This window comes from Bradyrhizobium sp. 41S5 (assembly GCF_011516665.3).
Classification (GTDB): Bacteria; Pseudomonadota; Alphaproteobacteria; order Rhizobiales; family Xanthobacteraceae; genus Bradyrhizobium; species Bradyrhizobium quebecense.
On sequence record NZ_CP083721.1, the window covers coordinates 3,236,464 to 3,291,570 of the forward strand.

At 64.2% G+C, this 55,107-nt stretch carries 57 protein-coding genes, 1 pseudogene and 1 riboswitch (2 of these 59 cut by a window edge); of the genes and pseudogenes, 24 read left to right on the forward strand and 34 right to left on the reverse strand.

Features of this window, described 5'->3' with window-relative positions:
- Positions 1-1,027 carry the final stretch of a cell cycle histidine kinase CckA gene (cckA, locus tag HAP47_RS15180; RefSeq protein WP_173640491.1) on the forward strand. It extends 1,550 nt beyond the left edge of the window, so 1,027 of the gene's 2,577 nt are visible here — the last part of the coding sequence; its start codon lies beyond the left edge, outside the window; its stop codon occupies positions 1,025-1,027.
- Positions 1,028-1,273: 246 nt separating this feature from the next.
- Complete coding sequence (locus HAP47_RS15185; protein ID WP_173637539.1) at positions 1,274-2,233, forward strand: Tim44 domain-containing protein; 960 nt, start codon at positions 1,274-1,276, stop codon at positions 2,231-2,233.
- Between the two features lie 67 nt (positions 2,234-2,300).
- Here HAP47_RS15185 and HAP47_RS15190 read toward each other — a convergent pair whose 3' ends face one another.
- Positions 2,301-2,546 (reverse strand): hypothetical protein, encoded by a 246-nt coding sequence (locus tag HAP47_RS15190; RefSeq protein WP_231169062.1) that lies wholly within the window; start codon positions 2,544-2,546, stop codon positions 2,301-2,303.
- Between HAP47_RS15190 and HAP47_RS15195 the strand changes: the two are divergent.
- A pseudogene (locus HAP47_RS15195) lies at positions 2,436-3,060 on the forward strand (lectin). The gene HAP47_RS15190 and the pseudogene HAP47_RS15195 sit on opposite strands and share 111 nt — an antisense overlap.
- A 177-nt stretch (positions 3,061-3,237) precedes the next feature.
- Here HAP47_RS15195 and HAP47_RS15200 read toward each other — a convergent pair.
- The gene (locus tag HAP47_RS15200; RefSeq protein ID WP_173637538.1) at positions 3,238-3,642 is read right to left on the reverse strand and encodes a DUF3606 domain-containing protein; all 405 of its coding nucleotides are present in this window, start codon (positions 3,640-3,642) and stop codon (positions 3,238-3,240) included.
- 153 nt (positions 3,643-3,795) lie between these two features.
- On the opposite strand from HAP47_RS15200, the gene HAP47_RS15205 reads away from it, so the two are divergent.
- Positions 3,796-4,503: a glutathione S-transferase gene (locus HAP47_RS15205; RefSeq protein WP_173637537.1), complete on the forward strand. Its 708-nt coding sequence runs from the start codon at positions 3,796-3,798 to the stop codon at positions 4,501-4,503.
- A 105-nt stretch (positions 4,504-4,608) separates the two neighbouring features.
- Here HAP47_RS15205 and HAP47_RS15210 read toward each other — a convergent pair whose 3' ends face one another.
- From HAP47_RS15210 to HAP47_RS15225, 4 genes are all read right to left on the reverse strand, one after another.
- Positions 4,609-4,968 carry a GFA family protein gene (locus HAP47_RS15210; protein WP_173637536.1) on the reverse strand — a complete coding sequence of 120 codons (360 nt, stop codon included), beginning with the start codon at positions 4,966-4,968 and terminating at the stop codon, positions 4,609-4,611.
- A gap of 8 nt (positions 4,969-4,976) precedes the next feature.
- Positions 4,977-5,651, reverse strand: a complete 675-nt coding sequence (locus HAP47_RS15215) for a methyltransferase family protein (RefSeq protein WP_173637535.1) — start codon at positions 5,649-5,651, stop codon at positions 4,977-4,979.
- Between the two features lie 145 nt (positions 5,652-5,796).
- Entirely contained in the window at positions 5,797-6,240 is a 444-nt protein-coding gene (locus HAP47_RS15220; RefSeq protein ID WP_173640490.1) for a hypothetical protein, read from the reverse strand.
- 123 nt (positions 6,241-6,363) lie between these two features.
- A complete protein-coding gene (locus tag HAP47_RS15225) occupies positions 6,364-6,681 on the reverse strand; it encodes a hypothetical protein (RefSeq protein WP_173637534.1) in 318 nt (105 codons plus the stop codon).
- Between the two features lie 233 nt (positions 6,682-6,914).
- On the opposite strand from HAP47_RS15225, the gene HAP47_RS15230 reads away from it, so the two are divergent.
- Both HAP47_RS15230 and HAP47_RS15235 read left to right on the forward strand, forming a co-directional pair.
- Positions 6,915-8,570 carry a fumarate hydratase gene (locus HAP47_RS15230; RefSeq protein WP_173637533.1) on the forward strand — a complete coding sequence of 552 codons (1,656 nt, stop codon included), beginning with the start codon at positions 6,915-6,917 and terminating at the stop codon, positions 8,568-8,570.
- Positions 8,571-8,579: 9 nt separating this feature from the next.
- Positions 8,580-9,254, forward strand: coding sequence for a DUF429 domain-containing protein (locus HAP47_RS15235; RefSeq protein ID WP_173637532.1), 675 nt, complete (start codon positions 8,580-8,582; stop codon positions 9,252-9,254).
- A 10-nt stretch (positions 9,255-9,264) separates the two neighbouring features.
- Here HAP47_RS15235 and HAP47_RS15240 read toward each other — a convergent pair whose 3' ends face one another.
- The 4 genes from HAP47_RS15240 to HAP47_RS15255 all read right to left on the reverse strand — a co-directional run bounded on the left by HAP47_RS15240 (position 9,265) and on the right by HAP47_RS15255 (position 12,577).
- Positions 9,265-9,561: a hypothetical protein gene (locus HAP47_RS15240; RefSeq protein ID WP_173637531.1), complete on the reverse strand. Its 297-nt coding sequence runs from the start codon at positions 9,559-9,561 to the stop codon at positions 9,265-9,267.
- 134 nt (positions 9,562-9,695) lie between these two features.
- Positions 9,696-10,250, reverse strand: coding sequence for an inner membrane-spanning protein YciB (locus HAP47_RS15245; RefSeq protein ID WP_173640489.1), 555 nt, complete (start codon positions 10,248-10,250; stop codon positions 9,696-9,698).
- A gap of 54 nt (positions 10,251-10,304) precedes the next feature.
- Positions 10,305-10,880: a hypothetical protein gene (locus tag HAP47_RS15250; protein ID WP_173637530.1), complete on the reverse strand. Its 576-nt coding sequence runs from the start codon at positions 10,878-10,880 to the stop codon at positions 10,305-10,307.
- 293 nt (positions 10,881-11,173) lie between these two features.
- Positions 11,174-12,577, reverse strand: coding sequence for a carotenoid oxygenase family protein (locus HAP47_RS15255; protein ID WP_173637529.1), 1,404 nt, complete (start codon positions 12,575-12,577; stop codon positions 11,174-11,176).
- Positions 12,578-12,690: 113 nt separating this feature from the next.
- On the opposite strand from HAP47_RS15255, the gene HAP47_RS15260 reads away from it, so the two are divergent.
- A complete protein-coding gene (locus HAP47_RS15260; RefSeq protein ID WP_173637528.1) occupies positions 12,691-13,407 on the forward strand; it encodes a TetR/AcrR family transcriptional regulator in 717 nt (238 codons plus the stop codon).
- Between the two features lie 181 nt (positions 13,408-13,588).
- Here HAP47_RS15260 and HAP47_RS15265 read toward each other — a convergent pair whose 3' ends face one another.
- Entirely contained in the window at positions 13,589-14,161 is a 573-nt protein-coding gene (locus tag HAP47_RS15265; protein WP_173640488.1) for a hypothetical protein, read from the reverse strand.
- Between the two features lie 195 nt (positions 14,162-14,356).
- On the opposite strand from HAP47_RS15265, the gene HAP47_RS15270 reads away from it, so the two are divergent.
- Positions 14,357-15,052, forward strand: coding sequence for an SET domain-containing protein (locus HAP47_RS15270; RefSeq protein WP_173637527.1), 696 nt, complete (start codon positions 14,357-14,359; stop codon positions 15,050-15,052).
- Positions 15,053-15,081: 29 nt separating this feature from the next.
- On the opposite strand, the gene HAP47_RS15275 is transcribed toward HAP47_RS15270, so the two are convergent.
- Complete coding sequence (locus tag HAP47_RS15275; RefSeq protein ID WP_173637526.1) at positions 15,082-15,516, reverse strand: RrF2 family transcriptional regulator; 435 nt, start codon at positions 15,514-15,516, stop codon at positions 15,082-15,084.
- Between the two features lie 84 nt (positions 15,517-15,600).
- Here HAP47_RS15275 and HAP47_RS15280 point away from each other — a divergent pair, with 84 nt between their 5' ends.
- Positions 15,601-16,062, forward strand: a complete 462-nt coding sequence (locus tag HAP47_RS15280; RefSeq protein ID WP_173637525.1) for a group III truncated hemoglobin — start codon at positions 15,601-15,603, stop codon at positions 16,060-16,062.
- Positions 16,063-16,178: 116 nt separating this feature from the next.
- Here HAP47_RS15280 and HAP47_RS15285 read toward each other — a convergent pair whose 3' ends face one another.
- Together HAP47_RS15285 and HAP47_RS15290 are read right to left on the reverse strand one after the other, a co-directional pair.
- Positions 16,179-16,577, reverse strand: a complete 399-nt coding sequence (locus tag HAP47_RS15285) for a hypothetical protein (RefSeq protein ID WP_173637524.1) — start codon at positions 16,575-16,577, stop codon at positions 16,179-16,181.
- A gap of 30 nt (positions 16,578-16,607) precedes the next feature.
- On the reverse strand, positions 16,608-16,832 hold the full coding sequence (locus tag HAP47_RS15290) for a hypothetical protein (RefSeq protein WP_173637523.1): 225 nt from the start codon (positions 16,830-16,832) through the stop codon (positions 16,608-16,610).
- Between the two features lie 95 nt (positions 16,833-16,927).
- Here HAP47_RS15290 and HAP47_RS15295 point away from each other — a divergent pair, with 95 nt between their 5' ends.
- From HAP47_RS15295 to HAP47_RS15305, 3 genes are all read left to right on the forward strand, one after another.
- A complete protein-coding gene (locus HAP47_RS15295; RefSeq protein WP_173637522.1) occupies positions 16,928-17,752 on the forward strand; it encodes a helix-turn-helix domain-containing protein in 825 nt (274 codons plus the stop codon).
- A 62-nt stretch (positions 17,753-17,814) separates the two neighbouring features.
- Complete coding sequence (locus tag HAP47_RS15300) at positions 17,815-18,480, forward strand: DsbA family oxidoreductase (RefSeq protein WP_173637521.1); 666 nt, start codon at positions 17,815-17,817, stop codon at positions 18,478-18,480.
- Positions 18,481-18,565: 85 nt separating this feature from the next.
- Complete coding sequence (locus HAP47_RS15305; protein WP_231168890.1) at positions 18,566-19,204, forward strand: NIPSNAP family protein; 639 nt, start codon at positions 18,566-18,568, stop codon at positions 19,202-19,204.
- A gap of 258 nt (positions 19,205-19,462) precedes the next feature.
- Here the strand turns inward: HAP47_RS15305 and HAP47_RS15310 are convergent, their stop codons facing one another.
- Together HAP47_RS15310 and HAP47_RS15315 are read right to left on the reverse strand one after the other, a co-directional pair.
- Positions 19,463-20,647, reverse strand: coding sequence for a GNAT family N-acetyltransferase (locus HAP47_RS15310; protein ID WP_173637519.1), 1,185 nt, complete (start codon positions 20,645-20,647; stop codon positions 19,463-19,465).
- 187 nt (positions 20,648-20,834) lie between these two features.
- Positions 20,835-21,263 carry a hypothetical protein gene (locus HAP47_RS15315; RefSeq protein ID WP_231168891.1) on the reverse strand — a complete coding sequence of 143 codons (429 nt, stop codon included), beginning with the start codon at positions 21,261-21,263 and terminating at the stop codon, positions 20,835-20,837.
- Positions 21,264-21,444: 181 nt separating this feature from the next.
- On the opposite strand from HAP47_RS15315, the gene HAP47_RS15320 reads away from it, so the two are divergent.
- From HAP47_RS15320 to HAP47_RS15335, 4 genes are all read left to right on the forward strand, one after another.
- The gene (locus HAP47_RS15320; RefSeq protein WP_173637517.1) at positions 21,445-21,672 is read left to right on the forward strand and encodes a hypothetical protein; all 228 of its coding nucleotides are present in this window, start codon (positions 21,445-21,447) and stop codon (positions 21,670-21,672) included.
- Positions 21,673-21,800: 128 nt separating this feature from the next.
- Entirely contained in the window at positions 21,801-23,222 is a 1,422-nt protein-coding gene (locus HAP47_RS15325; protein ID WP_173637516.1) for a caspase family protein, read from the forward strand.
- A 72-nt stretch (positions 23,223-23,294) separates the two neighbouring features.
- Positions 23,295-25,319 carry a pyrroloquinoline quinone-dependent dehydrogenase gene (locus tag HAP47_RS15330; RefSeq protein ID WP_173637515.1) on the forward strand — a complete coding sequence of 675 codons (2,025 nt, stop codon included), beginning with the start codon at positions 23,295-23,297 and terminating at the stop codon, positions 25,317-25,319.
- Between the two features lie 197 nt (positions 25,320-25,516).
- Positions 25,517-25,810 carry an HdeA/HdeB family chaperone gene (locus HAP47_RS15335; protein WP_092125797.1) on the forward strand — a complete coding sequence of 98 codons (294 nt, stop codon included), beginning with the start codon at positions 25,517-25,519 and terminating at the stop codon, positions 25,808-25,810.
- Positions 25,811-25,868: 58 nt separating this feature from the next.
- Here HAP47_RS15335 and HAP47_RS15340 read toward each other — a convergent pair whose 3' ends face one another.
- The 3 genes from HAP47_RS15340 to HAP47_RS15350 are packed head-to-tail and all read right to left on the reverse strand — an operon-like array spanning position 25,869 to position 28,154.
- On the reverse strand, positions 25,869-26,330 hold the full coding sequence (locus tag HAP47_RS15340; protein WP_173637514.1) for a PaaI family thioesterase: 462 nt from the start codon (positions 26,328-26,330) through the stop codon (positions 25,869-25,871).
- 46 nt (positions 26,331-26,376) lie between these two features.
- Positions 26,377-27,852, reverse strand: coding sequence for an amidase (locus HAP47_RS15345; RefSeq protein WP_173637513.1), 1,476 nt, complete (start codon positions 27,850-27,852; stop codon positions 26,377-26,379).
- A complete protein-coding gene (locus HAP47_RS15350; protein ID WP_173637512.1) occupies positions 27,849-28,154 on the reverse strand; it encodes a hypothetical protein in 306 nt (101 codons plus the stop codon). Before HAP47_RS15350 ends, HAP47_RS15345 begins: the two co-directional genes overlap by 4 nt.
- Before the next feature lie 90 nt (positions 28,155-28,244).
- Here HAP47_RS15350 and HAP47_RS15355 point away from each other — a divergent pair, with 90 nt between their 5' ends.
- Entirely contained in the window at positions 28,245-28,550 is a 306-nt protein-coding gene (locus HAP47_RS15355) for a hypothetical protein (RefSeq protein WP_173637511.1), read from the forward strand.
- 97 nt (positions 28,551-28,647) lie between these two features.
- Positions 28,648-28,878 (forward strand): hypothetical protein, encoded by a 231-nt coding sequence (locus HAP47_RS15360; protein WP_173637510.1) that lies wholly within the window; start codon positions 28,648-28,650, stop codon positions 28,876-28,878.
- A 22-nt stretch (positions 28,879-28,900) separates the two neighbouring features.
- On the opposite strand, the gene HAP47_RS15365 is transcribed toward HAP47_RS15360, so the two are convergent.
- The 6 genes from HAP47_RS15365 to tnpA form a co-directional block, all read right to left on the reverse strand.
- Positions 28,901-29,107, reverse strand: coding sequence for a hypothetical protein (locus HAP47_RS15365; protein WP_173640487.1), 207 nt, complete (start codon positions 29,105-29,107; stop codon positions 28,901-28,903).
- Positions 29,108-29,650: 543 nt separating this feature from the next.
- A protein-coding gene (locus tag HAP47_RS15370) for an IS630 family transposase (RefSeq protein WP_173637148.1) occupies positions 29,651-30,599 on the reverse strand; the annotation gives its coding sequence in 2 pieces (ribosomal slippage) (positions 29,651-30,262 and positions 30,264-30,599; 948 coding nt in all).
- Positions 30,600-31,121: 522 nt separating this feature from the next.
- Positions 31,122-31,885, reverse strand: a protein-coding gene (locus tag HAP47_RS15375; protein WP_173637509.1) for an IS5 family transposase whose coding sequence is annotated in 2 segments (ribosomal slippage) — positions 31,122-31,547 and positions 31,550-31,885 — 762 coding nt in all. Because the reading frame shifts where the segments join, the coding sequence is not laid out codon by codon here.
- 1,144 nt (positions 31,886-33,029) lie between these two features.
- The gene (gene tnpC, locus HAP47_RS15385) at positions 33,030-34,601 is read right to left on the reverse strand and encodes an IS66 family transposase (RefSeq protein WP_166213725.1); all 1,572 of its coding nucleotides are present in this window, start codon (positions 34,599-34,601) and stop codon (positions 33,030-33,032) included.
- A 52-nt stretch (positions 34,602-34,653) separates the two neighbouring features.
- The gene (tnpB, locus tag HAP47_RS15390; protein ID WP_166073804.1) at positions 34,654-35,007 is read right to left on the reverse strand and encodes an IS66 family insertion sequence element accessory protein TnpB; all 354 of its coding nucleotides are present in this window, start codon (positions 35,005-35,007) and stop codon (positions 34,654-34,656) included.
- Positions 35,000-35,458, reverse strand: a complete 459-nt coding sequence (tnpA, locus tag HAP47_RS15395) for an IS66-like element accessory protein TnpA (protein ID WP_166073826.1) — start codon at positions 35,456-35,458, stop codon at positions 35,000-35,002. The genes tnpB and tnpA overlap by 8 nt, the downstream gene beginning before the upstream one ends.
- 892 nt (positions 35,459-36,350) lie before the next feature.
- Between tnpA and HAP47_RS41570 the strand changes: the two genes are divergently transcribed.
- Entirely contained in the window at positions 36,351-36,449 is a 99-nt protein-coding gene (locus HAP47_RS41570) for a hypothetical protein (RefSeq protein ID WP_371821812.1), read from the forward strand.
- Between the two features lie 894 nt (positions 36,450-37,343).
- Complete coding sequence (recA, locus tag HAP47_RS15405) at positions 37,344-38,432, forward strand: recombinase RecA (RefSeq protein WP_106327292.1); 1,089 nt, start codon at positions 37,344-37,346, stop codon at positions 38,430-38,432.
- Positions 38,433-38,540: 108 nt separating this feature from the next.
- Here the strand turns inward: recA and HAP47_RS15410 are convergent, their stop codons facing one another.
- The 4 genes from HAP47_RS15410 to gcvT form a co-directional block, all read right to left on the reverse strand.
- Positions 38,541-38,978 (reverse strand): acyl-CoA thioesterase, encoded by a 438-nt coding sequence (locus HAP47_RS15410; protein WP_173637508.1) that lies wholly within the window; start codon positions 38,976-38,978, stop codon positions 38,541-38,543.
- 117 nt (positions 38,979-39,095) lie between these two features.
- Positions 39,096-41,969: an aminomethyl-transferring glycine dehydrogenase gene (gene gcvP / locus HAP47_RS15415; RefSeq protein WP_173637507.1), complete on the reverse strand. Its 2,874-nt coding sequence runs from the start codon at positions 41,967-41,969 to the stop codon at positions 39,096-39,098.
- 22 nt (positions 41,970-41,991) lie between these two features.
- Positions 41,992-42,357: a glycine cleavage system protein GcvH gene (gcvH, locus tag HAP47_RS15420; protein WP_173637506.1), complete on the reverse strand. Its 366-nt coding sequence runs from the start codon at positions 42,355-42,357 to the stop codon at positions 41,992-41,994.
- A 20-nt stretch (positions 42,358-42,377) separates the two neighbouring features.
- Complete coding sequence (gene gcvT / locus HAP47_RS15425; protein ID WP_173637505.1) at positions 42,378-43,523, reverse strand: glycine cleavage system aminomethyltransferase GcvT; 1,146 nt, start codon at positions 43,521-43,523, stop codon at positions 42,378-42,380.
- Between the two features lie 141 nt (positions 43,524-43,664).
- A riboswitch (glycine riboswitch) is annotated at positions 43,665-43,753 on the reverse strand.
- A gap of 201 nt (positions 43,754-43,954) precedes the next feature.
- Between gcvT and alaS the strand changes: the two genes are divergently transcribed.
- On the forward strand, positions 43,955-46,642 hold the full coding sequence (gene alaS / locus HAP47_RS15430) for an alanine--tRNA ligase (RefSeq protein WP_173637504.1): 2,688 nt from the start codon (positions 43,955-43,957) through the stop codon (positions 46,640-46,642).
- 11 nt (positions 46,643-46,653) lie between these two features.
- Entirely contained in the window at positions 46,654-47,904 is a 1,251-nt protein-coding gene (locus HAP47_RS15435) for a cyclic nucleotide-gated ion channel (protein WP_173640486.1), read from the forward strand.
- 2 nt (positions 47,905-47,906) lie between these two features.
- Here HAP47_RS15435 and HAP47_RS15440 read toward each other — a convergent pair whose 3' ends face one another.
- From HAP47_RS15440 to HAP47_RS15455, 4 genes are all read right to left on the reverse strand, one after another.
- The gene (locus HAP47_RS15440; protein ID WP_173637503.1) at positions 47,907-48,407 is read right to left on the reverse strand and encodes a DUF3455 domain-containing protein; all 501 of its coding nucleotides are present in this window, start codon (positions 48,405-48,407) and stop codon (positions 47,907-47,909) included.
- Positions 48,408-48,445: 38 nt separating this feature from the next.
- Positions 48,446-49,660, reverse strand: coding sequence for an NADP-dependent isocitrate dehydrogenase (locus HAP47_RS15445; protein WP_173637502.1), 1,215 nt, complete (start codon positions 49,658-49,660; stop codon positions 48,446-48,448).
- Between the two features lie 161 nt (positions 49,661-49,821).
- A complete protein-coding gene (locus HAP47_RS15450) occupies positions 49,822-50,844 on the reverse strand; it encodes a hypothetical protein (RefSeq protein ID WP_231168893.1) in 1,023 nt (340 codons plus the stop codon).
- Positions 50,795-51,550 (reverse strand): alpha/beta hydrolase family protein, encoded by a 756-nt coding sequence (locus tag HAP47_RS15455; protein ID WP_231168894.1) that lies wholly within the window; start codon positions 51,548-51,550, stop codon positions 50,795-50,797. Before HAP47_RS15455 ends, HAP47_RS15450 begins: the two co-directional genes overlap by 50 nt.
- A gap of 316 nt (positions 51,551-51,866) precedes the next feature.
- Here HAP47_RS15455 and HAP47_RS15460 point away from each other — a divergent pair, with 316 nt between their 5' ends.
- The gene (locus HAP47_RS15460; protein ID WP_173637501.1) at positions 51,867-53,066 is read left to right on the forward strand and encodes a TrmJ/YjtD family RNA methyltransferase; all 1,200 of its coding nucleotides are present in this window, start codon (positions 51,867-51,869) and stop codon (positions 53,064-53,066) included.
- A gap of 696 nt (positions 53,067-53,762) precedes the next feature.
- Positions 53,763-54,608 carry a c-type cytochrome gene (locus tag HAP47_RS15465; protein WP_210285214.1) on the forward strand — a complete coding sequence of 282 codons (846 nt, stop codon included), beginning with the start codon at positions 53,763-53,765 and terminating at the stop codon, positions 54,606-54,608.
- 49 nt (positions 54,609-54,657) lie between these two features.
- On the opposite strand, the gene HAP47_RS15470 is transcribed toward HAP47_RS15465, so the two are convergent.
- Positions 54,658-55,107, reverse strand: the 3' portion of a protein-coding gene (locus HAP47_RS15470) for an SDR family NAD(P)-dependent oxidoreductase (protein WP_173637500.1). It continues 321 nt past the right edge of the window; the window shows 450 of its 771 coding nt (coding positions 322-771); the start codon falls outside the window, past its right edge; the stop codon is at positions 54,658-54,660.

Here is a 55,107-nt window from a genome sequence, read left to right on the forward strand (position 1 = left end):
CAAGCAGAATGCTACCCGCGCCGCGACGCTGGTGCGGCAGCTGCTTGCATTCTCGCGCCGCCAGACGCTGCGGCCGCAAGTGCTCGACCTCGGCGATGCTTTGAGCGACCTCACCATGCTGCTGCGCCGGCTGATCGGCGAGAAGGTCAAGCTCGACCTCGTGCATGGCCGGGATCTGTGGCCGGTCAAGGTCGACGTCTCGCAGTTCGAGCAGGTGGTGGTCAATCTCGCGGTGAACGCGCGCGACGCGATGCCCGACGGCGGCAAGCTGATCATCCGCACCGCCAACGTGCCGACCGAGGAAGCCGCGCAGCTCGCCAACAAGGGCATGCCGGCAGCCGACTACGTGAAGATCGAGATTTCGGACACCGGCACCGGCATTCCGCACGAGATCATCGACAAGATCTTCGAGCCGTTCTTCTCGACCAAGGAGGTCGGCAAGGGCACCGGTCTCGGCCTGTCCACGGTCTACGGCATCGTCAAGCAGACCGGCGGCTTCGTCTATGTCGATTCCGTGCCGGGCGGCGGCACCACATTCCGGATCTATTTGCCGCGGCATCGCCAGGAGCAGGAGGTCGCACCGGAGGCGCATGCCGGCAACGGCGCGGTGAAGGAAGCCGCCGTCGCGGACGCCAAGCCGAAGCCGGATCTCACCGGGCAGGGCACCATCCTGCTGGTCGAGGACGAGGACGGCCTGCGCTCGCTTAATGCGCGCGGCCTGCGTTCGCGCGGCTACAGCGTGATCGAGGCGGCCAACGGCGTCGAGGCGCTGGAGGCGTTCGAAGAGAACAACGGCAAGGTCGATCTCGTCGTCTCCGACGTCGTGATGCCTGAGATGGACGGGCCGACGCTGCTGAAGGAAATGCGCAGTCGCAATGCGGAGCTGAAGATCATCTTCGTCTCCGGCTATGCCGAGGACGCGTTCGAAAAGAGCCTGCCGGAGAACCAGCAGTTCGCGTTCCTGCCGAAGCCGTTCACGCTGACGCAGCTGGTGGCCGCGGTGAAGGAAACCATGACGGCGAACTAGGCGCGGGCGACGAGCCACGATACCCTTCGCTTCCCGCAGGGTAGGGGCGATGTTGCAGTGCGGTCGCGGTTGAACCTGAGCCCCATCTCGCGCTAGGACGCGCTGTCGCATCCACAAGGACCATAGTGTCACATCGCCGCGACCGAGGGCCGCAGCCGCGGTTCCCGTTTCCCGCTTCACTTTTATCGAGCCCTGCCCATGTTAGGGGCGTTTCCCCATGCCGGGGAATCCTTTGAGGAAACCAACATGAATTTCTCGCAACGCACGCGTGGAATTGTCCGGGCGATCGCCGTCGCGATGGCGCTGGCGCTGCCCGTGATGATGACCGTTTCGGCGGCCGACGCCCGCGTTGGCGGCGGCGGCTCGCGCGGCTCGCGGACATTCTCCGCGCCGCCCTCGACCAGCACCGCGCCGGGCTCGGTTGCTCCGATGAACCGCACCTTCAGCCAGCCTGGTAGCCCGGGCATGGGTTCGCCGGCGGCGGCGAATTCCGGTGGCCTGTTCGGCCGCGGCGGAATGGGTCGCGGCCTGCTCGGCGGCCTGGCCGCGGGCTTCCTTGGCGCCGGCCTGTTCGGCATGCTGTTCGGCGGCGGCCTGTTCTCGGGTCTCGGCGGCCTGTCGTCGATGTTCGGCTTGCTGCTGCAGATCGGTCTGATCGTACTCGTGGTCCGGCTCGCGATGTCGTGGTGGCAGCGGCGCAATGCGCCGGCCGCCGCTTACGCTGGCGGACCCGACGTCGGCCCCGGTCCGCAGGCCAACGCCCGTTCGGGCTTCGGCTTCGGCCTTGGCGGCGGATCGAACGCGCCGGTCGAGATCGCACCTGGCGACTATGAGACGTTCGAGCGACTGCTCGGCGACATTCAGGCCGCGTGGTCGAACGAGGACATCGCCAAGCTGCACACGCTCGCGACGCCGGAAATGGTGTCGTACTTCTCGAAGGATCTCGAGGAGAACAAGGCGCGCAACGTCACCAACAAGACGTCCAATGTGAAGCTCTTGCAGGGCGATCTGGCGGAAGCCTGGCGCGAAGGCGACAGCGAATATGCGACGGTCGCGATGCGCTACTCGCTGGTCGACACCATGCTGGAGCGCGGCACCGGCCGCAAGGTCAGCGGCGGGCAGCCGGAGGAGATCACCGAGGTCTGGACCTTCGTGCGCCAGCGCGGCGGCAACTGGGAACTCTCGGCGATCCAGCAGACCAACTGATCGATTACCAGAGATGGCAAATGCAAGGCGCCGCGGCATTGTCCGCGGCGCTTTCGTCTTGTGGGCTTCATTCGCGTGTCGTCGCGGCGGAATATCCGGACGGGCCGCGGGTTGATGTCAGCGGGCTAAAGCAACCATTCGGGAGAACGAAATGAAGTTCACTGCGCATATCGCGGTTCCTGCCTGCCTTGTATTCGTCGTCATGGCCGCGCTGCCGGCAGCGGCGCAGACCGCCGACACCAGCTTCTTCGTCACCAGCAACGGTATCGGCAATGGCGGCAATCTCGGCGGCCTCGCCGGCGCCGACAATCATTGCCAGACCCTGGCGCAGGCCGCGGGTTTCGGTGCCGAAGACATGGCGCGCCTATCTCTCGACCCAGGCGGCCGATGGCAAGGCAGCGGTGAACGCGCGCGATCGCATCGGCAACGGCCCGTGGAAGAATGTGAAGGGCGTCGTGGTCGCCAAGGACGTCGCCGATCTGCACAGCGCCGGCAACAATCTCACCAAGCAGACCGCGCTGTCCGAGAAGGGCGACGTCATCAACGGTGCCGGCGATACGCCGAACCGCCACGACGTGCTGACGGGGTCGCAGGCCGATGGTACGGCGTTTGCGGCCGGTGAGGACCGCACCTGCAAGAACTGGACAAGCAGCACGCAGGGTGCCGCCATGGTCGGGCATTTCGACCGCAAGGGCCTGCGCGATGACGAGCCGTCAAGATCCTGGAACATGTCGCATCCCTCGCGCGGCCCGGATGGCGGCTGCTCGCAGGCCGATCTGAAGAGCACCGGCGGCGACGGCCTGCTGTACTGCTTCGCGGCGAATTGAGGGGACGGGGAACGGGGGGAGCCGTGTGTCATGTCCCCGTCATTGCGAGGAGCGATAGCGACGAAGCAATCCATCTTTCCGCGTATGCCGCGCGATGGATTGCTTCGCTCCGCTCGCAATGACTCGGATAGTACGGCGGGACACCAATAACCGCCGCTCATTGTGCTGCGACAGCGCTCAGCTCTTCTTGCGCTTGACGGTTTTCTTTGCGGCCTTCTTGGCAGTTTTCTTCTTCGCGGTTTTCTTCTTTGCCGCGAAATGGGCCTCGACCTTCTTCGAGGAATGTCCGACCTCGGCCACCGCGGCCTTGAGGCGGGCAGGGGTCACCTTGAACTTCTTCGACCAGTAGCGGACCTCGTAGGGCTCGCTGATCGCGATCCGCGCGCGATCGGCGGCCATGTGCCGCTGCTCCTTGAAATGGGCCTCCACCTTCCTGGCGGAATGCCCGACCTTCTTGACGGCGGCCTTGAGCTTTGCCGGAGTGACCTTGAACTTCTTGGACCAGTACGCAACTTCGTAGGACTCGCTCAACGCGATCAGAGCGCGATCTTGCGCGCCCCGCTTCCTCTCGTTGTCCGCCATAAGTTGATCCTTCGTCGAAGATTCGACGCTGGAACCTTAGCAGTCTCCGCGCGGTTCGGACAGACGCGCGGTGCGCGGTGGACGATCTGACCGTGGCACGGCTACGATCACCGTGAAGCAAAGCGATGCGGTGAAGTTTGTGGAGGTAAGTGCATGCACTATCAGCTTTACTATTGGCCGATGATCCAGGGCCGCGGCGAATATGTCCGCCTCGCGCTCGAGGATGCGGGCGCCGAATATACCGATGTCGCGCGCGGCAAGGGCGGTACCGGCGCCATGATGAAGATCATGGACGCGCACAAGGGCACGCCGCCCTTTGCGCCGCCGTTCCTCAAGGCAGGCCAACTCGTGATCGGGCAGACCGCCAACATCCTGCTCTATCTCGGCGCGCGCCATGGCCTGGCCCCGAAGGCGGAAGGTGGGAAGCTCCGGGTGCACGAGCTGCAATTGACGATTGCGGACCTGGTGCTGGAGATCCACGACACCCATCACCCGCTCGGTCCGTCGCTGTATTACGAGGACCAGAAGGCGCCCGCGAAGAAGCGCACGGAAGAGTTCTGGAAATCGCGGGTGCCGAAATATCTCGGCTATTTCGAGGATCTTGTGCGGGCAAATGGCGGTGCCTTCGTCACCGGACGCCGGCTGACCTACGCCGATCTGTCGTTGTTCCAGATCGTCGAAGGCCTGCGCTACGCGTTTCCGAAACGGATGGCGGCGTTCGAGAAGAAGGTCACGCGCCTGATCGCGCTGCGCGATCGGATCGCCGAGCGGCCGAACATCAAGGCGTATCTCGCAAGCGCGCGGCGGATTCCGTTCAACGAGGAGGGGATTTTCCGGCGCTACAAGGCGCTGGATCTCTAAGCATGGTCATTCCGGGGCACGCGAAGCGTGAACCGCAATCCAGAGGTTGTGGCGCGAGATTCCGGGTTCGATGCTGCGTATCGCTCCGGAATGACTGCTTCGCAGTCACCTGTTCCGCCCGTCCACCGGCGTCATCTTGATCTTCGACAGGTCGATGCCGTCGATGCAGCTGACATTGAGTGCCACGATGTCGGTGCCATCGGGCTTCTTGCCGCGCGCGAACACGTCGACGCCGCAATCGACGCAGAGCTGGTGGCGGATCGCATGGCGGTTGAAGAGATATTCCTTCAGGTTCTCGGCGCCGGCGCGGAGCTGGAAGCTCGACGGCGGCAGGAACACGAAGTGCAGGCCCTTCTTGGTGCAGATCGAGCAGTTGCAGGCGGTCACCATCGCCATGTCGGTGGTGCATTCGAAGCGCACCTGGCCGCAATGGCAGCCGCCGGTGTAGGTCTTGCTCTCTGCCATGATGGTCCTCACCACAGTCCGGGCAAGAGGCGATAGCGCACCCGTGCCGCATAGTCGGCATAGCCTGACAACCCCGCCACCAGCGTGCGTTCCTCGATCCCGGTGCGGAACGCGAACATCACGAAGCACACCGGCACGAAGGCAAGGCCCCACCAGGAGCCGAGCGTCAGCGGCACGCCGATGAAGAACAGCATCACGCTCGTATACATTGGATGGCGGACCAGTGCGTAGGGCCCGGTCGAGATCACGTGATGGTGGCGCTCGGTCTGCACCTTCACGACCGGCGCGGCGAACGAATTGGTGCGGAACACCCACAGGATCAGCGCGGTCGAGGCCAGATACAGCACCAGGCCGAGCACGATCAGCAGCATGCCGGCATTGGCGCCGCCAAACCGGCGATCCAGGCCCATGGCGACGAACCACAGCACGGCAATGACCAGGAACACCAGCATGAAGCGCTTGTCCTCGGCGGGCTGGCCTTCGCGCGCGGTGAGCCGCATGCGCTCGGCCAGCAGGCCGGGATCGACCTTGGCAAGCCACAGCCCGCACGCCGGGCCGATCAGCGCCGAGGCGATCAGGTAAGCCCACGCGCCGGGCCAGTGCAGCGTGCCGGCGAAGCCAAACAGCAGCGCGGCCATGGCGAGGACGAAGAAGGTGTTCTGCAGGAGGAGCTTTGCGATCATGGGCGGGCTCGTGATTCCAGCCGCGATTATCGCACTCTTTTTCCGGCAAACATGCGACCGTAAACATCAACTTTCGGAGCAGGCCAGGTGTTCCTGCGCTGACGCTGCGATGCGATCGGTCGGGTCGCCGCGGGATTCTGACGGATCACTCGTTCTTGCCGCGACGGACCGTGATCGAGGCGTCGGTCCGGTTGCGCGTGCATTCGAGGTTGAGGCGGCGGTAGCGCATCGTGATGGTGTTGCCGCGCAGGATGCCCATGCGCTTCAGGCAGCGCGAGGTGCCGGTGGCGGCGTCGTCCTTCGGCACGGTGAAGACCAGCGCGGTGGCGGAGCCGACCAGGTTGAAGAACTCGGGCTTCATCTTGCGGTCGGTCTTGGCAAAGAGCTCGATCGAATAGTCCTTGCCGCGGCAGCCGAGCGACAATTCCTTCGCCGCCGGATGTGTGAGGTATGTGATGTTGGCGGCGCTGAAGTTGACCTTCAGCCCGTCGATCTGGCCGGCGAGCTGCTTTGCGATGTCCTCGCAGGGATCGGCGTGTGCAGGCGCGGCGGCGAAGGCCGTCGCCAGCGCGATCAGCGCGGCCGGCATGAAAGAGCGGATGCTTAAGGCAAAGCGTCGGCGCAACGGTGCTGTCACGAAATACCCCCGCGGTATGAAAATACGCGAAGCTACATGCAGGCTCCCGCGCAGCGCGTCAATATGGCCGATCCGTCAGGATGCGCACTTGCCGTCCTGCGCCTTGGAGGCTCCGGCGGTGCGCCGCTCGCAGTCATTGCCATAGATCTTGCCGTCGCAGCCGCACACCGGCTTGAAGATCTTGTTGCAGATCGTCGGCCGGAACGCGCAAGCGCCGGTCTGGTCGGCACGACCGCATTGTCCCGGCTTGAACTGGCAGAACTGGCCGCTACGGCTGCATTGAACGCCGGCAAGGCCGCCGCATGGCTTGCCGAGGCGGGCCGCATCGGCGCCGCTCGGGACCGCGATCAACAAAGCCAGCGCCGCGAACCAGATCAAAAGCGCTGTCTTCATGGTGGTCTCCTGATGGCTTCCTTGGCCGTTTCGCGGATTGCTGAAGCGTTGTGGCAACCAGAGATTACGGAGGAATGAAACATAGCACGCGGATTGCCGGTCCCGCGCATGGCTGGAAGCCGGCCGGCTTCCCTTTTCTTTGTCCGAAAAAGGCTTAGAACGGCTCCACATTCCGGCGGCCGCGCGGCCGGACCGGACTTTCGAACCCGACCTGCAAGCCCAAAGAGCAGCTCATGAACGCCCCCTCCGCCTTCCCCGACCAGCAGAAGCCCGTTCCGCCCTACAAGCACACCCCGCTGTTCCCGCTGGGTGCCGACACCACACCCTACAAGAAGGTGACGAGCGAGGGCGTCCGGGTCGAGAAGGTGCTGGGCAAGGACATGCTGGTGGTGTCGCGCGAGGCGCTGCGGGCGCTCTCCGAGGCCGCCTTCGGCGACATCAACCACTATCTGCGCCCGGGCCATTTGAAGCAGCTGCGCTCGATCCTCGAGGACAAGGAAGCCAGCGACAACGACAAGTTCGTCGCCTTCGACTTCCTGAAGAACGCCAACATCGCCGCCGGCGGCGTGCTGCCGATGTGCCAGGACACCGGCACCGCGATCATCATGGGCAAGAAGGGCTGCAACGTCATCACCGACGGCGACGACGAGGCCGCGCTGTCCGAAGGCGCGCGCGACGCCTATCTGCGCCGCAACCTGCGCTACTCGCAGGTCGCGCCGCTGTCGATGTATGAGGAGAAGAACACCGCCAACAACATGCCGGCGCAGTGCGAGATTTACGCCGAGGGTGATGATGCCTACAAGTTCATGTTCATGGCCAAGGGCGGCGGCTCCGCCAACAAGAGTTTTCTGTTCCAGGCGACGCCCTCGGTGCTGACCAGGGACCGGCTGCTGGCGTTCCTGAAGGAGAAGGTGCTCACGCTCGGCACCGCGGCGTGTCCGCCCTATCACCTGGCGATCGTGATCGGCGGCACCTCGGCCGAGCTCTGCATGAAGACCGTGAAGCTCGCCTCGGCGCGCTATCTCGACGCGCTGCCGACCCACGGCTCGGCCGACGGCAACGCGTTCCGCGATCTTGAGATGGAGCAGGAAATCCTCAAGATGACGCAAAGCTTGGGGGTAGGCGCGCAGTTCGGCGGCAAGTATTTCTGTCACGACGTGCGCGTGATCCGCATGCCGCGCCACGGTGCCTCGCTGCCGATCGGGCTCGGCGTCTCCTGCTCGGCGGACCGCCAGGTGCTCGGCAAGATCACCAGGGACGGCGTCTATCTCGAGGAGCTCGAGCACAATCCGGCGCAGTATCTGCCCGCGGTCGAGCAGTCGCTGGGCGGCGATGTCGTCAAGATCGACCTCAACAAGCCGATGAAGGATATCCTCGCGACGCTGTCGCAATATCCGATCAAGACCCGCGTCTCGATGACCGGCACCATGATCGTGGCGCGCGACTCCGCCCACGCCAAGCTGCGCGAGCGGCTGGAGAAGGGCGAGCCGCTGCCGGATTATTTCAAGAACCATCCGGTGTACTACGCGGGTCCCGCCAAGACGCCCGACGGCTACGCCTCCGGCGCGTTCGGCCCGACCACCGCCGGCCGCATGGATTCCTTCGTCGACCAGTTCCAGGCCGCGGGCGGATCGATGGTGATGGTCGCCAAGGGCAACCGCGCGGTCGCGGTGCGCGAGGCCTGCAAGAAGCACGGCGGCTTCTATCTCGGCTCGATCGGCGGCGCGGCGGCGAACCTCGCCGAGCACTGCATCAAGAAGGTCGAGGTGGTCGAGTATCCCGAGCTCGGCATGGAAGCGATCTGGCGCATCGAAGTGGTCGACTTCCCGGCCTTCATCATCATCGATGACAAGGGCAATGACTTCTTCAAGGAATTGAATCTGGGTTGAGGATCCGGGTTGAGGGCAACGGGCCTCGACGGATTCTCCAAAGGCTGGGTCGCCGTCAGCATCGACGGCGACCAGCGCACGATTTCCTTTCACGGCGATGTCGCGGATGCGCTGGCGCGTCCGTTCGATCGTGCGGGAATCGATATCCCGATCGGCATGACCGAGGACGGCGAGCGCGATTGTGATCGTCTCGCCCGGGAGCGGTTGCGCCCGCACACCTCGCGCGTCTTCACCGGGGCGCGGCGCTGGCTGTGGCAGGAGTTTCACGATCCCGACGCGGCGAACCGTGAAGCGCTGCGCCGCGGCCAGACGCGCGTCTCGCGCCAGCTCTGGCATCTCGGTAACAAGATCATGGAAGTCGACGCGTTCGTGCGCGCGAACCCCGCACACAACATCCGCGAGGTGCATCCCGAGCTGGTGTTCCTGCGGCTGAACGGTGGCACGCCATTGCCGCGCAAGAAGTCGGAGGAGGGCGATGCGCTCCGCCGCAGGCTGCTGAAGCGATCAGGCTTTCGCGAGATCGACCGCTGGCTCGGCGAGGTGCGGATCGGCACCGGCGCCAAACGCGACGATGTGCTGGATGCCTGCGCGGTGGCTTTGGCTGCTCATCAACCAAGCGGCTGCGTTCCTCAGGGATCGCAGCCGCTTGATGGACATGATCTGCCGATGCAGATCTGGTTCTAGACGGGGAGACTTACGCCCGGGTGCCGGTGAAGGGGAAGCTGCCCATCGGGCCGATGCCCATCTCGCCGGAGATGCCGTCGCCGGAGACCGTGCCGGAGAATTCGAGCGTCAGCGGCATCGGGTTGGTGATGGAGACCTTCCAGGCGACGCTGTCGCCGTTCACGGTGCCGTCGAAGATTTCGGTGGAGTTGCCCTCGGCGCCCTGCGTGCCGGTGAGCGTGCCGCCCGAGCTCGCCAGCGACAGGGTCGCCTTGCGCTCGCCCATCGGCGTCGTCATCGTGAGATTCCAGTTTCCGTCCACCGCCATTGATGTCTCCCCTCCGGTTAAAAAGCGTTCTCAAGCGAAGTGGATAGCGGTTCGCGTGAAGAAAACGCGTCAGAACAAAGCGTGCGCGGGTATAGCCTATCTTGCCGCGCGCGCCTAGTTCGCGGCTGCGGCGATCAGGCGCGGGCGGCGGCGCGCAGCCGGTTGCCGACCAGGAAGCGGAATGCGACGTACTGGATCGCGAACGCCGCGATCTTGGCGCCGACCAGCACCATCGACACGTAGAACGCCCACAGCTTCATGTCGCCGGTCGCTGCGATCGCGATGGTGCCGCCGGCGAGGATGAACATCAGCCCGGCCCAGGCGTAGCCGGCGAGGGTGGCGTATTCCGGAATGGTCTCGGTTACGATCGGCGGCAAATAGCGCAGCATCCAGCCGCGCTTGAGCATGATCGCGCCGATCGCGATGTGGCCGATCGCGGGCTTCGCCAGCACGAAGCGCGGGTCGTTGGTGAGCAGCGTCGCGCCGCCAAGCACGATCACCAGCCCAAGGCTCGCCCAGGTCATGTAGCCGAGCGCCTGTCCCTTGACGCGCGCATAGACCACCTGCGCACTCGCACCCACGATCGCAACAGCGGTGGCGATCAGGACATTGTCGGTGGCGAGATAGACCACCAGGAACACGATGGTGGAGAGGAAGTCGCTCGCGAGCCTGGCAAATACGCTCTTCATCGTCATGCGTTCCGTTTCCTCGAGATGATCGTTGTGATTTTGATATGTGGGTGTTCAGCGTGACGGCAGCGCGCCGGCCGGCGGCAGCCCATCCTTGGCCGCGCGATATTGCGGATACCAGCGCGTGAAGCACACCGCGGCGTTGCGCGCAGCAAAGGCGATCAAGAGGCCGGTCCACAGCGGCAGGGCCGGCACGTAGAGCACTGCAATGTTGCCGATCATCATCAGCAGCGTCGCGGCGGTCCAGGCTCCCGTGATCAGGTAGTTGGCGGTGATGAACCCGGGCAGCTTCGCGGTCTCGGCATCGACCTGCTCCAGCGCATATTGTCGCGTGAAGGGATGGCCGATCAGGATCGAGGTGAGCGACACCAGCAGGATGCCGGCATCGACCGCGATCTTCACTGCGATGGTGCTCGCCGCCGCATCGACGAAGGTGAGGTAGCTGCCGACCGCGGTGAACACGATCACCGAACCGACGCCGAGGATCTTGATGCTGCGGCCGCGCGCAATATCGAACACGATGACGCCAAGGCAGATCAGCGCGGCAACGAGCAGGCTCACCGTGGCCGAGGTCACCAGCATCAGCGTGGCGAAGGCGCCGTAGGGAGCGAGGATCAGGAAGATCGTCATGGGAAGCCTCAAAGGCTAATCTTTACATTGTAAAGATAACCTAGAGGCAGGCAGAGGGAGCGTCAAGCGAAATCTTTACACTGTCAAAATCGTGATTATTGTCAAAAAATAGTCATTTCAATCTTTTGCGTTGGCGGTGAGAGCTCGCTGGGTTCTCGCAGTCGTCATGGCCGGGCTTGTCCCGGCCATCCAGGTCTTTCGCGCGAATGGTGACAGAGACGTGGATGCCCGGGACAAGCCCGGCCATGACGAGTGGAGAGACTGGGTATTCACACGCCTGAAGTGACGCGCCGCTATTCCGCCCCCACCCAATTGCCGTGGAACCCATCCGGCACGCGATGGCCGAGATGGACCAGCGCCGTCGGGCCAGCCTCGACGTCGGTGGCATTGAAGACGGCGAGGTCGCTGCGGTTCTCGCGGGCACGCCAGACCACCGCGAGCAGCCAGCCATCGCCTTCCGCGGCATCGGCGGCACGCTCGACGAACACGGGCTCGGAGATGGTATCGCCGGCGGGCAGGAGGTAGTGGCCGAGCCGCTTGCCGCGGCCGTCGACATGCACGATGCCCGACAGCGCGCCGAACATCGGCAAATCGGGGTTGGCGCAGGCGTACCAGCCGTGATTGCTCGCAAGTCCCGCGCGGCGATCGTCGACGCGGGGGAATTCGCCGGTGAGGTCGTCGAGATAGGTCTGCGTGAAGCGGTCGGTGTTGCCCGAGAGATCGAAAGTCCAGCGGCAATAGCGCGCGCGGTTCTTTTTCGGGTCGGTCGGCGAGCCGTCGGGATGGTTGAACAGCGGCGCTTCCTCGAACTGCATCACGTCGGCGATGATGCGGTTGCCGTCCTCCCACGCGTTCATGACGTGGAAGACGTAGCAGGTTTCGGCGCGGAACCAGACGATGTCCTTTGACGTGCCGCTGCGCTTCATCACGCCGACATAGGCGCCCTTCTCGGGCTCCCAGGCGTAGGGCGCCTGTCCGCGCATCGCGCGCTGCATGCTGCCGGTGATCGGCAGGATCGGAAACAGCACATGGTTCTCGGTGACGATGAAGTCATGCACCATGCTCGCATAGGGCGCCTCGAAGCGTTCGAACCGCGTCACCACGCCGGACGAGCTCACCGCGCCGAACGACAGCGCCGGCGTCAGCGGACCCGCGGCGTTGTAGCCGAAGAACACCATCTCGCCGGTCACCGGATCGATCTTGGGATGCGCGGTGAAGGGGCCCGAGATCGCGCCCTTGTAGTCGCAATAGCCAAGGCGGTTGAGCGTGCCGGGCTCGATCTCGGTCGGCAGATGGCCTTCCTCGAGCGCGAGCAGGCGGCCGCCATGGAAGATGATGTTGGTATTGGCGACGCCGCCGTCGGTCGTGATGTCGGCAGGGGCGTCCGGCAGCTTGCGGCCGAAGCCGCCGAACAGCGCGCGGCCGGCGTCATGCTCGGCCTGCCATTTCGGGGTGCGGACCCAGCGATTGCGGTAGCTGGCGCGGCCGTTCTCGAGGTGGAAGGCGTGCAGCATGCCGTCGCCGACGAACCAGTGCGCGCCCGGCGCCTCGAACTGCGGGTTCGGACCATTGCGGTAGAGCGTGCCGTTCAGCTCGCGCGGCAACTCGCCCGAAATCTTCAGGAACGGCGCATCGGCTTCAAACGGGATCGGCGCCAGATTGGTGCGCGCCGTGTTGGATGTGACCTGATCGAGCATTCCGCATCTCCCTGCATTATGATCTTTACACCGTAAAGATATCAGTAGGGATGACGCCATCGATCGTCAAGCAAAATCTTTACAGTGTAAAAATTGCGACATATAAGGGCCGCATGGCAAGATTATCCAAAGAAAACAAGGCGGCTCGCCCGGCACGGGCTCCGAGGCGCCGGATTGCGCGTGCCGCCGCCGATCGTCCGGCGCCGCGGCGCCGGGCCAATGACACGCCGTATCATCACGGCGATCTGCACGAGGCGCTGCTCAAGGCCGCCGAGCGCGTGCTCGAGCGTGATGGACTGGCGGGGCTGACACTGCGTGCAGTGGCGCGCGAGGCCGGCGTGTCGCACGCCGCGCCCACGCATCATTTCGGCGATCTCACCGGCCTCGTCAGCGAGCTTGCCGCGATCGGCTTCCGACAGTTCAACGCGGCGATGATCGCGGCCGGCGCCAGCGGCGCCACCGCGATCGAGAAGGGGCTGGCGCGCGCCAAGGCCTATGTCGCCTATGCGCAGGCGCATCCCGGCATGTACGGGCTGATGTTCCGCACCGAGCGGCTCGATATGTCGAGGCCTTCGCTGCATGAGGCGGCCAATATTTCGTTCGCCGGGCTCGCCGGTTCGATCGGCGAGAGCCGTCACGAGCAGATCCAGGAGAGAGCGCTGTCGCTCGATCAGGCCGCCGCGATCGTGCGCGCCTGGTCGCTGGTCCATGGCTTCACGATGCTGCTGCTCGACGGACGCCTGACCGACGTGCTCAACCGGATGCCACAGGGCAGCACGCTCGACATGCTGTTCGAGGCGATGCTGAAAGGCAATGCGAAGCCGTGTTGAAGAGACGGCTCTTCTTCACCTCGCCCCGCGTGCGGGAAGAGGTCGGAACGCATCGTTAGATGCGTGCCGGGTGAGGGGGAGTCTCCGCGAGCGCTTCTGCGTCGGTCGATGCGGAGCCAGCCCCTCTCCCCGTAGAACGGGGAGAGGGAGATTGCGCTGCGGCGCTGTTCGATCGGACGAGCTAGCGCTGCACAAGCAACGTCGAGCGGCCGCTCTGGCCGATCGTCTTCACCTGGTCCGCGCCGTATTTGAAATCGCGGGCGAAATCGTCGGCGGCCTGCCGCGCCAGCTCATTGGCGTTGGGGTTGGCGGCGACGTCGACATAGGCGACGTGACAGACCTCGCCCGGCGGCAGCCGCGTCACGGCGAGCATCGCCCGTGAGACCGGGCCGCCGCGCTTGTCCTGCTCGCTGCCGTCGGCGATCTGCCAGCGCTGGATGATCGCGAAGGGCTTGCTGCCTGCGGCACGCCATTCGACGATATCGCCGGTCGAACTGAACGGACCGAACCAGGCCTGCGCCGCCGGTTCCCTGGCTGCTGCCGCGCGGTTTCGGCCGACCGAGACCACTTCGCGCAGATCGCCTTCGTTGATCAGCACCACAAGGCCGGATTTCCCCGGGCAAACCCGCGTGGTGCTGCCGTCCTCCTCGTTGGGCTTGCCGATCATCTGGCAGGCCTTCGGCGCGGTCGACGTATAGCTGCTGCTGATCGTTTGGGCGCCAGCCTGACCAGGATTTGCGCTGGCGAGCGCCATCACAGCTGTTGCAAAAGAAAGGTATTTCATCGGGGGAAACCTGCGATCCGGACGTTACTTTGTGTCTGACTTATGCAATCTGGGGAAGGTTCAACAGACACGCGGGAAACACCTGACAGGCGCGCGGAATCGTCATAGAAGGGCGGCTTCGCAACTTCTGTCGCGTGCACCTTGCGTGCCTTAGCTTCGATCGTCATGCCCGCATCATCATCGCAAAAGCCCTATCGCGTCGGCCGTTCCCGTACTGGCCTTGGCCTTTTCGCCACCAAGCCGATCAAGAAAGGCACCAAGATCATCCGTTATTTCGGGCCGTTGCTCGACTCGAAGAAGAAGGATGAGGACGCGATCGAGAACAAATATCTGTTCGAGCTCACCAACCGATGGACCATCGACGGCTCGATCCGTGAGAACGTCGCCCGCTACATCAACCACGCCTGCCGGCCGAACGCGGAATCCGACGTCAAGCCGCGCAAGCGCAAGGTCTTCATCCGCGCCATCAAGGACATCGAGCCGGGCGACGAGATCAACTACGATTACGGAACCGACTATTTCAAAGCCTATCTGAAGCCGATCGGCTGCAAGTGCGATGCCTGCGAGAAGAAGCGCAAGAAGAAGCGCGCAGAGGCGAGGGCGGAGCGGCTGCGGCTGAAGGAAAGGGCCGAGCGGAAAGCCAAGCGCGATGCCGAGAAGCGAGCCACGCAGCGGAAGGCCGGCGCGAAGAAAGCTGCCAAAGCAAACGGCAAGCTCGGCAACGGCAAGTCGCTGAACGGCAAGGCCCTGAATGGCAAGGCCTTGAACAGCAAGCACCTCAACGGCCACAGCCTGACGGCCGCTGCCGGCAGGCGAGCGGCCCCTTCAAAGCGCGGCGCCGTACGGGTGCTGCAGGCCTGAGTTCCGAGACCGATCCGGTCCGACGATCGTCATGATGTTCGCGCCGGATGACGCGCAGGCCGCGGCAGATAAGCGCATTCGGCGAGCGTGGTTCCGTCGAGTTCGCGCATGAAAGCCTCGCGAGCCGCCGCGAGCCTCGCCTTCAGGCGGCAACGCGGCAGCAGCACGCAATCACCGCCATCATCCCTGAAACATTCCACCAGTGCGCTGCCGCCTTCGAGCGCGCGCACCACTTCGCCAAGCGTGATCGCCTGCGGGGTGCGCGCCAGCGAAAATCCGCCGCCGGCGCCGCGCTGGGTCGCGATGAAGCCGGCCTCGGCGAGGTCGCGTACCACCTTGGCGAGGTGATTGCGGGAAATGCCGAACTCGGCCGCGATCTCGCTAGTGGCAAATGAGCGGTCCGGCTCGCCGGCCAGCCGCATCAGGGCGCGGAGCGCAAAATCCGTGAATGATGTCAGGCGCATGGAAGCCCTTCCAAATCAGCACTTGGCGGATCCGCTTTAGCAGTCTAAATAGGTATTTAAAATACCTATTTAGGATGTGAGCGAATGACGGGAGCAGAGCGCCGCGAGCAGATCACCGCCGAGATTGTCGCGCGGACGGGGATCACCGAGGCCATGATCGAGCAGCTTGTGCACGCCTTCTACGCCAAGGTCCGCAAGGACCCGATGATCGGGCCGGTGTTCGAGGCCAGGATTACCAATTGGGAGCCGCATCTGGCCCAGATGTGCGCGTTCTGGTCGTCGGTCGCGCTGATGACCGGGCGCTACCACGGCACGCCGATGGTCAAGCACGTGCCGCTGCCGGTCGATGCCGCGCATTTCGACCACTGGCTCGAACTGTTCGAGGCGACGGCGCATGAATTGTGCCCGCCGCTCGCAGCGCTTCATTTCATCGAGCGCGCGCGGCGCATCGCCTCGAGCCTCGAGATGGGCGTCGCCAGCGGACAGGGCGTGATGCTCGGGGTTGGCGAGAGATTTCGGCGAAGCGAGGCGGGGGCCGTGCAGTAAGGTCGCACTCCGACCCCGTCATTGCGAGCAGCGAAGCGACGAAGCAATCCATGCTTCCGCACATGCGGCTCGATGGATTGCTTCGCTTCGCTCGCAATCACAGCAGGCGGCGGCCGTTACGCCGTCACCACACCCTCGCTCTTCCGCAAGCCCATGTATTGCAGCTCGGCGAACACGCCGGTGGCGATCGCCTGGGCGAGGATCACGATGGTCCCGAAGAGGTTCGGCGACACCGCGCTCGAGAGCAACAGCGCGATGCTGGCAAGCGTCCAGGCCGCGTTGCCGGCGCCCACCAGGATCACGGGTCCCTTCGGCAGCGAGGTTCGCGCGCCGAGCCAGCCGACCAGGGCGGTGTAGGCGATCAGGAACAGCCCGGTCTCGCGCAGCAGCGCGTCCGGCAGGCCGAGCAGCGAGGCCAGCGCGCCGGTATCGAGCACCATCACGATGGCGGATACGCCGCTGAACACGGCATCGGCAAGCAGGGCGCGGCGCAGCAGCCGGGACGAATGGATCATGGCAGTGTCTCCTCGGGTTGGGATGGGTTTTCAGCGCATCAGGGACTGCAGTTGACGCCACAGGCGGAACGGGCACAGCGCCTTGCCGACCCGCATCTCGACCGCATAGACCTGCGCGAACACGAACATGCTGGTCGCGTGCACGATCGGCTGGGGCATGTTGAGCGAACGCGCGACCAGCCAGGTGGCGAGATGGACCAGCCACGGGACCAGGACGGCGAGGGCGCGGATAAGGGACAGCATCAGCATGGTCATCTCCTGTGCCGTGGAAAGATGAGCCGGCCCGCGCGCCAATTCGATTACCTCAGGCGTAATGGAACGGGCGAATTTCGCATGGTAGGTTTTGCACCATGAACGCACATGCATCCATGGCGCGGGCCGAGCCCGCAAAACCCGTCCTGATCGGCGAGCACCTGCGCGAGTGGCGGCAGCGCCGCCATCTCAGCCAGCTCGACCTTGCCGTCGATGCCGAGATCTCGGCGCGGCATTTGAGCTTCGTCGAGACCGGCCGCTCGGCGCCGTCGCGCGACATGGTCCTCAAACTGGCGGAGCGCCTCGACGTGCCCCTACGCGAACGCAACGTGCTGCTGGTCGCCGCGGGTTTCGCACCCGCATTTCCGCAACGCTCGCTGGAGGATCCCGCGCTGAAATCGGCGCGTGAGGCGATCAACCTGGTGCTGAAGGCGCATGAGCCCAATCCGGCGCTGGCCTATGACCGGCACTGGAATCTGGTCTCCGCCAACCGCATGGTGGCGCCGCTGCTCGAGGGCGTGCCGCAGCGGCTGCTCGGCCAGCCGTTCAACATCCTGCGGCTGGCGTTTCACCCGGAAGGCCTGGCGCCGCGGACCGTGAACCTGGCGGAATGGGCAGCGCATCTGTTGGAGCGGCTGCATCGGCAGTGCGAGGCAACCGCTGATCCGGAGCTGCTCAAGCTCTATCAGGACCTGAAGTCCTATCCGATCCCGGCGCGGGCCGCCCCGATCACCCCCGACAACAACGTCGCGCTCCCGTTCAAGCTCCGCCTCAATGGCGAGATCCTGAGCTTCATCTCGACCACTATGGTGTTCGGCACCCCGGTCGACATCACGCTGCAGGAACTGGCGCTGGAGACCTTCTTCCCGGCCGACGAGCTGACCGCCGAGCGGATGCGACAGATGGCAGCCAGTATGAAATAGCGGCTTGTCTCGGGGCGCTTTCGGCCTACTTTTGGAGTTCCAATTCCGCCGGGAACCCCGCCATGAGCGATCTGAAACCGCTTCGCCTCGATATCGTCTCCGACGTCGTTTGCCCTTGGTGCTACATCGGCAAGCATCGCATCGAGGATGCGCTCAAGCTGGTGCCCGACGTGCCGGTCGAGGTGCACTGGCGGCCGTTCTTCCTCAACAATTGGGTGCCGCGCAAGGGCATCAGCCGCGAGGAATATCTCACGGCCAAGTTCGGCTCGGTCGACGCCTACAAGGGCATTGCCGGCCGCGTGGTCGCCGCCGCCAATGAGGAGGGGCTGACCTACCATCCCGAGCTCGTCAAGCGGCAGCCCAACACGATCGACTGCCATCGCCTGATCCACTGGGCCGATGCCAGGGGCAAGGCGGCCGAGATGAAGCAGCGGCTGATGGAGCTGTACTTCCGCGACGGCGGCGATCTCACCGACACCAATGTACTGGTGCAGGCGGCAGCCGATGTCGGGCTCGACGCCGACGACGTGCGCAAGCGTCTTGCCACCGACGAGGATATGGCGCTGGTGTCGGCGCAAGCGCAGGAAGCCGCCGAGAAGGGAATTTCGGGCGTGCCGACCTTCGTATTCGCGCAGAAATACGCGGTGTCCGGCGCCCAGCCGGCCGAGCAACTCGCCCGCGCCATCCGCGAGGTCTCGGCCGAGATCAACGCGCAGGCGGCCGAGTAGTCCGTTATCGTTCACGAAAGCCCGGCTGATGCCGGGCTTTTTCGTTTGCCCGCACGATCCATCGGAAGCAACCAGGGAGACCATCATGATCTATGAGCTGCGCACCTACACGGTACGTCCAGGGACCGTCGGCGAGATGGTGAAGGCGGCGAGCACGATCTCGCGCGACATCCGCGCCGACAATTTCGGCAAGCTGGAAGGCTACTGGATCACCGAGATCGGGCCGCTCAATCAGGTCATGCACATGTGGAGCTACGCCGATCTCAACGAGCGGGCTCGGCTGCGCGCAGAGCTTGCGAAGAATCCGCGCTGGACCGGCGAGTATATTCCGGCGATCCGTCCGCTCTTGGTGCGCCAGGAGGTCCGGCTGCTGAATGCGATCATTCCGCCGGTGGCGCCGGCCACCAAGGGCAACATCTACGAATTCCGCAACTATCGGGCTAAGCCGCTCGGCGGCGTCAAGCAATGGCTCGATCTGATCACCGGCGTGCTGCCGGAGCGCGAGAAATACTCCAAGATCGTCGGCCTCTGGCACACCGATTCCGGGCAGCCCAACGAGGTCTGCCACATCTGGGCCTATCCCGATCTCAACGCCCGCGCCGCGGCGCGCGGCGGGGCGATGAAGGATCCGGCGTGGCTGGAATTCCTGGACAAGGGGACGCAGCTGCTCGAGGAGATGCACTCGACCATCATGGTGCCGGCCCCGCACTCGCCGCTGCAGTGACACAGAGGATGGTCGGGCCGGGGGCGCAAAGCCGGCAGAAAGCCTCACCCGATGTTTCCATCAGATGAAGCTTTCCAGGCAAGGGCATGCGCTGCCTGAGAGACAGCGCGCCGCAACGCTAGAAGGGCCAGCTGACACCAACCTGACGGCGGAACTTGTTGTTTCTTGATGTGTCTGCATGGCTACGAAAAGGTAAACCATTGGTCGCGGTGAACAAGGCCGCCTCGATCCGCGCGGGCTCGCGTAAGGGGGACCGTGTTATCCGGGCTTGCCGCGCCGGCTGCGGATGAAGTGGACGGCGCCGCGCGCGGCCTCGTAGGCGAAATTGTTCAGGGTCAGCGCGGCATGAACGGCGGCGACCAGCGGATCGCGTCGCCGCAGCGGCAGCAGCACGTCGCCGATCGCGAAGCGGCCGCGCCAGATCGGGTCGATCATGGGATGGCCGGGCGCCGCGGTGGAGTCGGCCGAATTGATCGCGGGATCGGCGCAGAGATGGCGCGTCAGCTCCAGCGTCAGTTGTGCACCCGGCGAATGCTTCGCAAAGCGCTCGTCGATGCCGATCTTGAAGAAGAAGGCGCGGTCCTGATGGCGCACCACGATGCCGCCCGCGACCGCCGTGCCGCCCGCATGCAGCGTGACGATCTCGCAGCGGCCGGATTCGGCCAGCGCCGAGGTCGCGCGGCGGATGAAGGTTGCGTCGCCGGCATGCTGGCTGAGCGCCGTGCCGCGCTGGCCCTTCCAGCCACCGGCCTCGAGCGCAAGGAAGGTCTCGAGCGCCGCCGCGACGTCGCGCGGCGTGCGGGCGACGTCGAAGCGCACCGCGCCGTGGTCGGACAGGCGATGGCGCTGGCGGCGCAGCTCCTTCAGCTTCTTGGGCCCGAGCGCGTCGCGCAGCAATTCATCGGCGTCGCGCGTCGCATCGAGCTGGGCGCGCTGATAGGCGCACAGCACGCGTGGCTGCAAGCCGTCGCGCGCGAGGACCGCGCGGATCGCCGCCATCGCCGGGCCCTCGAGCGACATGGTGCGCAGGATCAGCGCATGCGTGCCCGCATTGCGTGCCTGCTGCAGCATCTTGCCGGCGGCCTGCTCGGCGGCATTGCGGTCGAGCAGCGGTGTGCACAGCGTGCCGTAGGGTTCGGCGCCGACCAGCGCGGGCAGGGGAATCCGGTAGATTCGGCGCAATGGCACGACCGGCAGCAGCCCGATCAATTGCCCGGCATCGCCGGTGGCGCTGAGCAGGGATGCGCCGGTGCGGCCGGGCGCGGAGGCATCGACCGCCAATTCCCAGTCGGGCTGGTAGTAGCCATTGGCCTCGATCGCGCGCTCGGCAAGCGCCCGCCATGCGCCGACCGACGCAGCCGACAGCGGCGGCAACGCGCGATCATCCGTGGCATCCTTGCGCGATGCACGGCGGATCATTGCCTGGTCAGCAATATCGGCCACGTCCCATGTTTCCCCGGTCTACAAGGCTGAACGTTCATCACGGGCAACGCTAGCGGAAGGAAATGGAAAATGCCGTTGAGGTCATCCGGCAATTTGAGTGGTCAAATTAACGGGGCGTTCAGCATACCGCCGTCACGAGCGCGGCGCTCGCGCTGTGCGGGCTCATGCCGGGACAGCGTGTCAAATGCTACGGCTTGGGACTTCGTTGCGCTTCCTGAACCGAGCTTTCGACCGGCTCGTAAGTCTCGGTCACGCAGTTGTCGTCAGCCTCCACCTGCCGGCGATCGAAGATCGCGCCGTCATTGATGAAGACGCGATAGGTCTGCGTCCCGAGCGGCTTGCCGATCACCGAAGTCAGTTCGGCGCGCACGCAGGCGGTCCAGCCGGTGCCGCGGGGGTCGTGCAGCGGAGCGGAGACCCGCACATGGGTCGGCTGCGAGCCGGCGGTGAACACCGAATCCAGCTTGCCGGCCACCAGCCGCTTGACGTCCGGAGGTGTCTCGAGCGGCGCCGGCTCGGTGGCCTTGACCTTCAATATGTCGGGCCATATCGCGTGGCTATCCGCCAGCCCGCAGCCGCTCAACATCAAGGCGGCGCCGGCCAGCAGCGCCGCCACTTGTACCTGTCCCTGTCCCATTGAGCTAATTTAATCTGCCGCCGCCCATATTGCGCCCCCCTGGTGGCGCTGAATTCGCATCGCGCGGCGCTTTGTCGATCAACAAATGTCGAGCGGCAAGCTATGTTTGGGGTAGAGGTGTTGCCGGATGTTTCTACGGCTGCGGGGGAGAGAGACTGACATGAAAAGCTTCACGGTTGCTGCCGTCATTCTGGCGCTGATTGCGACACCGACCCTGGCCCAGGGCCGGCGAGGCGGCGGCGCGAGCGATACCAAGACGGAGCAGAAGCCTAAGGTCGACGAGAAGGCCTACAAGGCCGCGCTCGATCGCATCCCCGAGCCCAAGGAGAAATATGATCCCTGGGGCGTCACCAAGCCGGCCGCCGATCCAGCCAAGAAGCCGAAATAGCCGGGCCCATTCGATCCCTGCGACAATTCCGACGCGAGAACCGGTGCCGGCGGCAGAGATTGCCGGACGGCATGAACCTTCACCTGACGGCTATCGACCCATCTCCGACGTCATTGTCGGAGGCCGCCATGCTTCGTCGTTCCGTCCTCAGCCTGATCGTTCCGGCAGCGATCCTGTTCGGTGCCGTGCCGGCATTGGCGGAAAGCCGTCTGGCGCTGGTGATCGGGCAGTCCGCCTACAAGTCGGTGCCCGCGCTGCCCAATCCGGCCAACGACGCCAGGGCCATGTCACAGATGCTGACCGATGCCGGCTTTGCCGTGACCACGGCATCGGATCTGTCCCAGGACGAGATGCGCGCAAGGATCAGCGACTTCGCCGGCCAGGTCGCGGCGAAGGGCGCCGACACCGTGGCGCTGGTGTTCTATGCCGGGCATGGCCTGCAGATCGATGGCGAGAACTATCTGGTGCCGGTCGATGTCGATCCGAAGCGCGAGGCCGACATCCCGATCCAGGCGGTTCGTCTCAACGACATCCTGAACACGCTGACCTCAGTGCCGAGCCGGATGCGCATCGTGCTGCTCGATGCCTGCCGCAACAATCCCTTCCCGGAACTCAGCAAGACTGCAGGGCATGGGCTTGCCATCGTCGATGCCAAGATCGGCGCGCCCGGCACCTTTGTCTCGTTCTCGACGTCACCGGGTGCGGAGGCCGAGGATGGCAGCGGCGCCAACAGCCCTTATACGACCGCGTTGCTGGCTTCGGCGAAGGAGCCGGGGATTCCGATCGAGGACACCTTCAAACGCGTCCGCCTCGCGGTGAACAAGGCGACCGACGGTCGCCAGACGCCGTGGGACTCCTCGTCGCTCACCGACGATTTCCGCTTCATGACAGGTCCGGCGGCCTCGCCCGCGGCGCCGGCCGCGGCCAAGCGCACCGTCGACGAATGGAAGCACGAATTGCAGGGCAAGCCGATCGAGGTTGCAAACGAACTGATGGTGGTCGACGGCACCGATGAAGCCTATGAAGCCTTCGCCGCGATGTTCGCCGGCACGCCACGCGGCCTGCAGGCGCGCGACTGGCTCGATCGGCATCGCCGCATGGTGGCTTGGAACGACGCCATTCTCGCCAACACGGCGGCGGCCTATCGCAGCTTCCTCGTGCTGTATCCCGACAGCGATCTGACAGCGACCGCGCGCAAGATGATCGAACGGTTGCGCTACCGTCCCGATCTGACCCCGGCCTTAGCGCTCAGTGTGCCCGCGACCAACGTCGCGCTGGCGGCTCCGACCTGCCCCTGCAACGCCGCGCCGCCGCAGGAGCAGCAGAAGGCCGCAGCGCCCGTGAAGAAACGTGCCGATCCCGATCCGCCGCGGCGCGCCGGCAAGCGCCCGCCGCGCGTCGTGGTCGAGGACGACGTCGTGGTGGTGCGGCGGCCGCCTCCGGCCGTGGTCTACGAGCCGGTCGGGCCGCCGATCGGAATCGGGATTGGCATCGGCGGCGGTGGCTATCGCGGCGGTTATGGCGGCGGCTTTCGCAGGGGTGGATACTGACGCGCCAATCGCGTAAAGGCTTTCCCCGCATGAGATGCGGCGTTTGATGGTCGCGTCTCGCGGGAGGACGCAATGCGGTCGCTGTTTCGCCTGCTTGCCGCGCTGGTGCTGTGCGTACAGCCGGCGCTCGCCTGGGAGTATTGGGGCGGCGACCGCGGGGGACAGCGCTTCTCGCCGCTGACGCAGATCACGACAGACAATGTCGGCACGCTGGTGCGCGGCTGGGAATTCCGCACCGGCGATCTCGATGCGCGTCCGCCCGAGGTCATGAAGCGCACCAAGTTCGAGGTGACGCCGTTGTTCGTCGAGGACAGCGTGATCTTCTGCACGCCGTTCAACGAGGTGATCGCGCTCGATCCCGGCACCGGTGCGCAGAAATGGCGGTTCGATCCGAAGATCAGCATGGCGCAGCGGCCGGCCAACCGCTTCGTCTGCCGCGGCGTCGCGCACTGGACCGATGACAGCGCCGCTGATGATGCGGCCTGCAAGTCACGCATCTTCACCGGCACCAATGACACGCGCCTGATCGCGCTCGATGCCAGAACCGGCAAGCCCTGCGCCGATTTCGGCAACAATGGCGAGATCAAGATCGACGCCGGGATAAAGCTGGAATGGCCGGGCGAGTTTCAGATCACGTCGGCGCCGGTGACCGGCCGCGGCGTGGTCGTGGTCGGATCCGCGATCGGCGACAACCGGCGGGTCGATGCGCCGGTCGGCGCGGTGCGCGCCTTCGATGCACGGACCGGCCAGCCGCGCTGGACCTTCGATCCGCTGGTGCATGACAGCGTCGAGGCCGGCCACAGCAACGTCTGGGCGCCGATGTCGGTGGACGAGGAGCGGGGCCTGGTGTTCCTGCCGACGACATCGCCCAGCCCCGATTTCTGGGGCGGCAAGCGCCCCGGCAATGACGAGCACGCCAATTCCGTCGTTGCGCTGCGCATCGAGAGCGGGGAGCTCGCATGGGCATTCCAGACCGTGCATCACGACGTCTGGGACTATGATCTGCCGGCACAGCCGACGCTGGCGCGGATCGACACTGGCAACGGCATGCGCGACGTCGTGATGCAGCCGACCAAGCAGGGCTTTGTGTTCGTACTCGATCGCGACACCGGCAAGCCGGTGTGGCCGGTCGAGGAGCGCGCGGTGCCGCAGAACGGCGCCGAGGGCGAGAGACTGTCGCCGACACAGCCGTTCCCGACCCATGTGCCGCCGCTGTTGACGCAGCGCATGACAGCCGATGATGTCGGCGGCCTGCTGCCGGGCGTCGGCAGCGCGGCCTGCGAGAAGCTGCTCGCGCAATCCCGCAATGAGGGGCTTTACACGCCACCGTCGACGCAAGGCACGATCGTCTATCCGATGACCGGCGGCGGTGTGAACTGGGGCAGTGCGGCGTTTGATCCGGTCAACCAGATCCTGTTCGCCAATGTCAGTCATGCGGCGCATGTCATCACGCTGATTCCGCGCGACCAGGCCAAGGGCTTTAATCCGCCGCCCGGCCACGATTTCGGCCAGCAGCAAGGCGCGCCGTTTGCGATGTCGCGGGCGCTGGCGAGTACGGAGGTCGGGTCGCCGTGCAACAAGCCGCCATGGGGCGAGACGGTGGCGGTCGACCTCAAGGCCGGCAAGATCCTCTGGCATGCGACGGTCGGCACCAGCGAGGATCTCGCCCCGCTCGGCATCGCGCTCAATACCGGCACGCCGCTGCTCAGCGGCGTCGCGATCACCGCGGGCGGAGTGGTGTTCACCGGCGCGATGGATGCCTATCTGCGCGCGTTCGATGTCAAGTCGGGCCTGCAGTTGTGGCTCGGCCGGCTTCCGGTGCCGGGCGTCGCCAATCCGATGACCTATCTCTGGAAGGGCGAGCAGTATGTCGTGATCGGCGCCGGCGGCCATTCCGAGGGCGGCACATCGATCGGCGACAGCGTGGTGGCATTTCGCCTGCCGCGCCAGGGCGAGGGCGTGTCGCTTCTCACGCGCCTGATCGATCGTCCCGGCGGACGGTTTGCTGTCAAGGCACTCGCAGCCGGTGTGGCGCTGATCGTGCTCGTCGCACTGCTTTGGCGTTGGCGCAGGAGGCGTCGCGTCAAGGCGGCGTAGTTCGGCGGCGCGCGCCGCGCCGCTGCATGACAAATCGGCGACATCGATTCTCAATCCGTGCACCGAAACGACGTGCGGACAAACGCGCGCGATGTCATGCTTGCGTGCGCCGCGACGCTTCGCTTACGAGGTCGCGAGCGGACGCGCCGGGCCTTCCGGCGCCTGTTCATTTCAGATCATTGTCCATGGAGATTGCGATGAAGATCACTGCCTCGATCATGCTTGCCGCTGCACTCGCGCTGTCGTCTGCGCCGGCCAATGCCACCGTCCTCGATCTCTCGACCATGACCTGCAAGCAGTTCGTCGAAGGCGGCGACGACACCATCAAGATGGTGCTGATCTGGATGGACGGCTGGTACAAGGGCGATTCCGACGAGGCGATCATCGACACCGAGGTGTTCGTCGAGAACGCCAAGAAGTTCGGCACCTATTGCGGAAAGAATCCGACCATCAGCATCGTCAACGCCGCCGAGGCGGTGCTCGGCAAGTAACCTTTAGTTTGAGCATGATTTCATCGGAAAACCGCTTCACACTTTTCCGGATCATGCTCTACCCGGGCAGCATCGCGAACGCGCTCGACACCATCGCCACCGGCTTGTTGTCGGTGGCGATGGATAGCGTGACGCGGCCGAAGCTCATGGTGCGGCCGAGCCGGACCACGCGGGCGTCGGCCAGCACGTCGGAGGCGGTCGCCGCGCGCATGAAATGTGTGGTTTGGTCGACAGTCGTCATCGGACGATAGCCCTTATTGGCGGCGAGATTGGCCAGCACCATCGCGGTGTCGGCGAACGCCATCAGCGCCTGGCCGCAGACGATGCCGCCCTGGCGGCAGAGCCGCTCGGAAAACGGCATGCGCAGGATGGCGCCGGGCTGCCAGTCCGCATCGCCGCCTGCGGGTGGTGCGATGTCGAACTGCTCGATCGACAGATTGAGGTCCTGCACCCACGGCGCAAAGACGTCGCCGAGCACGCGCTTCGCGTCGTCGATCCCGAATTCACCGGCCTGCTGCATGGCGTTCTGTTCCCTCCGCTGATGTTCTTGCTTGCTGATTTATCGCTTAATCGCGCGTAACATGCACGCTAGGCCGCTTGCCGTCATTCCACTTGCCGTCGATCGCCCGTTCGATCTGGGCGGCGAGTTGCAGCAGCAGGCCGTCATCGGCCTGCTTGCCGATCGCCTGGATGCCGAGCGGCAGGCCGTGCTCGTTGGTCGCGAGCGGCAGCGAGATCGCGGGGATGCCGCAGAGATTGGCGAGCGGCGTGAAGGCGAAGTTGCGCCAGAGATTGCCGAACCAGTCCAGCACCGACGGGTTGTCGCTGATGGTGAGATATTCCGTGGTGCCGATCTTCGGCGTCGGCAACGCCGTGACCGGCGTCAGGATGATGTCCCAATCCTCGAAGAAAGCGCCGAACCCGCGCGCGGTCGTGTTGAAGACAGCCTGCATGCGGGCGCGGTCGGCGAAGTTAAAGTCGCGACCATGCTCCCAAATGCGGATGTTGATCGGCTCGATCAGGTCCGCTGGGGGCCGCTCAAGTCCGCGCGCCGCGAGCATGTTGCCGATCACGACGGCGAAATTGCTGATGTAGCAGGTGGTCTGCGCCGCGAAGGCTTCCGCGTAGTCGATCGACGGCAGTGCGTAATCGACCTGATGGCCGAGGCCTTCGAGGAAGCGGCCGACCCGCTCCAGCTCGGCTGCGATGTGCGGAGTCGCGCGATAGTCGCCCCAGGTGTGCGACAGCGCGATCTTGAGCCGGCCGGGGTCGCGCGCGATCAGCGCTGTATAGGGCTCAGGCGGTGTCCAGAACGGCATGAACTCGCCGGGGGCCGGGCCGCGGCAGCTATCGACAAAGGCTGCGGTGTCGCGCACCGAGCGCGACTGGCAGCCCTGGATCGAGACGAGACCGGTGAGATCGGACAGATGCGGCGCGAGCGAGAACACGCCGCGCGACACTTTCAGCCCGATATTGCCGTTGACGCCGGCGGGAATCCGGATCGAGCCGCCGCCGTCGGTCGCATGCGCGATCGGCACCGCGCCGGCGGCAACCATCGCCGCGCTGCCGGCCGACGAGCCACAGGTGGTATAGTCGGTGTTCCAGGGATTGCGCGTGACATAGACCGCGGGGTTCTCGGCCGAGCTGCAGACCCCGAACTCCGGCGTGGTGGTGCGGCCGATCAAATTGAGACCGGCCTTGCGCAGCTTCGCGGTCAGGAAGGTGTCGGCCGCGGCGCGGTTGCCGCGCATCATCAGCGAACCCATCTCCTGTAGCCGGCCCTTCAGCGTCGGGCCGAGATCCTTCATCAGGAAGGGCAGGCCGGCGAACGGGCCGTTGAGATCGGCGCCGTCGCGCGCGGGATCGGCAATCACGTCGTCGAACAGCTCGACGACGCCGGAGAGTGCGGGATCGACCTTGGCTGTGGCGGCGGCAGCTTGCGCCGCCAGCTCGCGGGGCGTCAGCTCGCCGTTCCGGACGCGCTCGGCGAGCGCCGTCCCGTCATGCCGCGTCCATTCGTCCCAGCTCATCGCCAAAGTCATATCGTCGATTCCTTTTCTGCTTTGTTGCGCAGTGTAGTTTGGGGGCGCGCCCGGTCAAACCATCGCGCGGACGCTGCGGCGGCGCTGTGCTCGGGCGCGCGGGCGCTGCGTTGCAAGCGCCGTGCCCGGCTTGAAAATGCCCCAGTTTTGGCGCCCAATTGCCGCTCGTCGGTGGTGGGGGCGTCCATGTTCCGCAGGTTGGTATTGCTGGGCGGCGTGATCGCGATCGGGCTTGCGCTTGGCGGCTGCACGCGGTGCGGTCCGATCTGGGACGACTGGATGCAGTCACCGAAATCCTGCAAGTCAGACCACCTCTAGGGCAGGGACGGGCGCGCTTGGCGGCGGCTTTCTTGGGGTGATATACCGCTGACGAAAATGCAAGGAGCGTTCTTATGAGAGTTTTGAGCGCAGTTGCGGTTGCGGTGCTGCTGTCGGCGCCGGCCTATGCGCAAATGCCGAACGTCAATCTGATGCCTGAGGTCAAGACCAAGACCCAGGAGGAGAAGGAACGGGACGCGATCAACGACAAGGCCTACAAGGACTCGTTGAGCAAGATTCCGGATGCCAAGGGATCGGCCGATCCCTGGGGCGCGGTGCGCAGCGATGCGCCGAAGGCAGCAGCCCATCCTCCCGCCAAGCCGAAGACCAAGACCGGGAGCTCCGCGCAGCCCGGAGGCTCCGCGCAGCGCAGCCAGTAAAACCCGTTCGGGCCGGCTTCGCCGATTTCCCGCAGACTCGGATTCTTGTGGCGCCGCCCCTATATTGCGGCGTCGTCAGTTGGTCGGAGTTGCGGCAATGGTATTTCGTCCACGCGATCTCGCCAGCCGGATGGCCGCCCGGCGCAAGCCGGATGACGGTTATCTGCGCGAGACCTTTAGCCTGCCGCGCGATCAGGCCCGCCTGCGGGCGCGCGACTTTCTCGAGCGCTACCCGAAGGCCGCCTATATGAGCGCCGTCGAGAGCTGGCGCGAGCTGCCCGGCGGCGACATCGAGTTCACGATGCGGCGGCTGGCAAGCGCGGACTGAAGCTTGCCGGACAGACTGCGCCTCAGTCCCGATCGCGGTGTCCGCGGGGCCGTCCCAGCCCGAGATTGTTCAGCTCCCGGTCGATCCGCAGCTGCACGCGGCGGATCGCCAACAGGTCGAGTTTTGCTTCGGTCTTGCCGGTGAAGACCCGATCGCCGATCTGGAAACGCCATTTCCAGACGCCGGGCATGAGCTGCGTGACGCTGAATTCGACGCCCTTGTGAATCATCTGGAACGGTTCCGCGAATGAATGGCGGTCGTCGGTATTTAAATCAAAGGTCGTAGTAATGATTAGCACCCGACAAGGGATGGAGTGGATCGTCGCGCCCGTTCGGACGTCGTTGTGGATCCCGAAGTGGTTCCGTTCGCGGGCGGCGTCGCCTTGCCTCGCGACGCGCAATCGGTGCGTCGACCGGACAGTTCAATGTTGGGAACACTGCCGGAACCCGAGTCTTCCCTCGAACGCTACGTAGTTTTTTGGGCATCAGGAGGGGTACCAAGGTAGTATGCAGATTGTGCCAGGCGTGATCCGGCGTCGCCAAATCCGTCGGTAACTCATTGATTATCCGATGCAGTCGAAACGAGGGCCGAGCCGCCTGCTCGCGGAACTTTGTTCTGCCCCGGAGAACTACGGATCGCGCGGCGCCGCAGCCCAAGCGCGTCGACAACGGCCCGGCGTGCTCGGATCCGCCCGGTTTCATTCCGACTGATGCCTCACAGCACAACGCCGCCCGCTTGAAATGCTTGCGGACGGCGCTGGCCCTAGAGCGTTTCACATTTTGACTGAAGCATAACCGGCGTTTGCGAAGTAGTTTGCGCATTCGCGAGGCTGGATGTCCTGAACGAGGTGACCGATGTGGCGCCAAGTGTCTTCGACGGTGCGCCTCTGAGCCTGCCGCATCCAGTGTTTGATCTTGGAGAAGGCCTGTTCGATCGGGTTGAGGTCGGGCGAGTATGGCGGCAGGTACCAGAGCCTGGCGCCAGCAGCCTGGATCATTTGCCTGACAGCTTTCGACTTGTGGCTTCCGAGGTTGTCGAGAATGACGATGTCGCCTTCGCGCAGGGTTGGCAGGAGAAGGTGCTTCACATAAGCGCAGAAGCATTCGCCGTTGATCGGGCCGTCGAAGACGCAGGGTGCCGTGAGTTGGTCATGGCGGAGCGCGCCGAGGAATGTGAGGGTACGCCAGTGACCGTGCGGGGCGAAGCCGCGCAGGCGTGCGCCCTTGGGGCCCCAGCCCCGCAAAGGGGCCATGTTGGTCTTGATCCAAGTCTCATCGATGAAGACGAGCCGGCCCGGATCAAGTCCGGCCTGCCAGGATCGCCAACGCTGGCGCCTACGAGAGACGTCGGCGCGCGCTTGTTCGAGGGCGAACAGTGTTTTTTTTGAACCGCAGCCCTTCCCGGCGCAGGAACAGCCAGACCGCGTTGTGTGAGACCTTGACCCCACGAGCTGCCAGTTCCGCCTTCAGACCATGCAGCGTCAGGTGCGGCGTCTGAATGATCCGCTCGACAATGAAGGCACGATGCGGATCAAGCAAGGGCTTGCGGTGACCGCCCATCTTGCCGGGCGCAACCGAGCCGGTCGCCCGCTGCCGCTGTGACCACTTCACAACCGACGAGACCGCAACACCAAACCGTTCCGCCACAGATCGGCAGCTCTCGCCCGCCAAAACCGACGCCACCACACGCTCGCGAAGATCCAGGGAAAGAGGTCGGGTCATGCGATGCTGGCCTCCAATCCAGTCAGCATCTTGAATCACAAACCGCCAAAAACCGGAATCCCCTCCGATTCAGTTAAGCAATGAAATGCTCTAGCCCCAGGAAGGTGTGCAAAATCCTGATAGCTGAGAGCCTATACAATTTGTGCCACAGCACATGTCCCAAATTGGCTATTACGGCGATCAATCCGGGCCGTGCGGCCTCGGCGCTTCACCGTTGGGGCAGACGACGTCACGCGGACGATTGCGACGGGTAAATGGCAGACAAGGCCACGCAGAAAATCGGAGCTGGCCACAGGGATGGAAACAGGCCAGCACCGACACCTCCGGTACTGTCCTAATTCGGACACGGTCAGATGGGAATTAGGACACTTGTCAAGTCGAGGTAGTCCGGGAGAGCGTTCTATATTGCTGATGTTCCCCGGTACACTTCACGGCGCTCTCAGCCGGACCGCGCGTTGAGTTTGCGCTCCGGGGAGGACCGCATCCGGAAAGAGGCCCTGACGCGCTAGGTCGTGTGGACACTTACCGCATCCAAAGGACGATGGCTGCGAGAGTGACGACGGCGCGATAATTTCGGGCGGTCTTTTCGAAGCGGGTTGCGACGCGGCGGAACTGCTTGAGCTTTGAGAAGCAGCATTCGACGAGGTGACGCTGGGCATAGAGGTGCTTGTCCAGCGGGTATTTGAGTGCGCGTGACGGGTTGTTGGGGATGACGGCGAGCGCGCCCTTGGCGGCGATGGCTTGGCGCAAATGATCGGCGTCATAGGCCGTATCGGCCATGACGACCTCGGCAGGTAGTCCCTCGATCAATGCGGCAGCTTGCGGTGCATCGCCCTGCTGGCCTGCGGTCAGCGCGAACCGTACGGGACATCCCAAGCCACGAACGGCCATATGTATCTTGGTGCTCAGCCCCCCGCGCGAGCGGCCGATCGCCTGATCTTCAGACCCCCTTTTTTGGCGCCGGCGGCGTGCTGATGCGCCCGGACGATGGTGGAATCGACGATCAGATATTCGAAGTCCGGATCATCGGACATCGCCTCGAAGATCCGCCACCAGACGCCCTTGATGCTCCATCGACTGAAGCGCCGGAACACGCTGTTCCAATCCCCGAACGCCTCCGGGAGATCACGCCAGGGAGAGCCCGTGCGAACAATCCAAAGTACACCTTCCACGAACATCCGATTGTCGCGCCCAGTGGAGCCCTTCTGGTCGGGGCGACCTATGATCAGCGGCGCCATCCGCTCCCAAGCCGCGTCGCTCAATACCAAACGGTCCATCACACCCAAGACTGCCTCCCCAAAAGCAGTCTTGAATCTGATTTGCGCCTAAAAGGGAATCCTTAGAGTCCACACCACCTAGCCCCCGTCGGGGCTTCTTGCTGTTTACGACACACTCAAATGTACGAACGCCGCCCGCTTAAAATGCATGCGGACGGCGTCGGCTCTAGCCCCAGGAAGGATTTGCAAAATCCTGGCAAGGGTATGTCTGCATGGCGCATTAAAAAGTTTGATACCTCTGAAGGGTTAGTTGCGGGCAAGCAACGGGTGCGGCGCGCGCCGCCCAGATGAACCATGCCGGTTTGGAGCGGCCACGCTTGGCAGCGTGCTTGGCGGTGTAGTGGGCCGCATATGAGCGCTATCGCGAGAACTGAACTCCAGCCGATTATGGGGGGCATGGCCCCGCGCGGAAACTTCGAAAGGCTATTCAAGCGAATCTGGAATTGCTTGGAGACGATGACGAAGAGGCCGCCAACCGAGGCGGCCTCTGATTGAGCGACCCCAGCAACCATTGGGGGCCTGTGTGAAGGAAGGCTAGTTGCTGGGGCCATCTACCGGCCCGATGCGCCGAGCCAGGTGGCGAATTTACTGCATGTACAATGCCACTCCAATAATGACGAGCGGGCTTAGCCCGAATAGCACGATCCAAACGCTCTCAAGCAGGTTCTTTGCCCATGGCACAACCACTGCATTGAGGTTGAAGCCTACGCTCGGGCAACCCGGCAAGACAGTGCGATTTGTGCCAGTCACGGAATACTGCCCGGCCCTCCAGTGGGCTTCATCCGAGAAAGAGCCAAGCCATGCTGGTAATCAGCGCCACAAAAGACATCGCCACTGCGCAGACAAAGGCGGTTTCAACGCCATCGAATTGATTCCGGTTCGCCGACACCGCCGTGCTCCTAAGTTGGAGCGCGTGGCCCGGGAGACATCAGCCACTCCGTCAAATGAGCGGTGGTCTCATTGTGACGCGCCCTTCTCAGCAATGCTTCCCGCTCTCGACACGGGGCAAGTTTTTTGGCTCGTTGGCGCGGCTCTCTGGCTTCCTGGGTGAGGCGTTCTTCAAGGGGGATAATCTGAACAACCGTAAGCGCGATTTTCTTCGCACGCCGGCGGTTTTGATGGATTGCCCTGGTATCGGGCGATACCGAGCCGTTCAGGCAGTGGCGGCTTTGTGGAAGTTGAAGGGCAGCAGGTCTGTAATATCGGCGTCGCCGGCGCGCTGAGGCAATTCGGTGAGGACGTGGCGCAACCACGCTAACGGCTCGACACGTGAGGCGCGGCAGGTCAGCATCAGGCTATAGACGACGGCACTGGCCTTGGCTCCGTCCACGGTATCGCTGAACAACCAACTCTTCCTGCCAGTTGCAAAAACCCTGATGTCGCGCTCCAGAAGATTGTTGTCAATCGGCATGCTGCCGTCCCCGGTGTAGCGCGTCAGATATTCCCATTGGTTTCGGGTGTAGGATACGGCGTCGCCGAGCTTGCTGTCAGGCAAGACCTTCGGGGCCATGTCATCGAGCCATACTTTGAGAGCATTGAGGATGGGGACACTATGTTGCTGGCGGAAGCGGCGAATGCAGTAGGCCTGTGTTTCACCCTTCTCCGGTATTCCGTCCCACGCCCGCCTTTCAACCCGGTAGAGCTGTTCAAAGAACCGCAGCGCTTGCTCGGGCGGACCGCCGCCCTTCTTCCTGGCTTTGAGGGCATCGACAAAGCGCCGCCGGGAGTGGGCCATGCATCCAATGTGGGTGGCCCCTTCCAGCGTGCGCCATGCGGTATAGCCGTCACTCATTACAATGCCACGGTAATCGCCGAGGAAGGCTTGCGGGTGGATTTGGCCGCGGCCCGGCTGATAATCCAGAAGAACGATCGGCTCGTGGCTGCCCTTGCCGCTGCGATAAGCCCACATGTACGATGTGCTGGTGGCCCGTTTGTCCTTCTCCTTGAGGACCTGAACCGTTGTCTCGTCGCCATGGATGAGAGGTTGTGATCTGAGCCGCAGCTTCAGGGCGTCGTAGATGCGATGCAGATGCTTCTCGCTCGAGCCAATCACCCAGTGGCCCAAAGCGCCGCGGCTGACAGGAACACCTGCACGTTCGAAGGCCTGCGCCAGGCGGTAGAGCGGCGTGCCATCGACATATTTGTGAACCAGCGCGAACGCCAGCGTCGAGGGCGTGGCAACGCTGCCCGGCAATGGTTGCGGCGGCATCGGCGCGGTCACGACAGGGGCGTGGATCCCGGTGCGATCGCAATGGCGGCACGCATATTTGAAGCGCACATTCTGTAAAACCTTCGCCTTCACCTCGATATGAAGTTGCTCGGTGACAGCCTCGCCCATGCGATGCATCTGGCCACGGCAGCAAGGACACGCCTTCTGATCGTCGGACAGGTCATACTCGACGCGCTCACGAGGTAGGTTCCCCGGCAGCGGCTTGCGGCCGCGCTTCTTTCCCATTGTGTTTTCGACGGGTGGCAAGCCCGTGTCCGGAAGTTCGGCGATATTGTTCGTTTCACTGCCGGCGTCCTCCTCATCGGAGGCCTGCTCGGCTTCATTGAAGAGACGATCAACATGCTTTTCGCTGCGCGGCGCAAAACGATGCAGGCGTGCCAGCGCCAGTTCTTCCTCGAGCTTGGCGACGCGGTCGGCGAGTTGATGGTTCTCCGCCTGCAGCGCAGCAATGCGTGCCAACAGCACTTCAACACTCGGATCGCCGGTTCGATTCATCGAATTCTTGAATCTGAACCGTACCGACGCGTCAACCGCTCAACTCGAGAGCTCAGCCGGCAACCTGATATTGCCGCACCGGATGGCGGACCATCGCATCGATATCGATGCCGTCAAGGATCCAGTGCAATTGCTCCGTCGTCAGCGTGACGATCGCCTCCTGGCGGCGCGGCCATCGGAACCTGTCTTCGGTCAGCCGCTTCAGGACCAGTACAAAGCCGGACCGATCGAAGAACAGAAGCTTCATCCGGTCGCAACGGCGATTGCAGAACGCAAAAACCGCCGGAGTGAATGGATCGAGCGCCATCGTCTCCTGGACCAGGACCGCAAGGCTGTTGATGCCAGCCCGGAAGTCGATCGGCTCACGGTGCAGATAGACCTGCAGGTCATCGCCCAGTCTAAACATCGCCCAGCGCTCCGATGATCGCCGTCAATGCATCCACATCGCCGCATTCCAGCGCGAGCTTCACGCCATTCGGCAGCGACACGCTCACTTTGGCCGGAGAACAAAAAGCTGGAGTCCCTTTGGGTTCCGAACCACGCACTTCATCGTAAGCCGGCAAATCAACCGTCGCCACGCTGTCTTTTCGCGACAGGTCCCGCTCGGACTTCCCCTCAAGCTGAACCGGGATGAACGCCGGGCGTGAGGACGGCGGCAGCGACCTGGTCGCGCTGTGCTTCTTGATCCACTTCCGAAGGAGGTTCGCGTTGACCCCATGTTCGAGTGCAAGCCTCGATACCGAAACCCCAGGCTCAAGGCAGGCCGCGACAAGACGCTCTTTCGATGCCGCCTCGTAGCGCCGGCGACCGTTCCGGCCGACAAGCCTGACCCGCAGTTTCTGATCATCGTCGCTCATCACAAGGTGTCCACCTATTTTGGTGGACACCTCATGCATCAGGACTCTCAAAAGCAAAAGGTGCGGAGAAATTCGCGCTTACGAACAACCCGGCGTCGTCGTCGCTTCATGACAGCTCTACCTCGTCTTACGGGTCCGAACCGTTGGGTTTGAGTTCCACGAATCCTAATATGCAAATGGCCGGTGCTCAGTTCCAAAGTGAACATTGGAGAGATCGAATCCGCAGAGTTCAGCGGACCGCTCCAACACTTGTCGGGCATGAGTTTCCTGCTTTTCAGACACGCCCAAGCCAACCATATCTCGCTCAAGCGCGGCCGGCGATTCTGTGAGTAAGTGGGAAGCCAGTTAACCCGCTCATCGGCACTCCAAGGACCTGGCTTTGGCAGCTTCTGAAGAAGCGCTTGGATAAGCGGATCATTGGGACCGCCGCCCGATCCTGCGCCAAGGAGAAAGAGGCCGCCGCCAACTGAGGCGGCCTTATCGTATGCGAGTGAGCATCACCGTGGCGAACAGCACCGCGCCAATGATCGCAATACCAAGACAGATGCGCGCTCGAACTAAATACGAACCGAGATTGGGATGATCCATCATGCCAACCTCCTCTTTGTCCCTTTCGTTGAGAGGCAAGTGGTCAGTTAACGCGAGCGTCTAATGTCAGGTTCCTGGTTCTGATAGCGAAACACCGTAGTTTATCGGAATCCTAAAGGTCTGTTGAAAACTCTAACGTAAGTCTTGCCGGGGCTAGATTTTCATCCCGAACAGATTTTCGAAACTAAACCGGCAGGGGGCCGCGCGTGGAGCGGCCCCTTTCGACTCGCCCAATTGAGGCGGCCAGAAAGGCTCAAACATGCAGCCGAAGATCAAAGAGCGTATCTGCCCAAACTGCAATGGTATGGGCGTCCAGCCGATTGCGCAGGTGGTGCAGCCGGGTCACAGGATCTATCCGGTCAAATGCACGGCCTGCGAAGGTAAGGGCAAGATCAGGGACTAAGGCGGCCCAGACAAAGCTACGCCGCCCGTTTGAAACTCTTACAGGCGGCGTAGCCTTCCAGTCCGAGAGGGTATGAACAAAATCCCGGATATTGCACTTTCGAGTGCGATGACCTTTTTACTTGCGGAGCCTGCCCTTCTGCATCGCTGCGGAGCTTCTGTCGGGGTGTCTGCTCCGGAAGTAATTCAGGACCGCCTTGATTGCCGCGTCCCTCACGTCGGCGCTCGCAAACCCGGCGACCGCAGCCAGTCGCTCAACTGTGAGGCGGTTTCGGCAAGGCGCGCCTTGCGGATAAGGCGGGAGCGCTCGACGCCGGGGGAGTGGCGCCAAGCCTCCTTCAAGAGCCGCTGTGCCTCGATGTTGAGACGCTCTTCAAGTGATTCTGTGTGCATGAGACGCGGTCGCTTGAGGACCATGGCGCGCTCCGTTCCGTTAGAGGAAGGCGGGAGCGCTAACCGGGCGTTCTCATCACCGACAGATACCGCGTGTCGCGCAGTGACGAATAAACAATAGGCCTGTAGCCATAGGGTTCCTAGTCAATTCGGAGCTCCGTTCACCCACGGAGAACTCCGGTAACACTTCTCCCCTGTGGATGGAGAACAGTTGGCGGACCATAACGATTGCTATGGGTGGAACCTTAATTGCCGACTCAGTAGTCCTACCGAGAACATCGGCCAAGCCATGGTTGCTGTTCGCTTAATTCAAAACAGGTCACTCCCAAATTCAAACTAGGCCACTAGGGGATAAAGCAGGCCAGCACCGATAGGCCAAAAAGAACATATTGCGAACATAGAACAAATGTGGTACGAGGTTCCTATCAACAACGCATTCCGCCCCGATCCCATCGCCCGTTTTTCCCGCTAGCGAATCCCCGCCATAAGGAGCACATCCCAAATGTCCGCCACTGCACTGCGTATCGTCGAAGGATCCTCCATGGACAAGTCCAAGGCCCTCTCAGCCGCGCTCTCCCAGATCGAGCGCCAGTTCGGCAAGGGCTCGGTGATGAAGCTCGGCAAGAACGACCGTTCGATGGATGTCGAGACGGTGTCCTCGGGATCGCTGGGGCTCGACATCGCGCTCGGCGTCGGCGGCCTGCCGAAGGGACGCGTGGTCGAGATCTACGGGCCGGAATCGTCGGGCAAGACCACCTTGGCGCTGCACACCGTGGCGGAAGGCCAGAAGAAGGGCGGCATCTGCGCCTTCATCGACGCCGAACACGCGCTCGACCCGGTCTATGCGCGCAAGCTCGGCGTCAACATCGACGAGCTCCTGATCTCGCAGCCCGACACTGGCGAGCAGGCGCTTGAGATTTGCGACACGCTGGTGCGCTCCGGTGCGGTCGACGTGCTGGTGGTCGATTCTGTCGCGGCGCTGGTGCCGAAGGCCGAGCTCGAGGGCGAGATGGGCGATGCGCTGCCGGGCCTGCAGGCGCGCCTGATGAGCCAGGCGCTGCGCAAGCTCACCGCCTCGATCAACAAATCCCACACCATGGTGATCTTCATCAACCAGATCCGCATGAAGATCGGCGTGATGTACGGCTCGCCGGAGACCACCACCGGCGGCAACGCGCTGAAGTTCTATGCCTCGGTCCGCCTCGACATTCGCCGCATCGGCGCGATCAAGGAGCGTGACGAGGTGGTCGGCAACACCACCCGCGTCAAGGTGGTGAAGAACAAGCTGGCACCGCCCTTCAAGCAGGTCGAGTTCGACATCATGTACGGCGAGGGCGTCTCCAAGATGGGCGAGATTCTCGACCTGGGCGTCAAGGCCGGCATCGTCGAGAAGTCGGGCGCCTGGTTCTCCTATGACAGCCAGCGCCTCGGCCAGGGCCGCGAGAATTCGAAGGCGTTCCTGAAGGCGAATCCCGACATCACCGCCAAGATCGAAGCCGCGATCCGGCAGAACTCCGGCCTGATTTCCGAGCAGATCCTCGCCGGCACGCCCGAGCGCGACGCCGAGGGCGAGGAGCCCGTGGAGGAGTAAGCCTCAAGGCTCAATCATTTCGCTGCAAGCGGGCGCTGAGGACGTTGAGTTGCCGACGTCTTCGGCGCCCGTTTGGTTTTGTGCGGTGTTGGATCAGATATCTGGCGGCTATCCCTCCGCCAGCGCCGTTTCTCGGCTCGCGATCAGCGCGCGCAGGTCTTCCGTCACGGCGACCGATTGGTGGGTCTTCTGATCTGTGGCGACCCAGATGATCTCGCCGGTCGCGCGCAGGTCGTCGGAGCCCTTGGCGAAGATCGCGAGCGTAAGCACGATCGAGGAACGGCCGATCTTCTCGACCCGCACGCAGACCTCGATGTCCTCGTCGAACCGGATCGGCGCCTTGTACTCGACCACCGATTTCACGGTGTGAAAATCGATGCCGGTCCGCGCGACCTCGCCGAGATAGTCGTAGCCGAGCGCGCGAAAATACTCGGTGATCGCGGTATCGAAGTAGGTCAGGTAGTGCGCGTTGAACACCACGGCCTGCGCGTCAACTTCGGAATAGCGGACGCGAAACGGGAAATGAAACCAGAATTCCTCGCGCATGTTTCCTCCTGCGGCGGTATTGCTCGCCGTCGTTCGCCCGCAGTCTCGTCGGACCTTATGATTGCCGGACCGCAGGATGGGTTTCGCTGCGCTCTACCCATCCTGCAACATGGCCCGTTATTCCGCCGCCTGCGCGTAATCCTCGATCGGCGGGCACGAGCACACCAGATTGCGATCGCCGTAGACATTGTCGACGCGGCCGACCGGGCTCCAGTATTTGTCGGACCGCGACACGCCGGCCGGGAAGCAACCCTCGGCGCGGCTGTAGGCCCGGTTCCAGGCGTCGTCGGCGATGTCGTGGACCGTGTGCGGTGCGTGGCGCAGCGGCGACGCCTCGACCTTCCAGCGGCCCTTCTCGATCTCCGCGATCTCGCCCCGGATCGCGATCATGGCGTCGCAGAAGCGGTCGATCTCGAACTTCGATTCCGATTCCGTCGGTTCGATCATCAGCGTGCCCGCCACCGGGAAGCTCATGGTCGGCGCGTGGAAGCCGTAGTCGATCAGCCGCTTGGCGATATCGTCGACGGTGACGCCGCTGGTCGTCTTCAGCGCCCGCGGATCGACGATGCATTCATGCGCGACGCGGCCGCGCTCGTTGCGGTACAGCACCGGGAAGTGCGGCTGCAGCCGTGCGGCGATGTAGTTGGCATTGAGGATCGCAACCTCAGTGGCGCGCGTGAGCCCTTCGCCGCCCATCATCAGGATGTAGATGTAGGAGATGGTCAGGATCGACGCGGAGCCGAACGGCGCGGCCGACACCGGGCCGATGGCGTGTGCGGTCGCCCCGTCGGTTGCGGGATGGCCGGGCAGATAGGGCGCAAGATGCGCCTTCACGCCGATCGGGCCCATGCCGGGGCCGCCGCCGCCATGCGGGATGCAGAAGGTCTTGTGCAGATTGAGATGGCTGACATCGGCGCCGTAATCGCCGGGCCGCGACAGCCCGACCTGCGCGTTCATGTTGGCGCCGTCGAGATAGACCTGGCCGCTATGCGCATGCACGATGTCGCAGATCTCGCTGATATGCTCCTCGAACACGCCGTGGGTCGACGGATAGGTGATCATCACAGCGGCGAGATTTGCCGAATGCTTCTCCGCCTTGGCGCGGAGATCCCTGACGTCGACATCGCCGCGCGCATCGCACGCGACAACCACGACGTCCATGCCAACCATCGCGGCCGAGGCCGGATTAGTGCCGTGCGCGGAGGAGGGGATCAGGCACACCTTGCGGTGCGGCTCGCCGCGCGCGAGGTGATAGCCACGGATCGCCAGCAACCCGGCATATTCGCCCTGCGCGCCGGAATTCGGCTGCAGCGAGACCGCGTCATAGCCGGTGATGTCGCACAGCCACTGCTCCAGCCGCTTGAATAGCGCGTGATAACCCTTGGCCTGATCCGCGGGCGCGAACGGATGCAGATTGCCGAACGCCGGCCAGGTCAGCGGGATCATCTCGGTGGTGGCGTTGAGCTTCATAGTGCAGGAGCCGAGCGGGATCATCGCGCGGTCGAGCGCGAGGTCGCGATCGCTGAGCTTGCGCATGTAGCGCAGCAGTTCGGTCTCCGAACGGTGCGTGTTGAACACCGGGTGGGTCAGGAAGGCGCTGGTGCGCCGCAGCTCCTTCGGCAGCGCCTCGCGTGCGGCGGCCTCGATCTCGGCAAAGCTGAGCTTGCCGCCGAACACGCGCCATACCGCCTCGACGGTCTCCGGCGTCGTGGTCTCGTCGAGCGCGATGCCAAGCGTGGTCGCGCCGATGCGCAGATTGATCCGCTCCGCCTGCGCGCGGGAGACGATCTCGATCTGCTTCGCTCCGACCTCGACCGTCACGGTGTCGAAGAACGCCTCGCTGGTCGGCGCAAAGCCGAGCTTGCGCAGGCCTGCGGCGAGCACGGTGGCGCGGCGATGCACGCTGCGCGCGATGTGAGTCAGGCCCTCGGGGCCGTGATACACCGCATACATCGAAGCGATCACGGCGAGCAGCACCTGCGCGGTGCAGATGTTGGAGGTCGCCTTCTCGCGGCGGATATGCTGCTCGCGGGTCTGCAGCGCCAGCCGATAGGCCGGTGCACCGCGCGAATCCACCGAGAGGCCGACGATGCGGCCGGGCAGCGAGCGCTTCAGCGTGTCACGCACCGCCATGTAGGCGGCGTGCGGTCCGCCATAACCCATCGGCACGCCGAACCGCTGCGCCGAGCCGATGGCAATGTCGGCACCGAGCTCACCGGGCGAGGTCAGCAAAGCCAGCGACAGCAGGTCCGCGGCGATGATCGCAAGCGCGCCCTTGGCGCGCAGCGATGCGATCGCCGGCCTGAGGTCGCGCACCGCGCCTGTCGTGCCGGGATATTGCAGCAGCGCGCCGAGCACGTCGGCCTTGTCGAGCTCGGTCAGGGGATCGCCGACCACAAGCGCCCAGCCCAATGGCGCGGCGCGCGTGCGCATCACCGCCAGCGTCTGCGGATGAACCTCCTTGTCGACGAAGAACACCTTTGCCTTCACCTGCGAGTGGCGCTCGGCGAGCGCCATTGCTTCGGCTGCCGCGGTCGCCTCGTCGAGCAGCGAGGCGTTGGCGACGTCGAGCCCGGTGAGATCGCAGATCATGGTCTGGAAATTGAACAGGGCTTCAAGCCGGCCCTGGCTGATCTCCGGCTGATACGGCGTATAGGCAGTGTACCAGGCCGGATTCTCCAGGATGTTGCGCTGGATCACCGCGGGCAGGATGGTGCCGGAATAGCCTTGGCCGATCAGCGAGGTGAAGGTCTGGTTCTGCGCGGCGAGCTCGCTCATATGCGCGAGCGCTTCGGTTTCGCTCAGCGCCCGGCCGAGATCGAGCGGCGCCTTCTGGAGGATCGACGCCGGCAACGTCTCGTTCATCAGCGCCTGCAAGCTCGCGGCGCCGACCGTTTCCAGCATCGCGTTGATGTCGCGCGGGGATGGTCCGATGTGGCGGCGGACGAAATCGGTGGCGGCTTCGTTGATCGGCTTGAAGGGCGCGTTCATGGCTTGATCCTTAAACTGATCTTCAGGCGGTGTGCGCGGCGTAGGCGGCCTCGTCCATCAGGCCGCCGAGTTCGCCCTTGTCGGCAATCCTGAGCTTGAAGAACCAGGCCTTGCCGACGGCATCCGAATTGACCAGCGCGGGCTCGGCCGCGAGCGCCTCGTTGACCTCGATCACTTCGCCGGTGATCGGTGCGTAGACGTCGGAGGCGGCCTTGACGGATTCGACGACCGCGGCGGCCTCGGCTTTCTTCAGGTTGCGGCCGACCTTGGGCAGTTCGACGAACACGACGTCGCCGAGCTGCGACTGCGCGTAGTCGGTGATCCCGATCGTGGCGACGTCGCCCTCGATGCGGAGCCATTCGTGGTCGGACGTGTACAGCGTCGTCATGGGGATCGATCCTTTGGCGTTTAGCGTTTGTAGGTATTGGGGACGAAGGGCGTGGCGGCGACCTTGAGCGGCAGCCGTTGGCCGCGCACTTCGGCAAAAACGGTGGTGTCGAGCGCGGAAAGGGATGTCGGCAGATAGCCCATCGCAACCGGCGCATTGAGGCTCGGGCCGAAGCCGCCCGAGGTCACCTTGCCGATTGGCTCGGTCGAGGTCGGATCGGCGAACAGGCCGGCGCCTTCGCGCACCGGCGCGCGGCCGTCGGGCCTCAGGCCGACACGGCGGCGGGAAGCGCCTTGTCCGAACTGTGCGAGAATCTTGTCGGCGCCCGGAAAGCCGCCGGCGCGGGCGCCGCCGCTGCGGCGAACCTTTTGCACCGACCATTCCAGCGCGCCTTCGACCGGGGTCGTCGTGGTGTCGATATCGTGGCCATAGAGACAAAGCCCGGCCTCGAGGCGCAGGCTGTCGCGCGCGCCGAGCCCGATCGGAAGTACATCGGGATTGTCCAGCAATGCGGTGACCAGGGCCTCCGCCTTGTCTGCGGGCACGGAAATCTCAAAACCGTCCTCGCCGGTATAGCCGGAGCGCGAGACGAAGCAGTCGATATCGCCGACGCGGCGCGGACCGGCGTCCATGAATTTCATCGAACTGACATCTGCACAAAGTTTCGCCAGCGCCGATTCGGCTTTCGGCCCCTGCAGCGCGACCAGCGCGCGGTCGGCCAGCGACACGATCTCGCAAGCATCGGAGAGATGCGCGCGCAGATGCGCCTCGTCCTCGGCCTTGCAAGCGGCGTTGACCACCAGGAACAGGTGATCGCCGAAATTCGCGACCATCAGGTCGTCGAGCAGGCCGCCGTCATTGTTGGTGAATTGCGCGTAGCGCTGCCGTCCCGGCGCGATGCCGACGATGTCCTGCGGCACCAGTTTTTCCAGCGCGAGCGCAGCGTCGCCGACCTTGCCGGATTTGGCCTTCAGCACGAGCTGGCCCATGTGCGACACGTCGAACAGGCCGGCTTCCTTGCGGGTGTGCAGGTGCTCCTTCAGCACGCCGGCCGTGTATTGCACCGGCATGTCGTAGCCGGCGAACGGCACCATCTTGGCGCCGCGCGCCAGATGCAGCGCGTGCAGCGGGGTCTGTTTCAGCGGGGAGGTTTCGCACGCAAGCATCACGGGGCCCTCGCGGTTCCCGCCGGGGACCTATTTCCCCTTGAGAAACCTGCAGAAAGCCCCATCTGTCGCTGTGCCTGAGAGTATTATCCCGTCGGCGGACGCATCGGGGAGAACCCCAGCGCCTCTTTCCAGATGTTAGACGTCACGCGGTCCTTTTGCCTGAGAGTTTCCGGGGCGGTTGCTCCTTCGGCGCCGGCGGTAAGGCCGATCTCTCCCGACGTGACTAGTAACAGGTAGGTAGAAAACACGGCGCCACCAAGACTGTCAACGCAGCTCTCGCTGCTATCCAATGGGCTTTGTGCTACCGCGGCAAGCCCATGATCCGCCTGCACAGTTTCTGGACACCGCAGCTGGCAATGTCTAAAAGCGTTCGGCCGGAAAATGACGCCTTTTTGCGGTGGCCGGCCCCTTTTTTCGATTGGATGAACATGAGCAGCGTCAACGACATCAGGTCGACATTTCTGAACTTCTTCAAGGAGAACGGCCACGAGATCGTGGCGTCGTCGCCGCTGGTTCCGCGCAACGACCCGACCCTGATGTTCACCAATGCCGGCATGGTGCAGTTCAAGAACGTCTTCACCGGCGTCGAGAAGCGCAGCTATCAGCGTGCCACGACGTCGCAGAAGTGCGTCCGCGCCGGCGGCAAGCATAACGACCTCGACAATGTCGGCTACACCGCGCGCCATCTCACCTTCTTCGAGATGCTCGGCAACTTCTCGTTCGGCGATTACTTCAAGGAGCGCGCGATCGAGCTCGCCTGGAATCTGATCACCAAGGATTTTGGGCTGAAGAAAGACAAGCTGCTCGTCACCGTCTACCACACCGACGACGAGGCGGCCGGCTACTGGAAGAAGATCGCGGGCTTCTCGGACGATCGCATCATCCGCATCGCGACCTCGGACAATTTCTGGGCGATGGGCGATACCGGCCCGTGCGGTCCGTGCTCCGAGATCTTCATCGATCGCGGCGAGCATATCTGGGGCGGACCTCCGGGCAGCCCGGAAGAGGACGGCGATCGCTTCCTCGAATTCTGGAACCTGGTGTTCATGCAATACGAGCAGGTGACGAAGGAGGAGCGCGTGGCGCTGCCGCGTCCCTCGATCGACACCGGCATGGGGCTTGAGCGCATGGCCTGCATTCTGCAGGGCGTCGAGAGCGTGTTCGAGACCGATCTGTTCCGCCACCTGATCGATGCGGCCGCATCTGCGCTCGGCCATGGGCCGAACCCGCAGAACGTGGCGTCGTACCGGGTGATCGCCGATCATCTGCGCTCCTCGGCGTTCCTGATCGCCGACGGCGTGCTGCCGTCGAACGAGGGCCGCGGCTATGTGCTGCGCCGGATCATGCGCCGCGCGATGCGCCACGCGCAGCTGCTCGGTGCGAGCGAGCCGCTGATGCATCGGCTGGTCTGGGCGCTGGTCCGCGAGATGGGCCAGGCCTATCCGGACCTGGTGCGCGCGGAGAAGCTGATCGAGGAGACGTTGCAGCTGGAAGAGACGCGCTTCCGCAAGACGCTGGTGCGCGGCCTTTCGATCCTCGACGAGAAGAGCGCCGGCCTCAAGAAGGGCGACATGTTCGACGGCGACACCGCGTTCACGCTGTACGACACCTACGGATTTCCGCTGGACCTGACGCAGGATGCGCTGAAGTCGCGCGGCATCAGCGTCGATCAGGCATCGTTCACCGACGCGATGAACCGCCAGCGCGAGAAGGCGCGCGCCTCCTGGGCAGGCTCCGGCGAGGCGGCCACGGAGACCATCTGGTTCCCGCTGCGCGAGAAGCTCGGCGCAACCGAATTCCTCGGCTATGAGACCGAGAGCGCGGAAGGCGTGGTGACGGCACTGGTCAAGGACGGCGCCGAGGTCGACGGCCTCAAGGCCGGCGAGAGCGGCGCGATCGTGTTGAACCAGACGCCATTCTATGCCGAGTCCGGTGGTCAGGTCGGCGACGTCGGCATCCTGACCGGCGAAGGGGTCAAATTCCGCGTCACCGATATGCAGAAGAAGGCCGGCGACCTGTTCGTGCATGTCGGCACGGTGGAGCAGGGCACCCTGAACGTCGGCACCGCCCTACAGCTCGAGGTCGACCACGCCAGGCGTTCGTCGATTCGCGCCAACCACTCGGCGACGCATCTGCTGCACGAGGCGCTGCGCCAGGTGCTCGGCGATCACATCGCGCAACGCGGCTCGCTGGTCGCGCCCGATCGCCTGCGCTTCGATTTCGTGCATCCGAAGCCGATTACGCCGGAAGAGCTCGCCCGGGTCGAGGACATCGCCAACGATGTCGTGCTCGAGAATGACGAGGTGACGACCCGCGTCATGGGTGTCGACGACGCCCGCGAAGCCGGTGCGCGCGCACTGTTCGGCGAGAAGTATGGCGACGAGGTTCGCGTCGTCTCGATGGGCAAGAGCGCCCGCGAGCACGGCCAGAACGCGCTTGGCTGGTCAGTCGAGCTCTGCGGCGGCACCCATGTTCGTCGCACCGGCGACATCGGCCTGATTTCGGTGACCAGCGAGAGCGCGGTCGCGTCCGGCGTCCGCCGCATCGAAGCGCTGACCGGACATCATGCGCGTAAGCACGCCAACGACACCATGACGCTGGCGAAGACCGCGGCGGCCGAGCTGCGCACCACGATCGAGGATGTGCCGGCGCGCATCGCGGCCCTGATGGAGGAGCGCAAGAAGCTCGAGCGCGACCTGTCGGATGCCCGCAAGAAGCTCGCGATGGGCGGCGGAGCGTCGTCGAATGGTGCGGCCTCCGGCGTTCGCGAGGTCGGCAACGTCAAGCTGCTCGCGCGCGCGGTCGAAGGCGTCGAGACCAAGGACCTGAAGAGCCTCGTCGACGACGGCAAGAAGCAGATCGGCTCCGGCGTGGTCGCGATCGTCGGGGTCACCGAGGACGGCAAGGCCGGCATCGTGGTCGGCGTCACCGCCGACCTGACCTCGCGCTTCAACGCGGTCGAGCTGGTGCGCAAGGGCTCCGAGGTGCTCGGCGGCAAGGGTGGTGGTGGCCGGCCCGACATGGCGCAGGCCGGCGGGCCCGACGGTGCCAAGGCCGACGCCGCGCTGTCGGCGATCGAGCAGGCCATGACTCAACAGGCATCGGCCGGCGCCTGACGGAGAGGCTGATCGTGGCGACGGCTCCAGGCAAGCCCACGATCAGCGATCCCGGACTGCGGGGGCGTCTCTACGAGCTGCTCGAGCAGGACCACCTGCCATATTCGGTCGGCGCGCGATTTGTCCGGCTCGTCGTCGCGATCATCACGGTCGATGTGCTGGCGGCGATCCTGGCGTCGGTGCCGGAGGTCGATGCCCAGTTCTGGTGGCTGTTCACGGCGATCGAGATCACCGCGGTGACCGCCTTCGCGCTGGAATATGCCGCGCGGCTCTGGAGCGTGGTCGGCCGCTCGCTGCGCGACATGACGCCGCTTCAGGCGCGGCTGGAATACGCCTTCTCGGCACTCGGCGTGATCGACCTGCTCGCCTTCCTGCCATCGGCCATCGCGCTCGCGATCGGCGACAAGACCGCGCTGGTGCTGTTCGGCATGCTGCCGTTCCTCAAGCTGGTGCGCTATTCGACCGCGATGCGCTCGCTGCTGGCGGCGCTGCATGCCGAGCGGCGCACGCTGTTCGGCTGCGTCGTGATCCTGACCGGCGCGGTGCTGCTGTTCGCCTCGCTGCTCTATGCCATTGAGCACAAGGTGCAGCCGGACAAGTTCGGCACCATGCCGCAGGCGATGTGGTGGGCGATCGTGACGCTCGGGACCGTCGGTTACGGCGACGTCGTCCCGGTGACGGTGCTCGGCCGGATGGTCACGGTGGTTGCGATCGTGGTCGGCTTTGCGATGATCGCGCTGCCGGTCGCGATCGTCTCGACCGCGTTCGCCGACGAGGTCCGGCGCCGCGACTTCGTCGTGACTTGGGGCATGCTGGCGCGGGTGCCGCTGTTCTCACATCTCGGCGCTGCCGAGATCGCCGACATCATGCGCCTGCTGCGGTCGCAGACCATCGAGGCCGGCGAGGTGCTGGTGCGGCGCGGCGATCCGGCGTCGTCGATGTATTTCATCACCGCCGGCGAGGTCGAGATCGACCTGCCGAGCCAATGCGTGCGGCTTGCCGACGGCTCGTTCTTCGGCGAGATCGCGCTGCTCCGGCGGACCAGCCGCTCCGGCACGGTGACGGCGATGCGGAAGACCAAGCTGCTGCTGCTCGATGCTCAGGACTTCCATGCCCTGACCGAGCGGATCCCGGCGCTCGGCGCCCATGTCAGGGAGACGGCGGAGGCGCGGCTCGCCGACCCGCTTGCGGCCGGTGGCGACCTTGCCGCCGGTGAGATCGCCCAGGCGCCGCGCGAGACCGACGGCGGCATTCGCGATTAGGCTTAGTCTCTCCGCAGGAAGACGTAATCCGCCGAATACGCCGCGCTCTTCAGTGCGCCTGATTTGTCGCAGGCGCCGCTGAGCTCGCCGCCCGAGGTGTTGATCCGCTGCACCGTGGCGACGCTCGAGAGCAGGCCGTTGCCGCGGTGGGAGATCACCTCGAGCTTCAGCCAGGGAATGTCTGTGGGCGCTGCGCCGGGCGCGCTGCCGGCGGTGCGGGCGGTCACGGCGCTGCCGTCGACATGCTCCCAGTTCGGCCCCGCATAGTGCCGGCCGACGGTGCGGCCACCGGCGAGCAGGGTGGCGACCGGTTCGCGGAACGACCAGGCGAGCTTGCCGTCGGTGACCGGCTTGCATTCATAGACCTGCACGCCCTCGGCGTGGACGGTGAGGACCGCGGTCTCGTCGGGCGCCGCAATCGGCCCGGGCAGGGGATCGGCAGCGAGTGCCGCTGATCCGGTCAGCAGCAAGGATGCGAGCGTCACCCGGCCGGGAAAGGTCATGGTCACGCTCGCTATTGTGTTCGGCAACAGGCCGGCCGTTAGGCGGCCATCGCCTTTCCGAGATTCTCGGCGACCTTGTCGAGGAAGCCGGTGGTCGAGAGCCAGCGCTGGTCGGCGCCGACCAGGAGCGCGAGGTCCTTGGTCATGTAGCCCTCTTCGACGGTCGCGACGCAGACCTTCTCCAGGGTGGTAGCGAATTTCGCCAGTTCCGGGTTGTTGTCGAGCTTGGCGCGATGGGCGAGGCCACGGGTCCAGGCGAAGATCGACGCGATCGAGTTGGTCGAGGTCTCCTTGCCCTTCTGGTGCTCGCGGTAGTGGCGGGTCACGGTGCCGTGGGCGGCTTCGGCTTCCACCGTCTTGCCGTCCGGGGTGAGCAGCACCGAGGTCATCAGGCCGAGCGAGCCGTAGCCCTGGGCCACGGTGTCGGACTGCACGTCGCCGTCATAGTTCTTGCAGGCCCAGACATAGCCGCCCGACCATTTCAGCGCCGAGGCCACCATGTCGTCGATCAGGCGGTGCTCGTAGGTCAGGCCCTTGGCCTCGAATTCCTTCTTGAACTCGCGGTCGTAGATGTCCTGGAAGATGTCCTTAAAGCGGCCGTCGTAGACCTTCAGAATCGTGTTCTTGGTCGAGAGGTAGACCGGGTAGTTGCGCAGCAGGCCGTAATTCAGCGAGGCGCGGGCGAAATCGATGATGGAGTCGTCGAGATTGTACATCTCCATCGCGACGCCGGGGCCCGGCGCCTTGAACACTTCCCGCTCGATCACGGTGCCGTCCTCGCCGACGAACTTCAGCGACAGCGTGCCCTTGCCGGGGAACTTGATGTCGGTGGCGCGGTACTGGTCGCCATAGGCGTGGCGGCCGATGATGATCGGCTTGGTCCAGCCGGGAACCAGGCGCGGCACGTTCTTGCAGATGATCGGCTCGCGGAAGATGACGCCGCCGAGGATGTTGCGGATGGTGCCGTTCGGCGACTTCCACATCTGCTTCAGGCCGAACTCCTTCACCCGGGCCTCGTCGGGGGTGATGGTGGCGCATTTGACGCCGACGCCGACCTTCTTGATGGCTTCGGCGGCGTCGATGGTCACCTGGTCATTGGTCTCATCGCGGTATTCCATGCCCAGATCGAAATAGAGCAGTTCGACATCCAGGAACGGGTTGATCAGCTTGTCCTTGATGTACTGCCAGATGATCCGGGTCATCTCGTCGCCATCGAGTTCGACGACGGGGTTGGATACCTTGATTTTTGCCATGACGGGGAGGCCCTCTTGGGAACGGCGCGCTTTTGACGGCGGGGGTGGAATACGCCTGCGCTATAGCACCGCCCGGGGACGGGCGGAAGCGCACCGGTTATGCACTTTCAGCCCATCTTTTCGCCGAGAACCGCCATTCTGACGGCGGCGCGCGCGCCCCTCTAAAACGGGACCTGCGTCGCGGTCCCGGCCACGATGTACCAGGTCACGAACAGGCCCGCGATCAGGGCCCCCGGCAGGCTCGATCCGGTCCGCCGCCAGGTGAAGGACGCGATCACGGCGACGATTGTCAGGAGCGGCACGAACTGGATCGCGACGATGGTCGAGAGCGGCACGAAACTGGGTCCGGGATCGGGTTGAGCAGCTTTCCGGTCAGCCACAGCGTGCCGTATTGCAGCACCAGCAACACGATGAAACCGAGCGTCAGCGCCAGAATATTGGTCAGATAGAGCGCTCCGCGCGGGGCGCCCATGGTCGAGAAATTCCGGTGCAGCACGTGTAGCGCCACCACGAAAAAACGCCGTGAACGGAATCAGATAGATCAGGAAGATGAGGAATTGCTTCGCGCTCATCAATTTGAGTGCGACGATCCAGAATCTGAAGTCGATCTTGAAGGCGAGGTCGGCGAGCCAGAGCGCAGCGTAGCCCACCGCGACCGAGGCCGCGGCGATCACGACGGATTGACCGACGAGGCCGGCCCGGCTGGCGCGCTTCGGGACGAACCACATCAGGGCCAGCGTGATCAGGCCGTTGATGATGGCCCAAACCAGGATCTGGTTGGTGATGCCCTGCGGCAGGAACGCGCTCGGGGTGACGAATGTGCCGCCCAGTGCAAAGGTCGGGTAGTAGGTCAGTGCGGGGATGAAGGCCGACAGGATGAACGCCGTGGTCCAGCGCCGGCCGCTCGCAGCCGCGTGCGCCGGCATGGTGCCGTCGGCAATCGCCGGCAGCCGCAGGCGGGAGAACGTCGGTGCCTCCAGCAGCCCGTCGAATGTCCCGATGACAAGCGCGACGAAGCCGATCAGCGCGATCAGGGTGCCGATCTCCTTGCGGAACCAGATCTGGTCGTCGACCGGACGAGCGGTGCCGCCCTTCAACGTCTTGGCGAACCAGTCGAGGCTGTAGCCGATCGCCTCATGCGAGATGTGCTCGGCCGGATGGGTCATCGCCGAGGTGTACAGCACCCGCGCGGTGCCGTTGGCCGGACCGCCGTAGACCTTTGCCCGGCGCGACCGCGCCTTGCGTGCCAAACAACGCCCAGAGCTTCGGGCTCTTGGTGACGTCGCGGGCGAGGTCGACGCCCCACATCAGGGTGGAGAACTCCTCGTACTGGGCGAACACCAGCGCGGTGTTGCGCGGCCAGCTCGCGGTGCCCTCGGCGGCGAACGGCTTGCCGGTGGACGAGCCCTCCAGCACCATCGACTTGTAGTCATTGGGCATCGCGGTGGCGGCCGCCAGCACGGTCCAACCACCCATCGAATGGCCCTCGAGCCCGATGTTCTCCTTGTCGACGAACGGCAGGCTGCGGAGATAGGCAAGCCCGTCAGGTCCGCCAAAACCGTTGGCGAAGGAGGGCGGGTCGCTATAGCCGTGGCCGGTCTGGTCGAGCGCCAGCACGACATAGCCGCGGCGGGCGAACTCGATGGCGAAGCCGTCCTGGGTCTCGCGCGAGTTGATGTAGCCGTGGACCGCGAGGATGCCGGGCGCCGGAATCTGCGGCGTCGCGTTCGGCGGGACGTAGAGCAGGGCACTCATGGTGTTGCCCTTGGCGCCCTTGAACCTGACATCCTCGATCCGGATGCCGCCTGCGGTCTGCGTGAGGTGGGCGAGCAGGCCCCCTGCCACGATCAAGACCACGCCCACAATCGCCAGCGTCCATCTGCCCCGCATCGTCGTCCCCCCAAGTGCTTCGACCCAAGTGCCTCGCCGTTCAAGCGGCGTCTCAAGCGTGCCTTTACAGCTTCGCTTTAGTTGTGGTTGATAGCCTATCCGAAGGCGAAGCGCGCAAGCGGCAGTAATCGCGCGCTGCGATTGGGATTCCGGTTGAGGATTCGCAAACGCGGCTAACCCTGTTATCTCCTTGGAGAAAATGGTTGCGCGCAAAACCGGTGCAAAGCTGGTTGCGCCGCCCTGCATGAGAGTTTGAATCAGCCGCTTCGGAAGTTGATTCAAAATCTTCAGACGTTGAATCAGAAAGTGAAGTGAGATGTCCGGCACCGACAAGACCAAGGCAGGACACGACCTTGCCGGTCCCGTCGTCATCCTGGTCGAGCCGCAGCTTGGCGAGAACATCGGCATGGCCGCGCGCGCGATGGGCAACTTCGCGCTGACCCGGATGCGCATCGTCAATCCGCGTGACGGCTGGCCGAATGTCGCCGCGCAACGCGCCGCCGCCGGCGCCGACCAAATCATCGGTTCCGTCGAGCTGTTCGACACCGTCGAGCAGGCGATCGCCGATCTCACGCTGGTGTTCGCGACCACCGCGCGCGCCCACGACCAGGCCAAGCCGGTGGTCGGGCCGGAAGGCGCGGCGGGCGAGATCGTCAGCCATGTCGCCTCCGGCGGCGGGGCCGGCATCCTGTTTGGGCGTGAGCGCTCCGGCCTGACCAATGAGGAGGTCGCGCTCGCCAACCGCATCATCACCTTCCCGGTCAACCCGGGCTTCGCCTCGCTCAACCTCGCGCAGGCGGTGCTGCTGATGGGGTATGAATGGTTCAAGCTTTCGACCGCGGGCGCGCTGCCGTTCGCGATGCCGGAGCGGTCCGAGCCGGCCTCCCAGCACCAGATGCAGGCCTTCTTCGACAATCTCGTTGCCGAGCTCGACAAGGTCGAGTTCCTGCGGCCGGCGGAGAAACGCGACACCATGCTGGTGAACCTGCGCAACATCTTCACCCGGATGGATCCGACCAAGCAGGACATGCACACGCTCCATGGGGTCGTGATGGCGATCGCCGAGGGCCGCAAGGGCCCGGCCAAGGGCGGCGTGCTCGACGGCGCGCAGGCGACCCGGCTGCGGGCGCTGCTCGCCGAGCAGGGAGGGGGCGGCGCCGCTGCCGACAACTCCAGCACGGTGCGCGGCCTCGCCCGGTTGCTCCGCCGCAACCCGACCGACGCCGAGCGGATCCTGTGGCAGGCGCTGACGCGGGATCGCCGCTTCGCCGGCCAGTTCAAGCGCCAGACCCCGGTCGGTCGCCACATCCCCGACTTCGTCTCCTTCGTGCACCGTCTCGCGATCGAGCTGGTCAATCCGAACGAGAGCGAGGCCATCGGCACCGACCGCGCCAAGCGCAGAGCCTGGCTCGAAGCGCGCGACTATCGGGTGGTCGACATGCAGGTGGCCGATGTCGAGCGCGACCTCGACGGCGAGCTGGCGCGGCTGGAGGGGAGTCTTCGGCAGGAGCGGTGAGTCTCTCACTCTGTCCATGAGGTGAGCGTGGATTTGAGTTGTCGGACTCTCTCCACGCGTCGTCCTGGCGAAAGCAGGGACCCATAACCACAGGGTTGTGTTGTTGAAGAGAGCTGTGGTCCCAGCGTCGCGCAACGACTTCCATGTAGGGCGTCAGGACCACACGACTTCACCGTCCGCCCCATGCGCACTCGTCTGTCGCACAGTCGGCGTCCACCGCATCTCACCGCAACACCCGTGACGATGCGCAGCGCCCTTCGATCGGGTGAGATGAGGGACTCATACGCTGATTCAGTATTCGTATAAACCGAAATATTCTTGCTACGGGGGCTTGCGCCGTGGCATAGGGCGCAGCCCTCCCTTTTTGCGCGCTGACCCGCACTAACAGTCGCTGCTGGTTTTGATATCCTGCGCCTTGAACTTCAGCGCGGTCAGGCTGCCTTCTCAAGCGCGTGAAATCTGCTAGATTTTGTCTGGTCAGCCCTCCGGCAATCGGATCTGCCGAAAAGAGGGGTGGCGATCGTACCATCGATCTGCGCGCGGCTTTTTCTCGCGCGCCAGCCGTGTAGTTCTTGGTTTTGCACATAGCCTTCGCAGCGTTGAAACCGGTGCGCATATATTTCGCTGACGTACTTCTTTGAAGCCGGAATTCGATCAGAGTTCTATCGCCATACTTAATTGATCGGAGGCGTCGTGATGATCCGTATCGGATCGCTAGCGCTCGTTATCGGTGCGGTATTGAGCAGCCCGGTCAGCGCACAATCGGAATTGGTCCAGCGCGGTGATTACCTGGTCAACGGCATCCTGACCTGCGGCAATTGCCATACCCCGAAGGGACCGTCAGGCGAGATCAGGGATAAGGCCTTTTCGGGCGGCACGTCATGGGATGAGCCGCCGTTCAAGGTCACGGCCTCGAACATCACGCAAGACAAGGAAACCGGCATCGGCAATTACACCGACGCCGAACTCAAGCAACTGCTGCGCAAAGGTATCAAGCGCAACGGCACGCGGGTCGCCATGATCATGCCAAGTGGCTTCTACGAGATCATGACCGATCGCGATCTCGATGCGGTGATCGCATATCTGCGCACGATCAAGCCGATCAGGAATGCGGTGCCGGAGCCAATCTACAAAATATCACAGGGGCATCCTGTTCCCCCGGGCGGTGAAAGCCCGTACACCGAAGCGATGTTGGGCGACAAGGTGAAGCAGGGATTCTACCTCGCCACGATTGCGCACTGCATGGAGTGCCACACCCCGATGGGCCCACAAGGGCGAGAATTTGCCACCAGCATGGGCGCCGGCGGCGGCAAGTTTCCGGGACCCTGGGGTGTCTCGGTTTCGCGAAACATCAGCTCCAGCAAGACGAAAGGCATTGGCGGCTGGACTGATGAGGAGATCAAGCGCGCCATCACTCAGGGCGTCAGTAAGGACGGCAGCAAGCTCAATCCGCCGATGGGCTTCCATTACTACGCCACCGTGTCAGCCGCCGATCTCGATGCCATCGTCACCTATTTGCGCACGGTGCCGCCAAAGGAATAGTCTAAAAAGGGAATAGCCTGAAGCCGCGACGCGCCCGCTGAAGCGTAACTCAGGCGGCGCTGTAGCCGCCGTCGACCACCTGCGATGCGCCTGTCATGAAGGACGCCTTGTCCGAGCACATCCAGACCACGGCCTCCGCGATTTCCTCGGGCACGCCCAGGCGACGTGCGGGCACCTTGGCGATGATTTCGTCGTACCGTTCGTCCATCGTCTCCTTGGTCATCGGCGTCTTGATGTAGCCGGGATTGACGCAATTCACGCGGATGCCGTCCTGGGCGTATTCGATCGCCGCAGACTTGGTCAGCCCGACGACACCATGCTTGGCTGCGACGTAGTGGCCCGACGTGGCAAGGCCGACCAGCCCGGCGATCGAGGCGGTGTTGACGATCGCGCCGCCGCCGCCTTGCTTGAGCATCTGCGCGACCTCGTATTTCAGGCACAGGAACACGCCCATCAGATTCACCGAAAACATCTTCGCCACCGAGGGCTGCGTGAGCTC

Coding starts and splice junctions, on each gene's coding strand:
- HAP47_RS15185 (WP_173637539.1), top strand. CDS start 1,274: ATGAATTTCTCGCAACGCACGCGTGGAATTGTCCGGGCGATCGCCGTC.
- HAP47_RS15190 (WP_231169062.1), bottom strand. CDS start 2,546: ATGATTGTCGGCGCCGGCGAGGCCGCCGAGATTGCCGCCATTGCCGAT.
- HAP47_RS15200 (WP_173637538.1), bottom strand. CDS start 3,642: ATGGCGGACAACGAGAGGAAGCGGGGCGCGCAAGATCGCGCTCTGATC.
- HAP47_RS15205 (WP_173637537.1), top strand. CDS start 3,796: ATGCACTATCAGCTTTACTATTGGCCGATGATCCAGGGCCGCGGCGAA.
- HAP47_RS15210 (WP_173637536.1), bottom strand. CDS start 4,968: ATGGCAGAGAGCAAGACCTACACCGGCGGCTGCCATTGCGGCCAGGTG.
- HAP47_RS15215 (WP_173637535.1), bottom strand. CDS start 5,651: ATGATCGCAAAGCTCCTCCTGCAGAACACCTTCTTCGTCCTCGCCATG.
- HAP47_RS15220 (WP_173640490.1), bottom strand. CDS start 6,240: ATGCCGGCCGCGCTGATCGCGCTGGCGACGGCCTTCGCCGCCGCGCCT.
- HAP47_RS15225 (WP_173637534.1), bottom strand. CDS start 6,681: ATGAAGACAGCGCTTTTGATCTGGTTCGCGGCGCTGGCTTTGTTGATC.
- HAP47_RS15230 (WP_173637533.1), top strand. CDS start 6,915: ATGAACGCCCCCTCCGCCTTCCCCGACCAGCAGAAGCCCGTTCCGCCC.
- HAP47_RS15240 (WP_173637531.1), bottom strand. CDS start 9,561: ATGGCGGTGGACGGAAACTGGAATCTCACGATGACGACGCCGATGGGC.
- HAP47_RS15245 (WP_173640489.1), bottom strand. CDS start 10,250: ATGAAGAGCGTATTTGCCAGGCTCGCGAGCGACTTCCTCTCCACCATC.
- HAP47_RS15250 (WP_173637530.1), bottom strand. CDS start 10,880: ATGACGATCTTCCTGATCCTCGCTCCCTACGGCGCCTTCGCCACGCTG.
- HAP47_RS15255 (WP_173637529.1), bottom strand. CDS start 12,577: ATGCTCGATCAGGTCACATCCAACACGGCGCGCACCAATCTGGCGCCG.
- HAP47_RS15260 (WP_173637528.1), top strand. CDS start 12,691: ATGGCAAGATTATCCAAAGAAAACAAGGCGGCTCGCCCGGCACGGGCT.
- HAP47_RS15265 (WP_173640488.1), bottom strand. CDS start 14,161: ATGGCGCTCGCCAGCGCAAATCCTGGTCAGGCTGGCGCCCAAACGATC.
- HAP47_RS15270 (WP_173637527.1), top strand. CDS start 14,357: ATGCCCGCATCATCATCGCAAAAGCCCTATCGCGTCGGCCGTTCCCGT.
- HAP47_RS15275 (WP_173637526.1), bottom strand. CDS start 15,516: ATGCGCCTGACATCATTCACGGATTTTGCGCTCCGCGCCCTGATGCGG.
- HAP47_RS15280 (WP_173637525.1), top strand. CDS start 15,601: ATGACGGGAGCAGAGCGCCGCGAGCAGATCACCGCCGAGATTGTCGCG.
- HAP47_RS15285 (WP_173637524.1), bottom strand. CDS start 16,577: ATGATCCATTCGTCCCGGCTGCTGCGCCGCGCCCTGCTTGCCGATGCC.
- HAP47_RS15290 (WP_173637523.1), bottom strand. CDS start 16,832: ATGACCATGCTGATGCTGTCCCTTATCCGCGCCCTCGCCGTCCTGGTC.
- HAP47_RS15295 (WP_173637522.1), top strand. CDS start 16,928: ATGAACGCACATGCATCCATGGCGCGGGCCGAGCCCGCAAAACCCGTC.
- HAP47_RS15300 (WP_173637521.1), top strand. CDS start 17,815: ATGAGCGATCTGAAACCGCTTCGCCTCGATATCGTCTCCGACGTCGTT.
- HAP47_RS15305 (WP_231168890.1), top strand. CDS start 18,566: ATGATCTATGAGCTGCGCACCTACACGGTACGTCCAGGGACCGTCGGC.
- HAP47_RS15320 (WP_173637517.1), top strand. CDS start 21,445: ATGAAAAGCTTCACGGTTGCTGCCGTCATTCTGGCGCTGATTGCGACA.
- HAP47_RS15325 (WP_173637516.1), top strand. CDS start 21,801: ATGCTTCGTCGTTCCGTCCTCAGCCTGATCGTTCCGGCAGCGATCCTG.
- HAP47_RS15330 (WP_173637515.1), top strand. CDS start 23,295: ATGCGGTCGCTGTTTCGCCTGCTTGCCGCGCTGGTGCTGTGCGTACAG.
- HAP47_RS15335 (WP_092125797.1), top strand. CDS start 25,517: ATGAAGATCACTGCCTCGATCATGCTTGCCGCTGCACTCGCGCTGTCG.
- HAP47_RS15340 (WP_173637514.1), bottom strand. CDS start 26,330: ATGCAGCAGGCCGGTGAATTCGGGATCGACGACGCGAAGCGCGTGCTC.
- HAP47_RS15345 (WP_173637513.1), bottom strand. CDS start 27,852: ATGACTTTGGCGATGAGCTGGGACGAATGGACGCGGCATGACGGGACG.
- HAP47_RS15355 (WP_173637511.1), top strand. CDS start 28,245: ATGAGAGTTTTGAGCGCAGTTGCGGTTGCGGTGCTGCTGTCGGCGCCG.
- HAP47_RS15360 (WP_173637510.1), top strand. CDS start 28,648: ATGGTATTTCGTCCACGCGATCTCGCCAGCCGGATGGCCGCCCGGCGC.
- HAP47_RS15365 (WP_173640487.1), bottom strand. CDS start 29,107: ATGATTCACAAGGGCGTCGAATTCAGCGTCACGCAGCTCATGCCCGGC.
- tnpC (WP_166213725.1), bottom strand. CDS start 34,601: ATGAATCGAACCGGCGATCCGAGTGTTGAAGTGCTGTTGGCACGCATT.
- tnpB (WP_166073804.1), bottom strand. CDS start 35,007: ATGTTTAGACTGGGCGATGACCTGCAGGTCTATCTGCACCGTGAGCCG.
- tnpA (WP_166073826.1), bottom strand. CDS start 35,458: ATGAGCGACGATGATCAGAAACTGCGGGTCAGGCTTGTCGGCCGGAAC.
- HAP47_RS41570 (WP_371821812.1), top strand. CDS start 36,351: ATGGGCGTCCAGCCGATTGCGCAGGTGGTGCAGCCGGGTCACAGGATC.
- recA (WP_106327292.1), top strand. CDS start 37,344: ATGTCCGCCACTGCACTGCGTATCGTCGAAGGATCCTCCATGGACAAG.
- HAP47_RS15410 (WP_173637508.1), bottom strand. CDS start 38,978: ATGCGCGAGGAATTCTGGTTTCATTTCCCGTTTCGCGTCCGCTATTCC.
- gcvP (WP_173637507.1), bottom strand. CDS start 41,969: ATGAACGCGCCCTTCAAGCCGATCAACGAAGCCGCCACCGATTTCGTC.
- gcvH (WP_173637506.1), bottom strand. CDS start 42,357: ATGACGACGCTGTACACGTCCGACCACGAATGGCTCCGCATCGAGGGC.
- gcvT (WP_173637505.1), bottom strand. CDS start 43,523: ATGCTTGCGTGCGAAACCTCCCCGCTGAAACAGACCCCGCTGCACGCG.
- alaS (WP_173637504.1), top strand. CDS start 43,955: ATGAGCAGCGTCAACGACATCAGGTCGACATTTCTGAACTTCTTCAAG.
- HAP47_RS15440 (WP_173637503.1), bottom strand. CDS start 48,407: ATGACCTTTCCCGGCCGGGTGACGCTCGCATCCTTGCTGCTGACCGGA.
- HAP47_RS15445 (WP_173637502.1), bottom strand. CDS start 49,660: ATGGCAAAAATCAAGGTATCCAACCCCGTCGTCGAACTCGATGGCGAC.
- HAP47_RS15455 (WP_231168894.1), bottom strand. CDS start 51,550: ATGCGGGGCAGATGGACGCTGGCGATTGTGGGCGTGGTCTTGATCGTG.
- HAP47_RS15460 (WP_173637501.1), top strand. CDS start 51,867: ATGTCCGGCACCGACAAGACCAAGGCAGGACACGACCTTGCCGGTCCC.
- HAP47_RS15465 (WP_210285214.1), top strand. CDS start 53,763: ATGATCCGTATCGGATCGCTAGCGCTCGTTATCGGTGCGGTATTGAGC.